This is a genomic window from Curtobacterium flaccumfaciens (genome assembly GCF_013359815.1).
Taxonomy (GTDB): domain Bacteria; phylum Actinomycetota; class Actinomycetes; order Actinomycetales; family Microbacteriaceae; genus Curtobacterium; species Curtobacterium flaccumfaciens.
In genome coordinates this window covers 1-55,432 of the sequence record NZ_JABMCF010000028.1, presented here as the reverse complement: position 1 = coordinate 55,432, position 55,432 = coordinate 1, and the positions used below count along the sequence as shown (strand labels likewise).

General features: G+C 71.2%; 53 protein-coding genes and 2 tRNA genes. 23 read left to right on the top strand and 32 right to left on the bottom strand.

The genetic code is table 11. The features are described 5' to 3' along the window. Positions 1–119 precede the first annotated feature (119 nt). Genes HP445_RS01280 through HP445_RS01255 form a run of 6 tightly spaced genes read right to left on the bottom strand, consistent with a single transcriptional unit; the run spans position 120 to position 8,755 of the window. A complete protein-coding gene (locus HP445_RS01280) occupies positions 120–1,097 on the bottom strand; it encodes an endo-beta-N-acetylglucosaminidase H (protein WP_128781292.1) in 978 nt (325 codons plus the stop codon). A gap of 56 nt (positions 1,098–1,153) precedes the next feature. After that, on the bottom strand, positions 1,154–4,174 hold the full coding sequence (locus HP445_RS01275) for an alpha-mannosidase (protein WP_128781291.1): 3,021 nt from the start codon (positions 4,172–4,174) through the stop codon (positions 1,154–1,156). A gap of 14 nt (positions 4,175–4,188) precedes the next feature. Next, complete coding sequence (locus HP445_RS01270; RefSeq protein WP_128781290.1) at positions 4,189–5,586, bottom strand: glycoside hydrolase 5 family protein; 1,398 nt, start codon at positions 5,584–5,586, stop codon at positions 4,189–4,191. Next, the gene (locus tag HP445_RS01265) at positions 5,586–6,572 is read right to left on the bottom strand and encodes a carbohydrate ABC transporter permease (protein ID WP_204166197.1); all 987 of its coding nucleotides are present in this window, start codon (positions 6,570–6,572) and stop codon (positions 5,586–5,588) included. The genes HP445_RS01270 and HP445_RS01265 overlap by 1 nt, the downstream gene beginning before the upstream one ends. Then, a complete protein-coding gene (locus tag HP445_RS01260) occupies positions 6,569–7,447 on the bottom strand; it encodes a carbohydrate ABC transporter permease (protein ID WP_027464687.1) in 879 nt (292 codons plus the stop codon). The genes HP445_RS01265 and HP445_RS01260 overlap by 4 nt, the downstream gene beginning before the upstream one ends. A 33-nt stretch (positions 7,448–7,480) precedes the next feature. After that, positions 7,481–8,755 carry an ABC transporter substrate-binding protein gene (locus HP445_RS01255; RefSeq protein WP_128781289.1) on the bottom strand — a complete coding sequence of 425 codons (1,275 nt, stop codon included), beginning with the start codon at positions 8,753–8,755 and terminating at the stop codon, positions 7,481–7,483. Positions 8,756–8,873: 118 nt separating this feature from the next. Here HP445_RS01255 and HP445_RS01250 point away from each other — a divergent pair, with 118 nt between their 5' ends. Next, positions 8,874–9,905: a LacI family DNA-binding transcriptional regulator gene (locus HP445_RS01250; RefSeq protein ID WP_128781288.1), complete on the top strand. Its 1,032-nt coding sequence runs from the start codon at positions 8,874–8,876 to the stop codon at positions 9,903–9,905. Between the two features lie 382 nt (positions 9,906–10,287). Here HP445_RS01250 and HP445_RS01245 read toward each other — a convergent pair whose 3' ends face one another. After that, positions 10,288–11,016: an AraC family transcriptional regulator gene (locus HP445_RS01245; RefSeq protein ID WP_128781287.1), complete on the bottom strand. Its 729-nt coding sequence runs from the start codon at positions 11,014–11,016 to the stop codon at positions 10,288–10,290. A gap of 132 nt (positions 11,017–11,148) precedes the next feature. Here HP445_RS01245 and HP445_RS01240 point away from each other — a divergent pair, with 132 nt between their 5' ends. From HP445_RS01240 to HP445_RS01230, 3 genes are read left to right on the top strand one after another with little or no spacing between them, the layout of a single operon-like run. Next, positions 11,149–12,717, top strand: coding sequence for a sensor histidine kinase (locus HP445_RS01240; protein WP_128781286.1), 1,569 nt, complete (start codon positions 11,149–11,151; stop codon positions 12,715–12,717). 39 nt (positions 12,718–12,756) lie between these two features. Continuing rightward, complete coding sequence (locus HP445_RS01235) at positions 12,757–13,419, top strand: response regulator transcription factor (protein WP_027464682.1); 663 nt, start codon at positions 12,757–12,759, stop codon at positions 13,417–13,419. A 13-nt stretch (positions 13,420–13,432) separates the two neighbouring features. After that, positions 13,433–14,290: an EamA family transporter gene (locus HP445_RS01230; protein ID WP_128781285.1), complete on the top strand. Its 858-nt coding sequence runs from the start codon at positions 13,433–13,435 to the stop codon at positions 14,288–14,290. Between the two features lie 67 nt (positions 14,291–14,357). On the opposite strand, the gene HP445_RS01225 is transcribed toward HP445_RS01230, so the two are convergent. The 9 genes from HP445_RS01225 to HP445_RS01185 all read right to left on the bottom strand — a co-directional run bounded on the left by HP445_RS01225 (position 14,358) and on the right by HP445_RS01185 (position 23,737). Then, positions 14,358–14,510, bottom strand: a complete 153-nt coding sequence (locus HP445_RS01225) for a hypothetical protein (protein ID WP_017886018.1) — start codon at positions 14,508–14,510, stop codon at positions 14,358–14,360. Between the two features lie 101 nt (positions 14,511–14,611). Further along, entirely contained in the window at positions 14,612–14,941 is a 330-nt protein-coding gene (locus HP445_RS01220; RefSeq protein ID WP_035807629.1) for a hypothetical protein, read from the bottom strand. 248 nt (positions 14,942–15,189) lie between these two features. Further along, the gene (locus tag HP445_RS01215) at positions 15,190–16,851 is read right to left on the bottom strand and encodes a dipeptide ABC transporter ATP-binding protein (protein WP_128781284.1); all 1,662 of its coding nucleotides are present in this window, start codon (positions 16,849–16,851) and stop codon (positions 15,190–15,192) included. Next, entirely contained in the window at positions 16,848–17,429 is a 582-nt protein-coding gene (locus tag HP445_RS01210; RefSeq protein WP_111033454.1) for a GbsR/MarR family transcriptional regulator, read from the bottom strand. The genes HP445_RS01215 and HP445_RS01210 overlap by 4 nt, the downstream gene beginning before the upstream one ends. Then, positions 17,426–18,835, bottom strand: a complete 1,410-nt coding sequence (locus tag HP445_RS01205) for a serine hydrolase (RefSeq protein WP_241660461.1) — start codon at positions 18,833–18,835, stop codon at positions 17,426–17,428. Before HP445_RS01205 ends, HP445_RS01210 begins: the two co-directional genes overlap by 4 nt. A gap of 84 nt (positions 18,836–18,919) precedes the next feature. Continuing rightward, on the bottom strand, positions 18,920–19,810 hold the full coding sequence (locus HP445_RS01200; protein ID WP_128781282.1) for an ABC transporter permease: 891 nt from the start codon (positions 19,808–19,810) through the stop codon (positions 18,920–18,922). Next, positions 19,807–20,748, bottom strand: a complete 942-nt coding sequence (locus tag HP445_RS01195; protein ID WP_128781281.1) for an ABC transporter permease — start codon at positions 20,746–20,748, stop codon at positions 19,807–19,809. Before HP445_RS01195 ends, HP445_RS01200 begins: the two co-directional genes overlap by 4 nt. Beyond that, the gene (locus HP445_RS01190; RefSeq protein ID WP_128781280.1) at positions 20,748–22,142 is read right to left on the bottom strand and encodes a M14 family zinc carboxypeptidase; all 1,395 of its coding nucleotides are present in this window, start codon (positions 22,140–22,142) and stop codon (positions 20,748–20,750) included. The genes HP445_RS01195 and HP445_RS01190 overlap by 1 nt, the downstream gene beginning before the upstream one ends. Positions 22,143–22,150: 8 nt before the next feature. Beyond that, positions 22,151–23,737 (bottom strand): peptide ABC transporter substrate-binding protein, encoded by a 1,587-nt coding sequence (locus HP445_RS01185; RefSeq protein WP_217499637.1) that lies wholly within the window; start codon positions 23,735–23,737, stop codon positions 22,151–22,153. Positions 23,738–23,916: 179 nt separating this feature from the next. On the opposite strand from HP445_RS01185, the gene HP445_RS01180 reads away from it, so the two are divergent. Together HP445_RS01180 and HP445_RS01175 are read left to right on the top strand one after the other, a co-directional pair. Then, positions 23,917–24,576 (top strand): FMN-binding negative transcriptional regulator, encoded by a 660-nt coding sequence (locus tag HP445_RS01180; RefSeq protein WP_128781279.1) that lies wholly within the window; start codon positions 23,917–23,919, stop codon positions 24,574–24,576. Continuing rightward, positions 24,573–26,042: an amidohydrolase gene (locus HP445_RS01175; protein WP_128781278.1), complete on the top strand. Its 1,470-nt coding sequence runs from the start codon at positions 24,573–24,575 to the stop codon at positions 26,040–26,042. The genes HP445_RS01180 and HP445_RS01175 overlap by 4 nt, the downstream gene beginning before the upstream one ends. A 28-nt stretch (positions 26,043–26,070) precedes the next feature. Here the strand turns inward: HP445_RS01175 and HP445_RS01170 are convergent, their stop codons facing one another. Genes HP445_RS01170 through HP445_RS01160 form a run of 3 tightly spaced genes read right to left on the bottom strand, consistent with a single transcriptional unit; the run spans position 26,071 to position 28,213 of the window. Next, entirely contained in the window at positions 26,071–27,000 is a 930-nt protein-coding gene (locus HP445_RS01170; RefSeq protein ID WP_071246661.1) for an Fpg/Nei family DNA glycosylase, read from the bottom strand. A gap of 36 nt (positions 27,001–27,036) precedes the next feature. Continuing rightward, positions 27,037–27,525 carry a ribose-5-phosphate isomerase gene (locus tag HP445_RS01165; RefSeq protein WP_027464669.1) on the bottom strand — a complete coding sequence of 163 codons (489 nt, stop codon included), beginning with the start codon at positions 27,523–27,525 and terminating at the stop codon, positions 27,037–27,039. A gap of 46 nt (positions 27,526–27,571) precedes the next feature. Next, on the bottom strand, positions 27,572–28,213 hold the full coding sequence (locus HP445_RS01160) for a helix-turn-helix domain-containing protein (protein WP_128781277.1): 642 nt from the start codon (positions 28,211–28,213) through the stop codon (positions 27,572–27,574). Here HP445_RS01160 and HP445_RS01155 point away from each other — a divergent pair. Beyond that, positions 28,212–28,730, top strand: a complete 519-nt coding sequence (locus HP445_RS01155; RefSeq protein ID WP_128781276.1) for a GNAT family N-acetyltransferase — start codon at positions 28,212–28,214, stop codon at positions 28,728–28,730. The genes HP445_RS01160 and HP445_RS01155 overlap by 2 nt on opposite strands. Before the next feature lie 121 nt (positions 28,731–28,851). Here HP445_RS01155 and HP445_RS01150 read toward each other — a convergent pair whose 3' ends face one another. Then, the gene (locus HP445_RS01150) at positions 28,852–29,505 is read right to left on the bottom strand and encodes a mycothiol-dependent nitroreductase Rv2466c family protein (protein WP_307810221.1); all 654 of its coding nucleotides are present in this window, start codon (positions 29,503–29,505) and stop codon (positions 28,852–28,854) included. Between the two features lie 120 nt (positions 29,506–29,625). On the opposite strand from HP445_RS01150, the gene pepN reads away from it, so the two are divergent. From pepN to HP445_RS01135, 3 genes are all read left to right on the top strand, one after another. Next, a complete protein-coding gene (pepN, locus tag HP445_RS01145) occupies positions 29,626–32,205 on the top strand; it encodes an aminopeptidase N (protein WP_128781275.1) in 2,580 nt (859 codons plus the stop codon). 75 nt (positions 32,206–32,280) lie between these two features. Beyond that, positions 32,281–33,348, top strand: coding sequence for a mechanosensitive ion channel family protein (locus HP445_RS01140; RefSeq protein WP_111224150.1), 1,068 nt, complete (start codon positions 32,281–32,283; stop codon positions 33,346–33,348). Between the two features lie 56 nt (positions 33,349–33,404). Beyond that, entirely contained in the window at positions 33,405–33,866 is a 462-nt protein-coding gene (locus HP445_RS01135; RefSeq protein WP_241660472.1) for a globin, read from the top strand. Between the two features lie 302 nt (positions 33,867–34,168). Here HP445_RS01135 and HP445_RS01130 read toward each other — a convergent pair whose 3' ends face one another. Next, positions 34,169–35,011 (bottom strand): NAD-dependent epimerase/dehydratase family protein, encoded by an 843-nt coding sequence (locus HP445_RS01130; RefSeq protein WP_128781274.1) that lies wholly within the window; start codon positions 35,009–35,011, stop codon positions 34,169–34,171. Positions 35,012–35,084: 73 nt separating this feature from the next. Next, positions 35,085–35,786 carry a DUF8185 domain-containing protein gene (locus HP445_RS01125; RefSeq protein WP_071405518.1) on the bottom strand — a complete coding sequence of 234 codons (702 nt, stop codon included), beginning with the start codon at positions 35,784–35,786 and terminating at the stop codon, positions 35,085–35,087. A 91-nt stretch (positions 35,787–35,877) separates the two neighbouring features. On the opposite strand from HP445_RS01125, the gene HP445_RS01120 reads away from it, so the two are divergent. Next, on the top strand, positions 35,878–36,741 hold the full coding sequence (locus HP445_RS01120) for an acyl-CoA thioesterase (RefSeq protein WP_111030580.1): 864 nt from the start codon (positions 35,878–35,880) through the stop codon (positions 36,739–36,741). Here HP445_RS01120 and HP445_RS01115 read toward each other — a convergent pair. Together HP445_RS01115 and ettA are read right to left on the bottom strand one after the other, a co-directional pair. Beyond that, positions 36,728–37,180, bottom strand: a complete 453-nt coding sequence (locus HP445_RS01115) for an acyl-CoA thioesterase (RefSeq protein ID WP_071405517.1) — start codon at positions 37,178–37,180, stop codon at positions 36,728–36,730. The genes HP445_RS01120 and HP445_RS01115 overlap by 14 nt on opposite strands. A 32-nt stretch (positions 37,181–37,212) precedes the next feature. After that, complete coding sequence (ettA, locus tag HP445_RS01110; protein ID WP_111030561.1) at positions 37,213–38,898, bottom strand: energy-dependent translational throttle protein EttA; 1,686 nt, start codon at positions 38,896–38,898, stop codon at positions 37,213–37,215. A 189-nt stretch (positions 38,899–39,087) separates the two neighbouring features. Between ettA and HP445_RS01105 the strand changes: the two genes are divergently transcribed. Then, positions 39,088–39,825 (top strand): hypothetical protein, encoded by a 738-nt coding sequence (locus tag HP445_RS01105; RefSeq protein ID WP_111033444.1) that lies wholly within the window; start codon positions 39,088–39,090, stop codon positions 39,823–39,825. Positions 39,826–39,897: 72 nt separating this feature from the next. Here HP445_RS01105 and HP445_RS01100 read toward each other — a convergent pair whose 3' ends face one another. From HP445_RS01100 to msrA, 3 genes are all read right to left on the bottom strand, one after another. Next, positions 39,898–40,581 (bottom strand): single-stranded DNA-binding protein, encoded by a 684-nt coding sequence (locus HP445_RS01100; RefSeq protein WP_128781273.1) that lies wholly within the window; start codon positions 40,579–40,581, stop codon positions 39,898–39,900. Between the two features lie 119 nt (positions 40,582–40,700). Further along, the gene (locus HP445_RS01095) at positions 40,701–40,904 is read right to left on the bottom strand and encodes a methyltransferase (protein ID WP_128781272.1); all 204 of its coding nucleotides are present in this window, start codon (positions 40,902–40,904) and stop codon (positions 40,701–40,703) included. 37 nt (positions 40,905–40,941) lie between these two features. Beyond that, positions 40,942–41,469, bottom strand: a complete 528-nt coding sequence (gene msrA / locus HP445_RS01090) for a peptide-methionine (S)-S-oxide reductase MsrA (protein ID WP_128781271.1) — start codon at positions 41,467–41,469, stop codon at positions 40,942–40,944. Between the two features lie 150 nt (positions 41,470–41,619). Between msrA and HP445_RS01085 the strand changes: the two genes are divergently transcribed. Then, positions 41,620–41,886 (top strand): hypothetical protein, encoded by a 267-nt coding sequence (locus HP445_RS01085; protein ID WP_128781270.1) that lies wholly within the window; start codon positions 41,620–41,622, stop codon positions 41,884–41,886. A gap of 89 nt (positions 41,887–41,975) precedes the next feature. Beyond that, a complete protein-coding gene (locus HP445_RS01080) occupies positions 41,976–43,304 on the top strand; it encodes a hypothetical protein (RefSeq protein ID WP_128781269.1) in 1,329 nt (442 codons plus the stop codon). Between the two features lie 66 nt (positions 43,305–43,370). On the opposite strand, the gene HP445_RS01075 is transcribed toward HP445_RS01080, so the two are convergent. After that, positions 43,371–43,443: transfer RNA gene (locus tag HP445_RS01075), tRNA-Arg, on the bottom strand. 152 nt (positions 43,444–43,595) lie between these two features. Between HP445_RS01075 and HP445_RS01070 the strand changes: the two genes are divergently transcribed. From HP445_RS01070 to HP445_RS01060, 3 genes are all read left to right on the top strand, one after another. After that, the gene (locus HP445_RS01070) at positions 43,596–44,339 is read left to right on the top strand and encodes an acylneuraminate cytidylyltransferase family protein (protein WP_128781268.1); all 744 of its coding nucleotides are present in this window, start codon (positions 43,596–43,598) and stop codon (positions 44,337–44,339) included. After that, the gene (locus HP445_RS01065; protein WP_071405510.1) at positions 44,336–45,208 is read left to right on the top strand and encodes an N-acetylneuraminate synthase family protein; all 873 of its coding nucleotides are present in this window, start codon (positions 44,336–44,338) and stop codon (positions 45,206–45,208) included. Before HP445_RS01070 ends, HP445_RS01065 begins: the two co-directional genes overlap by 4 nt. Before the next feature lie 67 nt (positions 45,209–45,275). After that, positions 45,276–46,817 (top strand): DUF6716 putative glycosyltransferase, encoded by a 1,542-nt coding sequence (locus tag HP445_RS01060; protein WP_128781267.1) that lies wholly within the window; start codon positions 45,276–45,278, stop codon positions 46,815–46,817. Here the strand turns inward: HP445_RS01060 and HP445_RS01055 are convergent. Next, a complete protein-coding gene (locus HP445_RS01055; RefSeq protein WP_027464648.1) occupies positions 46,761–47,021 on the bottom strand; it encodes a thioredoxin family protein in 261 nt (86 codons plus the stop codon). The genes HP445_RS01060 and HP445_RS01055 overlap by 57 nt on opposite strands. A gap of 29 nt (positions 47,022–47,050) precedes the next feature. Next, positions 47,051–47,341, bottom strand: coding sequence for a hypothetical protein (locus HP445_RS01050; protein ID WP_071405508.1), 291 nt, complete (start codon positions 47,339–47,341; stop codon positions 47,051–47,053). Positions 47,342–47,424: 83 nt separating this feature from the next. Here HP445_RS01050 and HP445_RS01045 point away from each other — a divergent pair, with 83 nt between their 5' ends. From HP445_RS01045 to HP445_RS01025, 5 genes are all read left to right on the top strand, one after another. Then, positions 47,425–47,874 carry a MarR family winged helix-turn-helix transcriptional regulator gene (locus HP445_RS01045; RefSeq protein WP_128781266.1) on the top strand — a complete coding sequence of 150 codons (450 nt, stop codon included), beginning with the start codon at positions 47,425–47,427 and terminating at the stop codon, positions 47,872–47,874. Further along, positions 47,871–49,112 (top strand): MFS transporter, encoded by a 1,242-nt coding sequence (locus tag HP445_RS01040; protein ID WP_128781265.1) that lies wholly within the window; start codon positions 47,871–47,873, stop codon positions 49,110–49,112. Before HP445_RS01045 ends, HP445_RS01040 begins: the two co-directional genes overlap by 4 nt. An 809-nt stretch (positions 49,113–49,921) precedes the next feature. Then, a complete protein-coding gene (orn, locus tag HP445_RS01035) occupies positions 49,922–50,560 on the top strand; it encodes an oligoribonuclease (protein ID WP_111224161.1) in 639 nt (212 codons plus the stop codon). Between the two features lie 75 nt (positions 50,561–50,635). Next, positions 50,636–50,711 (top strand) — tRNA-His (locus HP445_RS01030). A 152-nt stretch (positions 50,712–50,863) separates the two neighbouring features. Then, positions 50,864–51,208 carry a metallopeptidase family protein gene (locus HP445_RS01025; RefSeq protein ID WP_035807616.1) on the top strand — a complete coding sequence of 115 codons (345 nt, stop codon included), beginning with the start codon at positions 50,864–50,866 and terminating at the stop codon, positions 51,206–51,208. 58 nt (positions 51,209–51,266) lie between these two features. On the opposite strand, the gene HP445_RS01020 is transcribed toward HP445_RS01025, so the two are convergent. After that, on the bottom strand, positions 51,267–52,535 hold the full coding sequence (locus tag HP445_RS01020; RefSeq protein WP_128781264.1) for an acyl-CoA dehydrogenase family protein: 1,269 nt from the start codon (positions 52,533–52,535) through the stop codon (positions 51,267–51,269). Next, entirely contained in the window at positions 52,532–53,965 is a 1,434-nt protein-coding gene (locus tag HP445_RS01015; protein ID WP_128781263.1) for an LLM class flavin-dependent oxidoreductase, read from the bottom strand. Before HP445_RS01015 ends, HP445_RS01020 begins: the two co-directional genes overlap by 4 nt. A gap of 102 nt (positions 53,966–54,067) precedes the next feature. Between HP445_RS01015 and HP445_RS01010 the strand changes: the two genes are divergently transcribed. Beyond that, positions 54,068–55,432, top strand: a 1,365-nt coding sequence (locus HP445_RS01010) for an MFS transporter (RefSeq protein ID WP_175330761.1), incomplete at its 3' end; no start/stop codon positions are given.

Here is a 55,432-nt window from a genome sequence, read left to right as displayed (position 1 = left end):
AGAAAGAACTGGTGCCTCCCCCTCCCCCCGCCCAGCGGGACCCGGACGACGGACGCGCCCCGTGCCTCCAGGCCGGAGCCGGGGAGCACGGGGCGCGAGCCGCCGTCAGGACGCGAGCGTCACCGGTACGACGCGGCCTGTCCGTACAGCACCTTCGTGAAGGAGGAGACGTAGGAGGACTCGTCGCCTCCCGGCAGGTTGTACGTCATGAAGACGCCGTAGCCGTCGTCCTTCGTGCGCTGTGCGAGCGACACCGCCGTCGCCTGCGGGGTGTTCTGGATGTCGACCGCGGCGGCGGAGACCTTCGACTTCGGCAGGCCCGGGATCGTCGGCGCCGTGTAGGTGCCGTAGTACGGGTTCCAGGCGTAGTCGAGCTTCCCGCCGATCGACGGGCTCGCGGTCTTCAGGGCGTCGGAGGACGGGCCGATGTCGTAGAACGAGATGATCTTGCCCGGCATGTCCGCACGCAGGGCGCTGATGAGCCAGCCGATCGACTGCTGGTTCGGCTGCGGGGTGCCGTTCACGCCGTAGTCGGAGTACTCGTCGTCCAGGTCGACGCCGTCGAGTCCGTACTTCTTCACCGTCGCGGAGACCTGCGCCGCGAAGTCCCGCGCCGCGGCCTTCGTCGGGAAGTTCGCCAGGCCGGCGCCCTGGTGGTTGCCGAGCACCGAGAGTGTCACCTTGATGCCCTTGGCTTGCAGCGGGCGGATCTGCGTGGCGGCCTGGTCGAGGGTCCGCTGCACGTTCTCGTTGTTGTACAGGACCGCCTTGCCGTCCTCGTAGTTGATGTTCGCGGCGAAGATGATCGCCACGTCGAACGCGTTCGCGCCGTTCTCCAGCGTGTACCGCCCGACGTTGGCGAGCTCGTCGTTGTTCACCTCGACGTACGCGATGCTCGTCGGCCCCGACTTGGTGGGCGCAGCGTGGTGCCCGTGACCATGACCGTGGCCGTGCCCACCGCCGTGGGACGAACCGTGTCCGTGCCCGTGGCTGGATCCGGACGAGGAGGGCGCCGCGGATGCTGCGGCGGGCACCAGTGGTGCCGCGAGCATGGCGACCAGTGCGGTCGCGATGCTGAACTTCGTGGACTGCTTCATGTGGTTCCTCCTTGGATGGGACGGGCGGTTGGTCGGTCAGTCGGTCAGTTGGTCGGTCAGTTGCGCGGGAACCGGAAGGTGCGGACCTCGTAGGCGTCGACGGCGAACGAGGACGCATCGGCGTCGGACGACGCGTCCCCGAGCGGTTCTTCGAGGAGGGTCACCTCGACGGCAGCGCCGAAGGTCGCCTCGTCGGCCGAGACCGCGATGCCCCCGGTCCCCCGCTGCCCGGACGGCTCGTAGACGCGCACGACCAGGTCACCCGACCGGTCGTCGGCGAGCTTGACGCTCGACAGCACGACGTCGCCGGAGACCTGCACCAGCGGCTCGAAGCCGTGCGCGCCCGTGATGGTCCGCGCGCCCGCGTTCATCCGCACGCCGGCCGACGTGGCTCCGAGCTGGTCGGTGCCGATGACGATGCCGTACCGGTGCGTCTGCACGCCCTGGTCGGTCTCGGGGTCCGGGAACCGCGGTGCCCGCAGCAGCGACAGCCGCACGGTGGTGGTGACGTGCCCGTCAACGGCGTCGCGCGTGGTGTCGAAGCCGTGGATCGAGTCGTTCACGAGGGCGACGCCGAAGCCCGGTTCCGACACCAGCACGTAGCGGTGCATCGAGGTCTCGAACTTCGCGGCCTCCCACGAGGTGTTGGTGTGGGTCACCCGCTTCTGCGCGCCGAACTGCGTCTCGGCGACGGTGTGCTCGGCACGGACGTCGAGCGGGAAGGCCACCTTGAGGAACTTCTCGGTCTCGTGCCAGTCGGTCACCTGGTCGAACTCCAGGGTGCGGGACGCCGGTGCCAGGACGATCTCCTGCGTCACCGTCGAGTCGCCGAACGCCCGGGACACGACGACCCGTGCGACCCCGGACTGGTCGACCGACGCGGTCAGCCCGGTGGTCGACACGAGGTCCTCGACGCGGTTGCGGTAGTACCGGTCGACGTCCCACGCGTCCCACATGTTCGGGAAGTCCTGGTGCAGCTGCAGCAGGTTCGCCGCCTGGCCGGCCGCGATCGCCTCGCGCCCGCTCGCCAGGTCCACGGCGCTCGTCACGAGCCCCTGCGCGTCGACGACGACCCGCACCAGGTCGTTCGCCAGCACGTACCCGCAGTCCTGCTCGGTCAGGGACACGGCGGTCGCCGCCGCCACGTCGGTCGCCACGACGGCGCCCTGGGCGGGTGCACCGGCCTGGAGGAACGGGGCCGGGTTCACGACGACGGCCGTGTCCCCGGTACCGGCGAGCGCCGAGAGCGCCCGGTCGATGATCGTGGTCAGCGCCGCGGCCGTCTCGGCGTACCGCTCGACCGCTTCGCGGTGCACCCACGCGATCGAGGTGCCCGGCAGGATGTCGTGGAACTGCTGGAGCAGGACCTGCTGCCACAGGGCGTCGAGCTCGTCGTACGGGTAGGCGAAGTCGGTCCGGGCGGCGGCGGTCGCGGCCCAGAGCTCGGCCTCGATGAGCAGCTGCTCGCACCGGCGGTTGCCCTGCTTCGTGCCGTGCTGCGACGTGAGCGTGGCCCGGTGCAGCTCGAGGTACAGCTCCCCCACCCACACGGGCGGATCGGTCAGCTCGGACTTCGCCCGGTCGAAGAACGTGTCCGGGTGCTCCCAGCGGACCTTCGCGCTCCCCTCGAGGTCGGCCAACCGCGCGGCGGTGCCGGTCATCTCGCGGGTGGTGCCACCGCCGCCGTCGCCCCAGCCGACCGGGGCGATCGAGCCGCTGGCGAGCCGGTTCTCGCGGAACTGGCGGGAGGCCTTCGCGACCTCGCTGCCGGACAACCGCGAGTTGTAGGTGTCCATCGACGGGAAGTGCGAGAACACCCGCGACCCGTCGATGCCCTCCCACAGGAACGTGTGGTGCGGGAACTTGTTCACCTGGTTCCACGAGATCTTCTGCGTGAAGAACCACTCGAAGCCCGCGCGGCGCATGAGCTGCGGCAGCGCCGGCGAGTACCCGAAGCTGTCCGGCAGCCAGACGCCCTTGGGTCGGATGCCGAACTCGCGCTCGAAGAACCGCTGGCCCTGCGAGAACTGCCGGACGATGCTCTCGCCGGTCGGCATCACGGTGTCGGACTCGACCCACATGCCGCCGATCGGCAGGAACCGGCCGGCCTCCACCGCGGCCTTGACGCGGGCGTAGACCTCGGGGCGGTGCTCCTTGATCCACGCGTACTGCTGCGCGCTCGACATGCCGTACAGGAAGTCGTCGGTCTGGTCGATGAGCTCGGTCATGGTCGACGTGGTGCGGGCGACCTTGCGGATGGTCTCGCGCACGGGCCAGAGCCAGGCGGAGTCGATGTGGGCGTGCCCGACGGCCGAGATCGTGTGCGCGGAGGCCTCGGCGGGAGCGGCCAGCACCTCGGCGAGCGCCGCACGGGCGTCCCCGGAGGTCTCCGGGATGTGCTGCAGGTCGAGCGCGTCGAGGGCGTCGTCGAGGGCCTGCAGGATCCGCATGCGTCGGGGTCCGGCGGGCAGCTCGGCCTGCAGTTCGAGCAGGACGTCGATGTCGAGGGCGAGTTCGTGCACCTCGGACTCGAAGACGGCGAGCTCCATCCGGCGGGTGGCGTACAGGCGCTTCGAGGACGAGGTCTGCACGTCGCCCTCCTGCGTCGGCAGGAAGGGGTGGTAGTCGAGCAGGACGGGGTTCGACGCGGCCTCGACGAACAGTTCGACGGTCTCGCCGCCCTCGGCCCGTTCGGTGACCAGGACCCACTGGTTGCGCGGGTTGATCGACTTCACGGGGGTACGGTCGGCCAGGTAGACGAGTCCCTCGCACTGGAACCCGGGCATGTTCTTGTCGAAGCCGAGGTCGATCACGGCCTCCACCCGGCGTCCGGCCCACTCGGTCGGCACGGTCCCGGTCAGCCGGAACCACGTCGTGCCCCAGGCCGCGCCCCACGGGGTGCCGACCTCGTAGGGCTCGAACGTGAGCGCGAGCCCCTCGGTCGGCGGGACCGGCTCCCCCGGCAGCTCGTGCCAGGCGGCCTCCAGAGCCGTCGTGGTCGCGTGCACCGCGGGGGTGATCCGCTCGTCGAGCACCCGTCGGGCGCGTCCGGTGGTGAGGGGGATGTCGTCGTGCATGGGGCCTTCCGGGGTCAGGGCGTCGTCGCCGGGTGGGCGACGCGGACGGTGGTGGTGTCGAGGTCGGAGGGCACGTCGACGCAGCGGTCGATGCCTCGGGCGGCCAGCAGCGCGGTGTCCGACAGGCGGGAGCGCAGGACGACCTGGGGGCCGCGGCCGTCCGGTGCGGCCTCGGCCAGGGCGAGCCAGGCGGCGGCGAACCGACCGCCGGGGGCGCAGTCGGCGCGGGTGCCGTGCCGGTCGGTGCCGTCGGACAGCACGTCGTCGAGGACGAGCGCGGTGGTCGGCGGTGCGGCACGGGCGTCGCGGGTGTGCTCGGCGCGGGCGAGGGCGGCGAACGCCTCGCCGGCGGGCTTCAGGCGTCCGTCGTTCGTGAACAGCCCGAGGTCGTACTCGAGCTCGGGGAAGTCGGCGAGCGACCGGGCGACGTCGTGGGAGCACCACCACGTCACCCCGAGCACCTGCTGCGCGTCGAGGACGTGCCGGATGGTCTGCTCGGTGAACGCGGCGGCGTCGGCGGGGTCGACGACGTTGGTGGGGGCGCCGACCTCCTGCAGCCAGTTCGGCCGGGCGGCGTCGCGGTTCCAGGCCGCGGCGAGCTGGAGCAGGTACTCCCCGTGCCGCACCGACCCGGCTCCGAGGGCGCCGTGCAGGGCCGCCGAGCCGTTGAACACCCACGAGTGCGTGACCGTGGCGTCACCGTGGTCCGCCGCGTGCTCGGGGCCGAAGGGCTGGGCGTCGTCGTACCAGGCCGCGTCGTACTGCGCGACCGTGACCAAGGGCCCGGGACGCGACCCGGTGGCGGACGGGACCGACGAGGCGGGGTCGAGCCGCGCCTCCAGGCCGACCGACACGGACGACGCGGCCGACGCCGACGACCCGTCCGACAGCCCCGCGCGCGCCGCCGCGACCATCGCCGCCACCCACGCGTGCCCCTGCTCCGCCGTGATCGCGTGCGGGGCGGGGTGCGGCGCGTGCGCGAACTGGTTGACCTCGTTGCCGATGGTGATGCCGAGCAGGTTGGGCTTGTCGGCGACGGCTCCGGCGAGCGCCCGGACGTACGCGGCGGTCGACGCGACCACGTCCGGGTCGGTGAACATGTTGCGGCGGTGCCAGCTGTCCAGCCAGGGCGGCACGAAGTCGAAGCTCGACAGGTGCCCCTGCAGGGCGTCCACGTTGACGTCGAGTCCGAACGAGCCGGCGAGGTCGACGACCGTCGCGACGTCGTCGAGGGCCTGCTGCCGGATGAGCGTCCGGTTCGGCTGGACGACCGGCCAGAGCGGGAAGATCCGCACGTGGTCGGCGCCGATCGACGCGATGGCCTCGAGGTCCCTGGCGGTGTCCGACCGCGAGAAGTCGAGCCACGAGTGGAACCAGCCGACCGAGGGCGTGTAGTTGACCCCGAACCGCATCAGCCCTTCACACCGCCCTCTTCGACGCCCTTGAAGAAGAAGCGCTGCAGGACGGCGAAGATCACGGCGATCGGGATGAAGGCGATCATGGTGCCGGCCGCGATCATCCGCTGGTCGGTGGCGAACGTGCCCTGCAGGTACTGCAACCCGACGGTCAGGGTGAGGTTCTCGGGCGACTGCAGCACGATGAGCGGCCAGAGGAAGTCGTCCCACGCGCCGATGAACGAGAAGATCGCGATGACCGCGATGGTCCCCTGCACGGCGGGCAGCGAGATGTAGCGGAGGCGCTGCATCGCGTTCGCGCCGTCCATCACCGCGGCCTGGTCGATCTCCTCGGGGATCTGCCGGAACGCGTTGAACATGAGCAGGACGTTGAGCGCCGCGATCATGCCGGGCAGGGCGACACCGACCAGGTTGTCGGCGAGGCCGAGGTCCTTCACGGTGACGAACTGCGAGATGATCGTCGCCTCGCCGGGCAGCACGAGGGTGCCGAGGAACAGGCCGAGCACGAGCTTCCGGTGCCGCCACTGCAGACGGGCGAGGGCGAAGCCGGCCAGGGTCGCGAACACGATGTTGCCGAGCACGTCGATCGCGGCGACGAGCAGCGAGTTGCCGATGTAGCGCCAGACCGGGATCGCGGCGGCGACCTTCAGGTAGTTCTCGATGGTCGGCTCGGACGGGATGAACGACGGGTTCGCCGTGTAGATGTCCTCACCGGCGCCCTTGAGCGACGTGGAGAGCTGCCAGAGGAACGGGCCGATCGTGATGAAGAGCACCACGATGAGCAGGACGTAGCGGACGACCTTCTCGCGGGTGGACATGACGCCCCAGACCGCGCGGCGCCGCTTGCGTCCGTCGCGTCCGCCCCGTCCGTTCTGCCTGGAGGCCCGTCCAGCGCCCGTCGCGCCGGTCACGTCCGGCGTCGGGCTGGCTGCGCCCTGCGCGCCGCCGATGACGGGTTCGGTCGTGCTGGTCGTGTTCGTCACTTGTCCGCCTTGCTGTTCATCCGGGCGAGGGCGAGCATCGGCACGAGCGTCACGACGAAGAGCAGGAGGCTCAGGGCGGACGCGTAGCCGAGGTTGCCGGTGAAGCCGCGGGCGTACTGCTGGATGAGCATGACGAGCGAGTTGTCCTGCCCGCCGGGCCCGCCGGTGCCGTTGGTGAGGATGTAGAGCTCGCTGAACACCCGGAGCGCGGACACGCACACCAGGATCCCGACGAGCGTCATGGTGCCGCGGACCCCGGGCATCGTGACCGACCAGAAGCGCCGGACCGCGCCGGCGCCGTCGAGCGCGGCGGCCTCGTGCAGGTCCTTGCCGACGTTCCCGAGGGCGGCCAGGAAGATGATCATGTAGTAGCCGAGCCCCTTCCACACCGTCAGGCTGATGGCGCTGAGGAGCAGCAGCCACCGGTCGGTCAGGAACGGGACGCTGCCCTGCACGACGCCGAGCGCCTGCGCCATCTCGTTGATGACACCGCGGTCGTCGAGGATCCACGTCCAGATGAGCCCGACGACCACCGCGGACGCGATGACCGGCGTGTAGAACGCGGTGCGGAAGAACGCGATCCCGGGCAGCTTCTGCTGCACGAGCACCGCGATGAGGAGCGGGAGGACCGTCAGCAGCGGCAGGCACACCGCCATGTAGATGACGCTGTTGAGCAGCGCCTCCCACACCTGCGGATCGGCGAGCAGGGTCTCGAAGTTCTGCACCCCGACCCACTGGCTGACGCCGCCGAGCGGGCTGGCGTTCGTGAACGACAACCGGACCGTGTTGATCGAGGGCCACAGGCTGAACGCGACGAGCCAGATCAGTGCCGGCAGGACGAGCAACCAGGGCGTGTACCAGCGGTTCGCACGCATGACGATCCTCCCTCTTCCTTCTCCGGGGCCGGATCAGCCGTTGGCCAGCAGGCTGTTCATCTTGGTCTGGGCGGTCTGCAACGCCTTCTCGGGCGCCACCTGGCCCTTCATCGCGAGGGCGATCTGCTGGTCGAGGAAGTCCGTCATCGCGGAGTTCGCCTCGACCGGGTTGATGACCTTCGCCGTCTTCAGGGCTTCGTTCGCCAGGACCCGGGCCTCGCCGTTCACGGTGCCGTCGTCCTTCGAGAAGTACGGGTCGGACTGCGACGACGTGGTGGACGGGAAGATGTTGACCTTGTGGGCGAACGCCTCCTGGTTCTCCGCGTTCGTCATGAACTTCGCGAAGGCCTCGGCGGTGGCGAGGTGCTTCGACTTGCTCGAGACCGACAGGCCCTGCACGTAGAGCGGCGGGGTGTCGAGTGCCGGGCTGACGGTGACCTTGCCCTTGAGCGACGGGTTGTTCTTCTCGAAGTCGGCGAGCGAGGTGGCGCCACCGGTGGTCCAGGCGACCTTGGCCTGCGTGAACAGGGTGGAGTTGCCGAGGTAGTCGCTGTTCAGCACGTTGGAGGGCATGTAGCCGTCCTGGTACGCGTCCTTGTAGCGGTCGATCAGGTCGGCGGCCTTCGACGAGTCGGCGAAGGTGAACTTCGTGCCGTCGGCGTTGAGCACCTTGACGCCGGCGAGCGTGAAGTCGCCGAGGCCGGGCTTCCGGCTCATCAGGTAGTCGGTCGGGCAGTTGTCGTGCATGGTCTTCGCCTGCGTGAACAGCTCGTCGGTGGTCTTCGGCGGGTTCTTCGCGTCGAGGCCGCACTTGGCGAACATCGTCGAGTTCCAGTAGTTCACGTCGGTGTTGAGGTACCAGGGATACCCGAACGTGCCGTTGACGCCCTTGTACTCGTAGGAGTCCAACGCGCCGGCGACGTACGTGCTGGCGAGCTTCGAGTCGTCCTTCGCGACGTCCTGCAGGAACCCGCGCTTCGCGAGCGGCAGGGCGATGTCCGGCGGCAGGTTGATCACGTCGGGCAGGCTGTTCGACGAGGCCTGGCTGAGCACCTTGTCGGCGTACCCGTCGCCGGGCTGGTCCTGCAGCTTGACCTTCGCGTCCGGGTGGGCCTGCTCGAAGTCCTTGATGACCCCGTTGAGGTACCCCGTGTAGGTCGGCGTGAGCGCCCAGGTCTGCAGGGTGATGGTGCCGCTGATCTCGCCGCCGCCGTTGTCGGCCGCGTTCCCGCCGCTCGAGCAGCCGGTCAGGACGAGCGCCGTGGCGGCGGCCGTCGCGAGCAGCGCGGTGGCGCGGCCCCTCGTCATGCGTGTGGTGGTCCTCATGGCGTCTGACTCCCTCGTCATAGCTGAACCGGTTCAGCAGCAGTCACCGAACCCGTGTGTGGCAGCCACTGTGAATGACTAAAGCGCTATAGTCAACCCCGTGGCCACCAAGCGTCGAACGACGATCGCCGACATCGCCGCGCGGGCCGGTGTGTCCATCAGCGCGGTGTCGTTCGCGTTGAACGACCGCCCCGGCGTCTCCGACGAGACCCGTCGCCGCGTGCGCGAGATCGCCCGCGAGCTCGACTGGCAGCCGCACACCGCTGCCCGGGCACTCGGCGGCGCGAAGGCCGGTTCCATCGGGTTCGTGCTCAACCGCCCGGCCCGGACCCTGGGCACGGAGTCGTTCTTCGGTGACCTGATCTCCGGCATCCAGCTCGGGCTCGCCGGCACCCACGTCGGCATGAACCTGCTCGTCGCGCGCGATGCCGAGGAAGAACTCGAGACCTACCGGGACTGGTGGCGCGGACACCGTGTCGACGGCGTCATCGTGATCGACCCCCGTCGCGACGACGCCCGGCTCGCCCTGCTCGCCGACCTCGGCATGCCGACCGTCGTCGTCGGCTCGCACCCCTCCCCCGACGGTGCCGCCCCCACGGTCTGGATCGACGACTCGGACGCCACCGACACCGTTCTGCGGTACCTGCACGCCCTCGGGCACCGACGCATCGCGCACGTCGCCGGCAGGCCCGAGTTCGAGCACACCGCCATGCGCATGGACCGGCTCCGCACGTTCGCTGCCGACGAGGGGCTCGACGACACGGTCTCGGTGCCGACGGACTACTCGGCCGAGGCCGGCGCGAGCACCACCCGGACCCTGCTGTCCCGGAGCGTCCGACCGACCGCGATCGTCTACGACAACGACGTGCTCGCCGTCGCCGGGCTGGGCGTGGCGAGCGAGATGGGCGTCGCGGTGCCCGGGGACGTCTCGATCGTGTCCTTCGACGACTCGGCGATGATCCGGCTCGTCCGCCCGGCGATCACCTCGCTCACCCGCGACACCGTCGAGCTCGGGCAGCGTGCGGCGACCCTGCTGCGCGCGCAGATCGACGCCAGCGCCCAGCTCCCCTCACGCCCGGGCCCCTCGCTCACCCTGAGCGTCCGCGAGTCCACCGGCCGCGCCCCCGCCTGACCCGCTCCGGACGTCGGCGCCGACGACCCGCTCCCGCTCCCGCCGCCGCCGCTCCCGCTGCCGCCGCTCCCGCTCCCGCTCCCGCTCCCGCTGCCGCCGCTCCCCCTCCCGAAGCGCGGCGCGGCTGCCTGCATCTGGCGCACGCACCGCACTGCACTGCGCCGACGCGGGACGACGTGGTCTTCTCCGCGCCGTGACGGTTCTGGTTCACGAAACCCGAGGATCGTGAACCAGAACCGTCACGGCGCGGAGCGGAACCTCCTTCCCCCGCGGTCGACGGTCACCGGCGGTTCGTCGGGGGTCGGACCCGCTCGAGGGCCCGCCGCATGGACGACGTCGTGCTGAAGCCGAAGCGGGTCGCGACGTCGGACGGACGGTCGCCTCAGGTGAGTGCGCTCCGGACGGCGAGACTGCGGTACCAGCGGCCGAGCTGCGCGGGCGAGCAACCGGTCGCTGCGGCGCACCGGCGCTCGAGGGTGCGCTCCGACATCCGGACACCGACGAGGAGGGCCTGCAGGGACGACGGACCGGCCGGATCGAACAGGCGGTCGAGGATCCGCGCGAGACCGTTGTCGCCGAGCATCGGGGGCGGGTTGTCGCGGAGCACCGTCGTGACGACGAGTCGGGCGAGGGCCTGCTGCTGCGCGCCGTGCCACCTCCCGCCGTCGAGGTGCCCGACGTGGCGGAGCGCGAGGCCGACGTCGGGCGAGGGAGCCCCGGGCGGACCGGTGCTCGCGACGGGTGGGAGTGCGAGGACCTCGTCGGCGAGCGGGCCGAGCGTTGCGGCGCCGACGAGGACACCGGTCAGCGCGAAGAGTGCCTCGTGCGGGAACGCGTACGTCTCCGCGACGCGGGGCGGGCCGGAGCGCTCCGGGCCCGTGCCGATCGTGATCGTCGCATGCCCTTCGACGAGGGCAGCGGTGCCGGCGTCGACGATCGCGATGTCGTCTCCGCGCCGGACCCACACGGAGCGGGACCGCGTCGCCACCCAGACGTGGGTGCGCGTCGGTTCGACGTCGAGCGTCCACGCCTCGTCGTCGGACCGGACCTCGGTGCCCGGCCCCACCTGGAGCCCGACGGCGTCGATCAGTGCTCGGAGCGCATCAGCCATCCGACGAGCGTGATCCACGGGCCTGACGCGTGGGCGTGGATCGGGCGACCTGTGGAAGAGGGGGGATAACCCCACCCGGGGTGGGGAGAGGGCAGGATGGGGGAACGGCTCCGCGATCGCGAGGCTGGATGCATGACCGACACCGACCGCCTCGACCAGGCGCGAACCGTCCCGCTGGACGACGTCACGCCTTCGCCCGACCAGGCCCAGACCGTCCCGCTGGGCGACTCCGTGCCCCCTGGAGCCACCAAGCCGATGCCCCAGTACCCGCGCCAGCACCAGCAGGACCCCCAGGACGCCCGGCAGTCGCCGCCGGCGTCGTGGAGCGCCACCCCGCGGGTCGGGTCCGGTCCGGTCGGTGGTTCCGGTCGCGGTTCCGGCATGACCGCCGGGCAGTTCTACCGCGACGCGTGGAAGCGTCTACCGCGTGACTTCGGCTACATGGCGCTCACCGCCGTGCTGCTCTGCACGCTGTACTTCGCGTTCCCGACGGCGATCTTCGGTGGCGGGTTCCGGGACCTGTTCAACCCCTTCGTCCTGCTCATGTTCTTCATCGCGCTGTTCGTGGCGCGGTGGCTCGGACAGTTCGAGAAGCTCCGCATGAGCTGGGCCGACCCGAGGCCGATCCGCCCGGTGGACTGGACGCCCCGCTGGCAGCAGAACTGGTGGACCCGCACGGGGTCGGCCGTCGCCAACCCGCACTACTGGCTCTACCTGCTGCACGCCGCGGTCGTGTACCCGCTCGTCGCGGTCGTGACCGTCGGGACCGGTGCACTGCTGCTCGTCGGCTTCGCCTGGCCGATCGTCGTGGGCGGACTGTACTTCGCGAACAACGTCCGGGTCGGCTACTTCACGGACAGCGTCGGGTTCGTGACCGGCGTCGGCGCCCTCGGCCTGCTGTCGATGGCGGCCTCGGTCGTGCTCTTCCCGCTCTGGGCCCGCGGGTCCGTCCTCGCGCACTACTGGGTCGACTTCGGCCTGCTGGGTGGCTTCCGGGCCGAGCAACTCGAGCAGCGCGTCGCCGGCCTGCAGGCCTCCCGCGCCGGTGCCGTCACCGCCGAGGGCCAGGCACTGCGCCAGATCGAGCGCGACCTGCACGACGGCCCGCAGCAGCGGCTGGTGCGACTCCGCATGGACCTGTCCGCCGCCGAGCGCGCCTTCGAGAAGGACCCCGAGAAGGCCAAGCAGCTCATCGGTGAGGCGTCCGAGCACGCCCAGGACGCCCTCGACGAACTGCGCGCACTGTCCCGCGGCTTCGCTCCGCCGATCCTGCTCGACCGCGGACTCGTCGCGGCGCTCGAGGCGCTGGTCGCCCGCACCCCGATCCCGGTGGGCCTGGACGTCCGGCTGCCCGAGGGCCTGGAACTCGCCACGGAGATCCAGCGCAACGTGTACTTCACGGTGAGCGAGCTCCTGACGAACACCATGAAGCACGCCGGCGCCACCACCGCCGGGGTGTACCTCGGCCTGGTCGTCGACGCCTCGGGCCTCTGGTACCTGACGGTTAGCGTCACCGACGACGGCCGGGGCGGTGCCCGACCGCAGCAGGGCCACGGGATCGAGGGCCTGATCGGCCGCATGCGGGCCCTCGACGGCGACCTGGTCGTCTCGAGCCCGGAGGGCGGCCCGACCGAGGCCACCGCCCGGATCCCCCTCGGTGCCCTGAACGGCGTGCCGACGGCGGCGAACCAGCGGTCGTGACCCCACGGGGGCGCCCGCGCTCCCACTAGGCTGGTCGGCATGACAGACGGCCCGGATGCAGCACGCATCCGGGCCGTCGTCGTCGACGACGCCGTCCTGCTGCGCGAGGGCCTGGCCCGCGTGCTCGACGAGGCCGGCATCGACGTCATCGGGCAGTACTCCGACGCCCGGGCCTTCCTGGCGACGCTGCCCGAGGGTGCACCCGACGTCGTGGTGATGGACGTGCGGATGCCGCCGACCTTCACCGACGAGGGTGTCCGCGCCGCCGTCGAGACCCGCCGGATCGCTCCACGGACGGGCGTACTCCTGCTCTCCCAGTACGTCGAGGCCACCTACGCCGAGGACGTCCTCGCGGCCGGTGCGACCGGTATCGGGTACCTGCTCAAGGACCGCGTCACCCGGCTCGAGGAGATCGACGACGCCGTCCGCCGCATCGCCGCCGGGGGCACCGTGCTCGACCCCGAGGTCGTCACGCAGCTGATGAGCCGCCGCCGCGACCCGCTCGCAGCCTTGACCCCGCGCGAGCGTGACGTGCTCGGGCTGATGGCCGAGGGCCGCACGAACGCCGCGATCGCCCGCGCCCTGGTGATCGGTACCGGTGCCGTCGAGAAGCACGTGTCGAGCATCTTCGGCAAGCTCGCGCTCGAGGACACCGGAGAGGACCACCGCCGCGTCCTCGCCGTCCTCGCCTACCTCGGATGAGCCGAGCCCGAGGATGAACCGGGTCCCCGCACCCCTGCTGGCCCTCACCGCGATGGTGTCCGTCCAGCTCGGCGCCGCGATCGCGAAGACCCACTTCGACGACGTCGGCGCGGTCGGTGCCGCCACGCTGCGGCTCGTCATCGGCGCCGTCGTGCTCGCCCTGGTGGTCCGTCCCCGCGTCCGGCACTGGACGCGGGCGCAGTGGCTCGGTGCGGTCGGCCTCGGCCTGGCGCTCGGCGGCATGAACGTCTTCATCTACCTGTCGTTCGCGAGCATCCCGATCGGTGTCGCCGTGACGATCGAGTTCCTCGGGCCGCTCGCCCTGTCGCTCGTGCACACCCGGCGCTGGCGCGATGCCCTGTGGGCCGTGCTGGCGCTCGCGGGGGTCGTGCTGCTCGGCGTCGGCCCGACCGCGGTGACCGAGGTGGGCGGGGTCGTCTGGGCGGTCCTCGCCGCCGCGTGCTGGGCGGGCTACATCGTGATGAACCGGCACGTCGGCGCCGCGATCCCCGGCGTCGACGGGCTCGTCGTGTCGATGGTGGTCGCGATGCTCGTGTCGTTGCCGTTCGGGCTCCGGTCCGCAGTGGACGGCGTCGTGCGCGAGCCGACGCTCCTGCTCGTCTTCGGCGCCGTCGCCGTGCTGTCCAGCGTGCTGCCGTACGCCCTCGAGATGCTCGCGCTCCGCCGGATGCCGACACGGGTGTTCGGCGTGCTGCAGAGCCTCGGTCCGGCGATCGCCGCCCTGGCCGGCCTGCTGGTACTGGCCGAGGGGCTGTCGGTGCTCGAGACGGTCGCCCTGGCGTGCGTCACCGCCGCGAGCGTCGGCGTGACGTTGTCGGCCCGTCGCCGACGCGGCGGACCGGTGGGGTGAACGAAGAGGAGGCCCGGATCACGTCCGCCGACGGCGGTGCGTGATCCGGGCCTCCTGAGAAGACCGTCTACTCGTCGCGCAGGAAATCTGCGTACGTGGGTTCCGACTGCTCACCCGACAGGAGGGCCGGATCGTTGATCCGACGCTCGACGTAGGCGCTGATGACCTCGGGCGGGGTGAGCACGTGGGCGACCCAGGACGGCACCGCTGCGTTCTTCATGGTGCCTCCTTCGTGAGCACGGGTCCGGATCGAATGCCTCGATCAGTGAGTTACTTGCTGAACCCGCGTTCGCTAAACCATCCTCGGAGTGCGGGTGGAAGTCAACGCAGTGCGTTCTGCGGACTCCGGTTCGCGCTGTCCCGGTCGGCACGGAGCGTGCGGTGCTTCACCGCGGAGCGCCACACCCATGCCTCGGCCTGCTGCCCGAACTGCGCCCACTCCACCAGCACGGCGTCCCGGGTCCAGCTCTTCGCGAAGGCCTTCACCCGGACGTGGAAGGTCGGGAACTGGATCCACGCCCAGACCGGCTTCGGGGTGACGGCGTGGCAGACGTCGCCGCCGCGGGCGTCCTCCGACAGGGAGTACGCGCGCGGACGCTCGACCTCCGGGTGTTCCGGGGGCTGCCACCGGTTCTCGCGACGCCGTCCCACGACGGTATTCGAACGTGTGTTCGAACGGCAGTCAAGTCGACCGCGTCGTGTGGACGACGACCTGGCGTCGGACGGGCGTGTCGTCGGCGGGCGGCGAGCCGGGGCGGATGGGTACGCGTTCCCACCTCGTTGACGGTTCTGGTTCACGATCCCCGGGCGGCGCGAACCGGAACCGTCATCGCGCGGACACGAACGTCCGTCCCTCGCCGGGCGGAGCAGCGGGAGTCGACGCGCACTCCGGCTCCGGCTCAGCCCGCGCGAGCGGCCAGGCGCTCGGAGCGTCGGCGTGCCTGCTCCGCGGGGTCCGGCACCGGGGCGGCCTGGATGAGCCGTCGTGTGTACGGGTCCTGGGGCGAGCGCAGGATGGCGTCGCGGGTGCCGTGTTCGGCGACCCGGCCGCCGTGCAGCACGACGACCCGGTCGCACAGGGTGTCGACGACTGCGAGGTCGTGCGTGACGAACAGGCACGCGAACCCGAGGCGCTCCTGCAGCTCGCGGAACACGTCGAGCACGCGGGCCTGCACCGACACGTCCAGTGCGCTCGTCGGCTCGTCGGCGATCAGGAGGGCGGGGTCGAGGGCCACCGCGCGGGCGATCGCGACGCGTTGCCGTTGGCCACCGGAGAGTTCGTGCGGGTAGCGCTCGGCGTACCCGCCGTCGAGACCGACGTCGGCGAGGAGCCGTTCGACACGCTCCTCGACCTGCGCCGTCGGCAGCCGGAGGATCTGGCGGAGCGGCTCGGCGACGGTCTGCCCGACGGTGTACCGGGGGTTGAGCGACCGGAGCGGGTTCTGGAACACCACGCCGACGTGCTGGCGCATCTGCCGTCGGGCGGCTCGTCGTGCGCCGGCGACGTCGGTGCCCTCGACGACCACCGAGCCCGAGGTGATCGGCGCGAGGCCGACCGCGGCCCGGCCGATGGTGGTCTTGCCGCTGCCGGACTCCCCCACCAGGCCGACGATCTCGCCACGGCCGACGGTGAACGACACGTCGTCGACGGCACGGAAGCGCCCGCGCAGGGCGCCGCCGTACTCGACCACGAGGTGCCGGACGTCCAGGACGGCGGCCGGGGGCGCCGTGGCGGAGCCGAGCCGGGCCTCCAGACCGGACCCGGTGCCCATGCGCGGGACCGCAGCGAGGAGTTCGCACGTGTAGTCGGCGGACGGTGCGGCGAAGACCGCCTCGGCGGTGCCGGTCTCGACGACGCGGCCGCGGCGCATCACGACCACGCGGTCGGCGAGGTCCGCGACGACGCCCATGTCGTGGGTGATGAGCAGGATCGCGGTGCCGGTGCGCTCGCGCAGCGCGCGGAGGACGTCGAGCACCTCGGCCTGCACGGTGACGTCGAGGGCGGTCGTCGGCTCGTCCGCGATGAGCAGGTCCGGGTCGGCGGCGAGCGCCATCGCGATCATCACGCGCTGGGCCTGCCCGCCGGAGAGCTCGTGCGGGTACTGGCCCAGGCGGCGTTCGGGTTCGGGGACCTCCACGGCGCGGAGCAGCTCGAGCGAGCGTTCCCGGACGGCGGAGCGGTCGTGCTGGCCGTCGGTGCGTCGGACGGCCTCGGCGAGCTGGAACCCGATCGTGAACACCGGGTTCAGGGCCGCGGACGGGTCCTGGAAGATCATCGACACGCTGCGACCCCGGACCGACCGGAGGGTGCGCTCGTCGGTGCCGATGACCTCGAGGTCGCCGAGCCGGATGCTCCCCGAGGCGTGCGCACCGTCGGGGGCGATGCCCATCGCGGTCATCGCGGTCATGCTCTTGCCGGAGCCGGACTCCCCCACGACCGCGACGACCTCGCCCCGGGCGACGGTGAACGAGGCGTCGTCGACGGCGCGGACGACCTCGCCGTCGACGTCGAACGTGACGGTGAGGTGCTCGACGGTCAGGACGTCGGTGGTGCCGCTCATGGGGTCTCCGGAGGGTCAGTGTCGTCGCGGGCGGCCTTGAAGGCCTCCCACTCCTCGAGCATCTTGCGGTGGTAGCCCTGCAGCCACTGCATGTAGTCGCGGCCGTTGAGCAGACGCTCGCGGACCTCGGCGTCCACGTCGCCCGTGCCGGTGCGGCCCGCACCCTCGACGACGGCGAGCCCGCGGCCGATGATGTCGCGCTGCCGGTCGAGGTACTTCCGTTCGCTGGCGAGCCAGGAGCCCCAGACGTCGGCCTCGGCGCGGAAGTAGTGACTGCGCTCGCCGGGGACGATGTGGCGCTTCACGAACCCGGAGTCGACGAGCCGTCGGGTGGCCATCGACACCGACCCCGAGCTGGCGCCGAGCGCTGCCTGCAGGTCGGACGACGACGAGTGCGGTGCGCGGGTCATCATCAGGTAGCCGAGCACCCGGGCGTCGGTGAGGGGCATGCCCGCGCCGTCGTTGAGCATCAGGGCGAACTCCTCGACGAACGCCTGGCGCTCCGGTCCGAGCAGCCGGTCGTCGTCGGCGTCGGTGCCGGCGCCGTCGGTGCCGTCGGTGCCCCGGTCGTCGGTCACGAGGCCAGCCCGGCGGCCACCTCGGGTCGCTCGTCCGGGATCGACCACGGCTCCTGCGACATGCCGCCACCGCCACGGATCGCCCGCACGGTGCCGTCCTCGTCGCGGGTGTAGGTGATGTCCTCGTCGACCGAGCCGAAGCGGCTGCCGTGGGTCATCCGCAGGGTGTCGGCGTCGACGACCTCGAGCCGGGTGGGGGTGTCCATCGGCTCGGGGCCGGACGGGTCGACCTCGACGAGCCGGTCACCGATCCGGGCGACGTCGGTGACGCCCCACGGGTTGGCGAAGCGTCCGGTGAAGGCGGCGGTGTCGACGTCGTCGGGTACCGGGGTCCCCGGGGCGTCGGCGTCGGCTGCGGCGTCGAGCATGGCGATGACCGCGGTGGCGATGACCGTGGCGGGTCCGGCGGCGGCACTCGTGAGCACGGACACGACGAGCCCGGACGCCGGGTCGAACATCGACTGGGTGATGTGGCCCGGGAACCCGCCCGAGTGGCCGCGGATCTCGCGTCCGCCGATCCGGTCGACGATGAACCCGGCACCGTAGCCGCGGGCCGCGGGGTCGTCGGTGGCGCTCCATGCCTTCCGCTGCGCGAGGCGCTTGGAGTGGTCGTCGAGCAGGGTGCCCTGCCCGATCACGTGCTGCGAGAAGTAGCGGACCAGGTCGGACGCGGTGCCGTGGAAGCCGGTGGCGGCGGCCATCGCGCGGGTGTCGACGTGGTCGATGCGCTGCCGGTGCCGGGCGGTGTGGAAGCCGGTGTACCCGACCACGAAGTCGTCCGCGCGTGCGGGGTCCCAGTCGGGGCCGGTGTTCCGCAGGCCCAGGGGTTCGGTGATCGACTCGCGCACGAAGTCGTTGTACGACTGGCCGGACACCGCGGCGATGACCAGGCCGAGCAGGGAGTAGCCGAGGTTCGAGTAGTTGAACGACGAGCCGGTCGGCACCTTCTGGCCGCGGTCGAGCACGAGCGCCAGGAGTTCCTGCTCGTCGGGGAACGGACGGAGCAGGGACCAGTAGTCGCCGTCGTGTCCGTCGCGGATGACGCCGGCGCCCATCTCCATGAGCTCGCGCAGGGTGGCGTCGGCGAGCGGGGAACCGCCGTCGACCAGTGCCGGGACGTACGTGCCGACGGTGTCGTCGAGCCGGAGCGACCCGCGCTCGGCGAGCTGCAGCAGGGCCGTCGCGGTGAAGGTCTTCGAGTGCGAGGCGATGCGGAACAGGTCGGTGGTGGTCAGGCGGCGCCCGGCCTCGACGTCCGCGTAGCCCCAGGCCTCGTCGAACAGGACCTCGCCGCCGTACCCGACGGCGACCTGCACGCCGGGCACCCGCAGCTGCCACACCTTGTACGACACCCACTCACGGATGTAGGGCAGGGTCTTCCGGTACGCGGAGAGGGTGTCGGTCACGGTGGTCCTTTCGAAGGGCGGTGGTTCGAGTCTGGCGCGTCGGTCGCGACGGTGCCCGCCGCGACGCGGCGTGTGCCGTGCCATTCAGCGCCGACGTGGGTCGAGCGCGGCGCGCAGCGTGTCGCCGAGCGCGATGACGGCGAGCACGGTCACGGCGAGGAACGCCGCCGGCGCGATGAGCATGTGCGGGGCCCGGAGGAACTGCGACGTCGCCGCGGACAGCTGCAGCCCCCACGAGATCGCCGGACGCTCCAGCCCGATGCCGAGGTAGGTCAGCGACGACTCGGACACGATGACCCCGCCGACGGTGATGGTGGCCAGCACGAGCAGCGGCGAGATCGACGACGGCAGCACGTACCGGGTGGTGATCCGCCACGTCGACAACCCCATCGTCCGGGCGGCGAGCACGAACTCGGCACCCCGGACGCTGCGGACGCTCGACCGCACGAGCCGGGCCATCGTCGGCCACCCGAACAGGGCGAGCACGAGCGACACGGTGAGCACCGACCGCTCCCCCACGCTGTTCAGCACCACGACGGCGCCGAGCAGGAACGGGAACCCGAGGAACACGTCGGTGAGCCGGGCGAGGACGGCGTCGACCCACCCGCCGACCATGCCCGCGACGGTCCCGACGACGACCGCGACCATGCCGGCGAGCAGGGTCGTGAGCACCGCGACGGCGATCGACGACCGGGTGCCCCAGATGACGTTCGCGTACACGTCGCAGCCCTGCAGGTCGAAGCCGAACGGGTGCCCGGCGGTCGCTGACGCCCCGCTCCGGCCGAGGTCGCACACCCGGGGGTCGCCGTGGCCGAACAGCCCGGCGAACAGCTGCGGGAACGCCGCGACGAGCAGGACCACCACGAGCACCGACGCGGGCACCCAGAACCCCGGCGTCCGTGCGGCGGCGAGCAACGGGCGGCGCCGGACCCCGACGACGGGGTCGACGGTGGCACCGAGGGCTTCGGTGGTCATCGGGAGGCTCCTGTCCGGACGCGCGGGTCGAGGGCGGCGTGCAGCAGGTCGACGAGCACGCTCGTGACGAGGAACACCAGGATGAGGGCGGTCGAGATGCCGACGACGACGGCGCCCTCGTGCGAGCGGATGCCCTGGAACAGCAGGTTCCCGACGCCCGGCAGGTTGAAGATGCCCTCGATGATGACGGTGCCGCCCATCAGGTACCCGAGGTCGGTCGCCAGGTAGGTGGCGGTGGGGATGAGCGAGTTCCGCAGGACGTGCACACCGACGATCCGGCCCGGCGCGAGCCCCTTGGCGCGGGCCGTCCGCACGTAGTCGGCGTCGAGCGTCTCGATCATCGACGTCCGGGTGAGCCGGGACACCGCGGCCAGGCCGAACAGGGCGATCACGAACGCCGGCAGGACGTACGCGGTCGGCCAACCCGCGGTGACGCCCGCGACCGGGAACCAGTGCAGCCGCACCGAGAACACCAGCTGCAGGGCCACGCCGAGCACGAACACGGGGACCGCGCCGACGACGATGGTGCCGACGAGCACCGTCTTGTCGAGCACGGTGCCGCGCTTGAGCGCCGAGACCACGCCGAGCCCGATGCCGAGGACGATCTCGAGCACCCACGCGCTGAGCGCCAGCGTGATCGTCACCGGCCACCGCGAGGCCATCTGCTCGCCGACGGACTGCCCGTTGAAGTCGGTGCCGAAGTCACCCCGGAACAGGCCGCCCAGGTACTGCACGTACTGCAGCCACAGCGGCTGGTCCAGGTGGTACTCGGCCCGCAGCGCCCGCACGACCGAGTCGGTGAGGGGGCGCTCGCCGCCGAGCGCCTTGATGGGGTCGCCGGGCAGCGCGAACGTCATCGCGTAGATGAGGAAGGTCACCCCGAGGAACACGATGACCAGGCCGCCGAGTCGGCGACCGACGGCGAGCGTCGGACGCATCACGCGCCTCCCGACACGGCCGCCGACACCGGACGGGAGGCGCGGGTCGGGTCCGCCACGTGCGCCGCGCAGGCGAGGATCGCCCCGTACTGCACGCCCACGAGCTTCCCCACCGGGATCGGCTGCGCACCCGTCGACGCGTCCGCCTGCCAGCGCGCGTAGCGCTCGGCCAGGCGGTCGCGGAGCCGCCGGAGCGGCGCGGACGCCGTACCGGCGGTCGTCTCCGCCTCGACGGCGCGCAGGAGCATGCCGCCGTAGCGCAGGCGGAAGCAGCGGACGAGGTCCTCGCAGCCGAAGCGCTCCGCGACGGTGGCCGTCCGGTCGGCCGGTTCCCGTTCGGCGCGGCGGCGGTCGGTGTCCGCCATCCCGACGAGCATCGGGACGAACGCCCGGGAGGCCTCGACGAACGGGGACGGGATCGAGAGCATCGGCGACGCCTCGTCGAGGAACGCCTGCAGCTCCGCACCCGAGGCACCGAGCTCGACCGCGCACCGGCGCAGCAGGTCGGCGTACGACTCGCCGGTCGGGGTCTGGTCGTCGGCGTCGGGGTGGCTCCAGTACGGCAGCTCGGCCACCATGCAGAGGGCCCCGTGCCGCATCGCCCACGCCGCACTCGACCCGCCGTGGATGTGTTCGCCGGGGTCGACGCCGAGCTCCTCGAGGTAGGCGTACGCCGTCTCGATGCCGTCCATCGCGAACACCGCCGGGGCGAGCTCCCGCAGGTACGGGGACTCCGGCTCGCCGGTGTCGAGCGGCAGCCCGAGTGCGGCCGGCACCGCGTGCAGGGTGTCGACGACGTCGGGCAGGTCCTCGGACAGGTAGTAGTAGACGCCGCCCATCTCGCCGTTGTGCAGGCTCACGAGCAGGTCCGGCTCGGTGTCGTCGATGAGCCGCATGAACGCGAGCGTCTCGGGCAGCACCTGGTCGAAGTACACCGACTTGTAGCTGTTCGGGAACGTCCACTCGACCTGGCTGTCCGGAGCGGGTCGGTAGAAGTGCCGCGAGTAGAACACGCGGTCGTGCGGGTCGTGGAACCACGCCTCGTTGAGCCGCATGCCGTCCGGGTCGATCGTCGGGACGATGTGCCAGGTGACGTCGAGGGCCTGCACCCGCTCGTCACCGAGGGCCGTCTCGGCGAGGTGCAGCGCCGTCCACGAACCGATCGGCTCGTTCGGGTGCACCCCGCCGACCACGACGGCCGCGTGCGACCCGGTACCGATGCGGTAGCTGTGCAGGGGTTCGCCGAGGCGGCTCGTGCCGATCCGGGTGACCGTGACCCGGTCGGGGTGCGCCGCGGCGAGCGCGGCGAACCGGGCGTGCAGGTCGTCGACGACCGGGAAGCCGTCGCGGTCGGGGACGTCGCGGACCAGGTCGAGGACGGTGTGCTGTTCCATGCCCCGCCCTACTTCACGGCGATCTGCGCGATCACGGGGCTGCCCGCCACCGCCGGCAGCTTCGCGATCTTGTCGCTCGTGACGTACGAGTACTTGTCGAAGAAGGTCGGGACGATCGGGAAGTCCTCGAGCACGGCCTGCTGCGTCTTCGTGTAGTACCCGTTCGCCTCGTCCTGGGACCCGGCGGAGTCGGCCTTCGCGAGCAGCGAGTCGACGTCGTCGGACTGGTAGTAGCCGGTGCACGGAGAGCAGCCACCGGCCGTGGTGAACAGCGCACGGAGCGTGTTCTGCTGGCTGATGTACAGCGCGCCCCAGTGGCCGAAGTGCGGGCCGGCGACGGTCTTGTCGGTGAGCTCCGAGTAGTAGGACGCCCAGTCGGTGGTGGCCTTCGCCTCGGCGTCGACGCCCAGGTTCTGCCGGATCTGGTTGGCGTACGCCTCGTACAGGGAGTCGAGGCCGGTGCCGCCCGGGTAGACGAGCGTCATCGTGCCGTCGAACCCGCCGGCACTGGCGAGGAGCTTCTTCGCCGCTGCCGGGTCGAACTCGCAGGCGTCGCCGCAGATGCCCTCCTCGGTGCCGGACATCGACGGCGGGGTGAGCGCGGTGGCCGGTTCGTACAGGCCGCCGTAGATCGCGTCGTTGACCTCGTCACGGTCGATCGACATCGAGATCGCGCGGCGCACGTCGGGGTCGGAGTACCGGTCGTCCCACAGCGGGAACCCGAGGTAGTCGATGCCGGGGGCGTCGAAGGAGTGCAGGCGGTCGCCGAAGTCGGCCTTCGCGCTCGTCATCTTGTCGGTCGGCAGGAACAGCACGTCGGCGTTGCCGGCCAGGACGTCGGTGTACGCGGTGTTCATGTCGGAGTAGCTGCGGAAGGTCACCTCGTCGGTGACGGGCTTCGTGCCCTCGTAGTCCTTCCAGGCCGTGACGGTGAACTCCTGGTCCGCCTTCCACGCCTTCGTCATCTCGTACGGGCCGTTGCCGATCGGCTTCTTGTCGTACGCCTTCAGGTCGTCGTACGCGGCCTCGGGCATCGGGTAGAACGCCGTCTGGGCCTGGCTGAGCTGCAGGGGGAACTGGCTGTCCGCGTGGGTGAGCGTGACCGTGAAGGTGTCCTTGCCGGTGACCTTGAGTCCCGACATCTCCTTGGTCTTCGGGGTGCCCTTCGCCGGGTTGAGGTCGGTGTACCCGACGATCCCGGCGAGCTGACCGCTGTTCTCCCACGCGTTCGGGCCGTAGGCGACGTGGTTCCAGGCCTTCACGTAGCTCTCCGGTGTGACGGCCTCGCCGTTCTGGAACGTCCAGCCGTCCCGCAGCGTGATCGTCCACGTGGTGGCGTCGTCGCTCTCGACGCTCTTCGCCGCCACGTACCGCAGGTCACCGTCGGCGTCGGTCTGGGTGAGCGGCGCGAAGACGCTCATCACCTGGTCGAAGGCCACGGTCTGCCGGCCCGGGGTCAGGTGGTCGGGTTCGCCGGTCGCGTAGACCAGGCTCGAGGGAGCGTCGTCGTCGGCCGCGCCGCCCGCCGAACAGCCGGTCGCCACCAGTGCCAAGGTTGCCGCCGCGGCCAGCGCGGCGATCGTCCTGCGTCGCATGATCTCTCCTCGATCGGGTGCGGCCGGATCCCTGCCCGGTCGTCGTGGTGGGAAAGCTAGGACGGTTCGAATCCCGACCACAAGACTTCTTTCAATGCGCTCTGAGAGTTTTACCGCGCAGAAACACTGACGAAACGACACCCGTCGCGCGACCGGGCCCGTTGTGCCACGCTCGGAACATGCGCCACACACCGCACTTCCTGATGACCGAGGTCGACGAGGTCCGACGCCTCATCACCGGGAACCCGTGGGCGACGATCGTGTCGCACACCGAGGCCGGGCTGGTCGCCTCGCACTACCCGGTCCTGCTCGAGACCCCCGGCCCCGACGACGACCCGGACGCCCTCGTCCTGGTGTCCCACGTCGGCCGCCCCGACGAGGTTGCCCACGAACTCGGACGGCACGAAGTCCTCGTCGTGTTCCAGGGTCCCCACGGCTACGTCTCCCCCGCCTGGTACCCGCCGGAGCAGTTCGTGCCCACCTGGAACCACGTCACCGCCCACGTCTGGGGCACCCCCGAGATCCTCTCCGACGACGAGAACTTCCGGGTGCTCGGCGAACTCGTCGACCACTTCGAGCGGGTCATGCCGTCGCCCGTGTCGTTGCAGATCGACGAGGAGACCGCCCGCCGGATGGCCAAGGGCACCGTGGGCATCCGGATCCGCGTCACCCGGTTCGACGCCCGCGCCAAGCTCTCGCAGAACAAGGCTCCCGAGGTGATCGACCGCATCGTCGCCGGGCTGCGGGGCGACGGCCCCTACGCGTCGCCGGCGCTCGCCGACGAGGTCGAGCGGGTCCGGCCCGTCCCGTCCCCGGCGAACGGCCTGGAGGCGCCGTGACGGAGATCCTGCTCCGCACCGTCCGGCGTGTGGGCACCTCCGGAGCCCCTGCCGACGTCCGCATCGTCGACGGTCGCGTCACCGAGATCGCACCGACCGGCACGCTCGACCCCACGAGTGTCGACACCGACGTGGTCGAGGCCGCCGGCGCCTGGCTCGGCCCGGGGCTCCGCGACCACCACACGCACTTCGACCAGTGGGCACTCGTCCGCCGTCGTGTCGACGTCACCGGCTGCGACTCCGCCGAGGCGACGGCCGACCTGCTCGCCGCCGTCGCGCGGGCGGGCGTGACGGACCGCGTCCTGGTCGGACACGGCTACCGCGACGGGATGTGGCCGCGCCCTGCGCGACGCGAGCTGCTCGACCACGCCGCCCCGGGCCTCCCGGTCGTCGTCATCAGCGCGGACCTGCACGCGGTGTGGTGCAACGCGCTCGCGCTCGCGCACTTCTCAGCTGCTGTCGGTCGCCCGCTCGAGGCGGGCGAGGACGGGGTCCTGCGCGAGCAGGACGCGTTCGACGTGACCGGTGCGCTGTCGCAGGTGCCGGACGACCTGCTCGACGCCTACGTGGCGGACGCTGCCGAGGCTGCGGCCGCCCGCGGGGTGACGGGTGTCGTCGACCTCGAGATGCGCTTCGGGCTCGACCGCTGGCGCCGCCGGATCCACGCCGGCACCGACGCGATCCGGGTCGCGTCCGGGGTGTACCCGGCCGAGCTCGACGAGGCCATCGCCCGGGGGCTGCGCACCGGCGACGTGGTCGACGGCACGCGGGGCCTGCTCACGATGGGACCGTTCAAGGTGGTCACGGACGGGTCCCTCGGCACCCGGACCGCCGCCATGACCGACGGCTCCGGTGTGCTCGCCTGGCCGTTCGAGGACCTCGTCGCGATCACCCGCCGTGCCGTCGACGCCGGACTCGTCCCCGCGATCCACGCGATCGGCGACCGGGCGAACACGCTGGCGCTCGACGTCTTCGAGACCGTCGGGGCCCGCGGCACGATCGAGCACGCGCAGTTGCTCGTCGACACCGACGTCGACCGGTTCGCCCGGCTCGGGGTCGCCGCGTCCGTGCAGCCCGAGCACGCCATGGACGACCGGGACATCGCCGACCGGCACTGGGCCGGGCACACCGACCGGGCCTTCGCGTTCGCGTCGCTCGCACGGGCCGGAGCGCGCCTGCTGCTCGGCTCGGACGCTCCGGTGGCGCCGCTCGACCCGTGGGTGTCGATGGCGGCGGCCGTCGGTCGGGACCGCGACGGGCGGGACCCGTGGCACCCGGCCGAACGGCTCTCGGCACTCGTCGCCTGGCAGGGGTCGACCGACGGGCGCGTCGGGGTGTCCGTCGGCGAGGTCGCGGACCTGGTGCTCGTCGAGTCCGACCCGCTGGCGTCCTCGTCCGCCGCACTGCGTGGCATGCGGGTGCTCGGGACGGCCGTCGCCGGACGGTTCACCTACCGGGAGCTGTGAGCGGGCGGGCGTGCCCGTGCCCCGTGGGCTACTTCTGGTCCTTCGGGCACCAGTAGAGCTTCCGGCCGGCCATGTCCGCCATCCGGATCTCCGTGCCGCAGACGCGGCACGGCTCGCCCTGCCGGTGGTACACCCAGTGGCGGTCCTTGCGGGAGCGCAGGGCCTTCTTGTGGTCGGCCTCGGACAGGTCGTCCATCGTCATCATCAGGCCGTCGCGGACGCCGTCGTGCAGCAGCTTCGACCAGTCGGCCCAGAGCGCCTTGGCCTGCTTGACGGTGATCTTCTTGCCCGGCTTGTACGGGTCGATGCGCTGCCGGAACAGCAGTTCGGCGCGGTAGATGTTGCCGATGCCGGCCACGACGGACTGGTCCATGAGCAGCTGCCCGATGGCGACGTTCCGACGGCGGACGTTGTCGACGAAGGTCTTCTCGGCCTCGGGCCCGTCGTCGTTCATCGGGTCGGGGCCGAGCTTGTCGAGGGCACGCTGCACCTCGGCCGGGGTCTCCACGACGCACGCGGTCGGGCCGCGCAGGTCGGCGACGGTGTCCTCGGTGAGGATCCTCACCCGGACCTGGCCCACCGGGTCCGGCGGGAAGGACTCGATCGGGTCCTCCGCCTTCTCCTGCTCGGCCATCCGGTAGCGGGCGAGCCGCGGTGCGCCGATCGAGCTGAGCGACTCTTCGCGGTCGTCGTCGTCGGACAGCGCCTCAGCGGTGGAGATCACGCCCGCGAAGTCCCACGCCCCGTACAGCCCGAGGTGGACGCGGAGGAACAGGTCGCCCTCGAACTCCAGGAACATCTGCTTCGCCACCGCACGCGCGGCGATCATGCGCTTGCCGTCGAGCTGCGCGGCCCCGGCGGCGAAGCGACCTTGGGGGCTCGACACCTCGCAGCGCTTGCCGACGAAGTGCCGGGTGAACTGGTTGGCGATGCGGTGGACGGAGTGACCCTCGGGCATGACTACCGTTCTACCCGGTACCCCTGACGGGCCGGACTACGCGTCGATCTGGCGGCCGGCGATCAGCCCGGTGGTCTCGTACTCGGCGAGCTGGGCGATGCGGCGGGCGTGGCGCTCCTCGCCGGAGAACGGCTCGGCGATGAACAGGTCGACGAACCGGATCGCCTCGTCCTCGGTGTGCTGGCGGGCGCCGATGGAGATGACGTTGGCGTCGTTGTGCTGCCGGGCGAGCAGGGCGGTCGACTCGTTCCAGACGAGCGCGGCGCGGATGCCCTCGACCTTGTTGGCGGCGATCTGCTCACCGTTGCCGGAACCGCCGAAGACGACGCCGAGGGCCTGGACACCGGCGCGCTGGTCCTGCACCACGGCGTGCGCGGCGTTGATGCAGAACGAGGGGTAGTCGTCGAGCGCGTCGTACTCGGTCGGACCGTGGTCCACCACCTCGTGCCCGGCTTCGGTCAGGTGGGTTGCGAGGGTCTTGTTGAACTCGAGGCCGGCGTGGTCCGTTCCGAGGTGGATGCGCATGGAACCGATCATATTCCTGCGGCTCCGAAGCTCGGACCGCCAAGGACTACGGTGCGCGGACCACGACCACGAGGTACCGGGTGGGGTCCTCACCCGGGTTGCTGTAGACGACGTCGGCGGGGTCGCCGAGCTCGATCCGGTCCCCCGCCGCCAGGCGCGTCGGCTCGCCGCCGACGACGACCTCGAGCACGCCGTCGACGACCCAGATGCAGTGCCGCAGGAACGCGTAGGCGGACGCCGGGTAGGCCACCTCGCGGCCGGCCGGGAGGCGCACCTCGGTGACGTCAGCGGGGAACGCCGCGCTCGAGACCGGACGGCGGCGGTACCCGGTGTCGGGATCGGTCCAGGAATCGGCGGTCGCGCCGCGCTGGACCCCGCGCGCCTCGTCGGGGTCCGTCACCCTGGGCACCTCGTGCTCCAGGGCATCGTCGAGGAGCTGCGAGATCGTCAGGCCGAAAGCACCGGACAGGCGACCGAGGATCGTCGCGGTGGGGCTGGAGACCCCGCGCTCGACGCGGTTGATCATCGCGCGGGAGACGCCGGACTCCTCGGCCAGCTCGGTGAGACTCCACTTCCGCTCGGTGCGGAGGCGCTGGAGGCGTTCACCGAGCGCCCGCTGCTCCGCGACCGAGGTGTCGTCGGCGCCGGTTGCGGGATCGGAATACGCGTCGTCTACGATGTGAGACATGACGACAGCATATGCGACGAACGGGGTCGTGATCCGCGACTGCACCCCGACCGACCTCGACGTCGTGCACGCCCTGCACGTCGATGCCGTCCTGCACTCCACGGCCATCTGGCAGGACACCCCGCACCCGCGTGCGTACTTCGACGGGTGGCTCGCCGAGCGGCAGGGAGGCGGGTACCCGGTGGTCGTGGCCGAGGTCGACGGCGTCGTGGCCGGCTACGCCACGTACTCGCAGTGGCGGCAACCGGACGGGTACCGGCAGACCGTCGAGCACAGCGTCTACGTGGTCGAGACGTTCCGCGGCCGGGGCATCGCGACGACCCTGATGGCCGAGTTGGTCGCGCGGGCCACCGCCGAGGGGCGGCACGTCATGATGGCCGGGATCTGCAGCACCAACACGGGGTCGATCGCCCTGCACGAACGTCTGGGGTTCACCACGGTCGCGGTCGTGCCCGAGGTCGGACGCAAGTTCGACCGCTGGCTCGACCTGACGCTCATGCGCCTGCCGCTCGTCTGACGCGACTGGCGGGGCGGGCGCACCACGGGCCTCCCGGCCGCCCGTCGACGAACGGAACCTGGTTCCGGACACGGAACCACGCGATCCCGCGGTGCTGTGTCCGGAACCTGGTTCCGGAGCGTCAGTCGGTGGTGTCGAAGATCGGGCCGACCGTGCGCGAGCGCTTGAGCTCGAAGAACCCGGGGTACTTCGCGACGGCGACGACGCCGTCCCACAGGTCGAGCGCCTCCTGGCCCTTGGGCGCCGGGGAGATGACCGGTCCGAAGAACGCGGTGCCCTCGACGGCGATGACCGGCGTGCCGACGTCCTGTCCGACGCGGTCGATGCCGTCCTGGTGGCTGACGCGCACGGCGGCGTCGACCTCGTCCGTCCAGGCGTACTCGAGCAGGTCGGCGTCGAGGCCGAGCTCCGCGAGCACGGCGGGGACGACCTGTTCCGGGTCGGACTCCTGGCGGTGGTGGATGTGCTCGCCGAGGGCGTCGTACAGCGGCTTGACGACGTCCTGCCCGAGCCGGAGCCTCGCCGCCGTGACGATGCGCGGGTAGACCTGGCCGGCGTGCAGGCGCTCCTTGTAGCTCTCCGGCACGTCCTGGTCCTCGTTGAGGACGAACAGGCTCATCACGTTCCAGGTCACGTCGAGGTCGCGGTGCTCGGCGACCTCACCCACCCAGCGGCTCGTCATCCAGGCCCAGGGGCAGTTCGGGTCGAACCAGAACTCCACGGCGGTGCGCTCGGTGGTGGGGTCGGTCGGGTTGTCCACAGTCGTCTCGGTCACGATCCGAGCGTACGCGGCGTCGCTAGGCTGGAACCCATCGTCCCGCCGGCGCACGACGCCGTCCGGGGCCCCGTACGCGGACACCGATCGTCCGCGTCCCCAGCGAAGATGGAGCGTTGCGTGCCCGGAGAGAACCTCACCCGAATCGAAGCCCAGGAGCGCGCGGCCGTCGTCGCCGTGCAGACGTACGACGTCGAGCTCGACCTGACCCGCGGCGCCGACAGCTTCGGCAGCACCACGCGGGTGCGCTTCACCGCCACCGCCGGCGCATCGACCTTCATCGACGCCATCACGAAGACCGTGCACTCGATCACCCTGAACGGCACGGCGCTCGACGTCGCCGCGGTGAACGACGGCGTGCGCATCCAGCTCGACGACCTGCAGGAGCAGAACGAGCTCGTGGTCGTCAGCGACGCGCTGTACACGAACACCGGTGAAGGCCTGCACCGCTTCGTCGACCCGGTGGACGACGAGGTGTACCTGTACTCCCAGTTCGAGGTCCCGGACTCCCGCCGCATGTTCGCGGTGTTCGAGCAGCCCGACCTGAAGGCCGAGTTCTCCTTCACCGTGACGGCGCCGTCGCGGTGGCAGGTCGTCTCGAACTCCCCCACGCCGGAGCCGCACGTCGACGGCGACGTCGCGACCTGGGCCTTCCCGCCCACCGCGCGCATCTCGAGCTACATCACCGCGCTCGTCGCCGGCCCGTACGAGGTCGTGCGCGACGAGCTGACCAGCCGCGACGGCCGCACGATCCCGCTCGGAGTGTTCGCGCGCAAGTCGCTCGCCTCGTACCTCGACCCCGAGTACGTGTTCGACATCACGAAGAAGGGCTTCGCGTACTTCGAGGAGAAGTTCGACGTCGCCTACCCCTTCGACAAGTACGACCAGCTGTTCGTGCCGGAGTTCAACGCCGGTGCGATGGAGAACGCCGGCGCGGTCACCTTCACCGAGACCTACGTGTTCCGGTCGAAGGTCACCGACGCCATCAAGGAGCGCCGGGTCGTCACGATCCTGCACGAGCTCGCCCACATGTGGTTCGGCGACCTGGTCACCATGAAGTGGTGGAACGACCTGTGGCTCAACGAGTCCTTCGCCGAGTGGGCCTCCACGATCGCCACGGCCGAGGCCACCGAGTGGACCGAGGCCTGGACCACGTTCCAGGCGATGGAGAAGTCCTGGGCCTACCGCCAGGACCAGCTCCCCTCGACGCACCCGATCGTCGCGACGATCAACGACCTCGAGGACGTCCAGGTCAACTTCGACGGCATCACCTACGCGAAGGGCGGCTCGGTCCTCAAGCAGCTCGTCGCCTGGGTCGGCATCGACGCGTTCTTCGCCGGTGTCTCCGCCTACTTCAAGAAGCACCACCACTCGAACACCGAGCTCCGCGACCTGCTCGTCGAGCTCGAGGCGACGAGCGGCCGTGAGCTGACCGAGTGGTCGAAGCTCTGGCTCGAGACCGCGGGCGTCAACACCCTGCGCCCCGAGATCGAGACCGACGACTCCGGTGTCATCACGTCGTTCACCGTCCTGCAGGAAGCCCCCGCCGACTACCCGACGCTGCGCCCGCACCGTCTGGCGATCGGCGTGTACGCCTTCCGGAACGACGAGTCCGCGCCGTTCGGCGCCGACACGGCCTCCGCCGGCGGCAAGCTCGAGCGGGTCCACCGCGTCGAGATCGACGTCGACGGTGCCCGCACCGAGGTGCCCGAGCTCGTCGGCGTCCAGCGCGGCGACCTCGTGCTCCTGAACGACGACGACCTGGCCTACGCCAAGATCCGTCTCGACGAGCACTCCCGGCGCACCGCGATCGAGCACCTCGCGTCGATCGCGAACCCGCTCGCCCGCTCGATCGTCTGGGGTTCCGTGTGGGACGCCACACGCGACGCCGAGTCCCCGGCCAGCGACTACGTCCGCCTGGTGCTGGGCAACATCGCGACCGAGACCGAGTCGACGACCATCCGCACGACGCTCTCGCAGCTGCTGCTCACCGCACGCAACTACGTGGCACCGGGCTCGGTCGAGGCCACGGTCCGCACCGTCGGCGACACGCTCTGGCAGCTCGCGTCCTCGGCCGAGGCCGGCTCGGACGCGCAGTTCCAGTTCGTGAAGTTCTTCGCGCAGGTCCCGTCCACGCCCGAGCACGTCGCGACCCTGCAGGGCCTCCGCGACGGATCGGTCACGCTGCAGGGCCTCGAGATCGACACCGACCTGCGCTGGGAGCTGCTCGAGGGCCTCGTGCTCGCGGGTGCTGCGGACAACGCCGAGATCGACGCCGAGCTCGCCGCGGACAAGACCGCGTCGGGTGAGCAGGCCGCGGCCCGCGCCCGGGCGACGATCCCCACGGCCGAGGGCAAGCTGGCGGCGTTCTCGTCGCTGGTCGACTCGTCCGAGCTGCCGAACGCCATCGTGCGCCAGACCACGGTCGGGTTCCAGCACGTGAACAGCCCGGTGCTGCTCGAGGGCCTCGTGCCGAAGTACTTCGAGGTGCTCACGCGCATCTGGGCCGAGCGCAGCTACCACATGGCGGACACCATCGTCTCGGGCCTCTACCCGGCGCCGCTCGCGTCGGCCGAGCTCCGTGACGCCGCCGCCGCGTGGCTCGAGGAGCACCCGGAGACGCCGGCGCTGCGCCGCATCGTGTCCGAGAGCCTCGCGGGCACCGAGCGCGCACTCCGGGTCCAGGCCGCCGACGCCTGACCCCTGCTCTGATCCGGCGGGGTCTTGGTGTTCCTCCAGGGATGCCGAGGCCCCGCCGCTTAGCATCGACCGGATATGAACCTGGCTGCAGCAGACACCACCGACGTCCCGAAGTGGGCGTCCAACGCGTTCCTCCAGTTCGTCGATGCCTGGCAAGCACCGATCACGATCGTCATCACGATCCTCGCGGCGATCATCCTCCGGCTGATCCTCCGTCGCATGATCAAGCAGGTCGTCGACCGCATCGTGAACGGCGTCAAGAAGCGTCAGGGAGCGGCCGACACCCAGGCCCTCATCGCCTCACCCGTGCAGACCGCGCGGGTCGTGCAACGGACCCGGACGCTCGGAAGCGTGCTCGAGAACCTCGCCACCGTGGTCGTCGTCGTGATCGCGCTCGTGATCATCGCGACGGCGCTGTGGAAGGGCGCCGCGGTCGGCATCGTCGGTGGTGCGTCCCTCGTCGCAGCCGGCCTCGCCGTCGGCGCCCAGTCCATCGTGAAGGACCTGCTGTCCGGCATCTTCATGATCCTCGAGGACCAGGCCGGCGTCGGTGACGTCGTCGACACCGGTCAGGCCACCGGCGTCGTCGAGAACGTCGGGCTGCGCGTCATGCAGATCCGCGACGTGAACGGCATCCTGTGGTTCGTACCGAACGGCCAGATCCTGCGCGTCGGCAACCTGTCGCAGGGCTGGTCGCGCGTGCTCGTCGACATCACCGTGCCCTACGACACCGACATCGACGCCGTGCAGGACGCCCTGCTCAAGGCCGCCGTCACGATGTCGCAGGAGTCCCGCTGGCGGCAGCGGATCGTCGAGAAGCCGGAGATCTGGGGCCTGCAGTCGATCACCGACGCCGGCATGGTCTTCCGCCTCGTCGTGAAGACCCGCGCGTCCGAGCTGGACGTCGTCGGCCGGGAGCTCCGCACCCGCCTGAAGCACGCCGTGGACGAACTCGGCATCACCCTGCCGGCGATGGCGATGATCATGCCCGAGGGTTGGGAGAACGCCACCTCGATCAATGGCCTGCGCACCGTCCGGACCCAGCCGACGCCGGCCCCCACGAAGCCCCGGCGGCCCAAGCGCAACATCCTCGGGCAGCCGATCCGCACCGACGACCCCGACAGCGGGAAGGACCCCCGATGACCGACCCCACACCCCCGAGCGGCACAGGCGGCCCCGGAGCACGCGGCTCGCTCGGCATGCCCGGCGCCCCCGGGATGCCAGGCTCGGTCGGCGTCCCGGCGCAGCCGATCACCCTGCGCGTCGGGGAGCACGGCGCCTCGGCCACCGGGTCGCTGTACGAGCGGATCGGCGGTGCTCCGACCTTCGACCGGCTCGTCCGGCGCTTCTACGAGGGCGTGCAGCAGGACGAGGTCATCTGGCCGATGTACCCGGCCGACGACCTCGAGGGTGCGATCTGGCGCCTCTCCGCGTTCCTGCAGCAGTACTGGGGCGGCCCGGGCACCTACAGCGAGCAGCGCGGCCACCCCCGTCTGCGGATGCGGCACAACCCGTTCCGCATCACGTCCGAGGCGCGGGAGCGCTGGCTCCACCACATGCACGAGGCGGTCGAGTCGCTCGAGCTCGCGCCCCTCGACGAAGCCGAGCTCTGGGGCTACCTCGACCGCGCTGCCCACGCGATGACGAACACCTTCGACTGACACACGCCCGGCGCGACGCCGGCGTGTCGTCGAGACGCCGCCGAATCCGGGGGCGTCTCGACGCTCCCGCGGCGTCTCCCGCTGACGCCGGCGTGCAGTGATCGTCACGAGCGGCGGACGGGAGGCCCGTGGCGGCGCCGCCACGGGCCTCCCGTCCGCCGGTTCCCACGTTCTCGTACCCTCTGAACGCCGGCGTGTCCGTCCGACGCCGCCATGTGCGTTCCACGTCTCCGAATTCGGCGGCGTCTCGCGGAACCGGCGGCGTGTTTGCGAAACGACGTCGCCTTCGGGAGGCAGCTCCGTCAGCGCACGTACGAGCCGGAGGCGAGGTCCTCGACCAGGGACGGCCGCGACGGCCGCCAGCCGAAGGCCGACCGGGCGTGCGCGCCGGACGCCTCCTGGTGCAGCAGCAGGGCGTCGGCGAAGTCCCGCCCGAGCCGTTCGCGGCTCGCGTCCACGCTCTCGGCGACGACCGGTGCACCGTGAGCCCCGGCCTCGGCGATCTGCCGGACGGTCGGGTTGTCGCCGGTCGCGGCGACGATGTACCCGTCGGGCTCGCCGCGGTGCAGCGCGAGGACGTAGAGCTCGCCGAGGTCGTCGATGTGCACCGTCGTCCACCGCTGCGAGCCGTCGCCCACCAGCCGCACCGGCTGCTCGCCGTCGCTGACGAACATCGCCGGGATGCCGGCGCCGCGCCCGTAGACGATGCCAGGGGCGACGATGGCGCTCCGCACGTCGCTCGCCCGCAGCAGGGCCTCGTTCGGTCCGCGCCAGGCGGTCAACGCCGGCGGGTCGATCGGCGACTGCTCGGAGATGTCCGTCGAGCCACCGAAGGTGAAGATGCCGCCGGTGTGCACGAACGGCTTCGGTGTGCCGGCCAGGGCACCGATCGCGGTGCGGATGAAGTCCGGGTCGACGCCGGGCGCCGATGCCGTGTGGACGACGCCCTCGCTCTCGTGCAGCAGGCGTTCGACGACGTCGGTGTCGGTGACGTCGCCGACCAGGGCCCGGCCACCGGCGTCACGGACGTGCTGGGCCTTCTCGTCGGACCGGACGAGCGCGGTGACCTCGTCGCCGTGGGCCACGAGGGAGCGGAGGACAGAGGAGCCGATGTAGCCGGACGCACCGGTGAGGAAGACGTGCATGCGGCCAGCCAACCACGGCGCCCGGGCGGCGTGGTCGGCGTCCTCGTCGACCGCGGCGTCGCGGTCGTCGTCGTTAGGAGCTCAGGGTCCAGGCGCGGCGCTTGACGAGCACGTGGCCGCGCGAGGTCGTGAGTCGGCTCCACGGACCCGTCTCGAACAGGCGGACCGGGTCGTGCCCGAGGAACCCGAGGCTCTCCCCCGCGAAGCCCGCACCGGCGGGCAGGTGCTCGACGCCGGGGACCGGTCGGCCCCAGACCTCGGCGCGGATTCGCCGGACGATTGCCTCGCCCGCGTTGGACGGCACGGCGTCGGCGACCTCGGCGATGCCGTCGCGTGTGGCGCGGCGGAGGAGTTCCGGTGAGACGTCCGGCAGCGGGACCCAGCCACCGCGGGGCGGCGAGATGGCTGCCCACGTCACGGTGTGCACCTCGTGCGGCAGCTCGACCTCGATCGGGGTGGCCCGCGTGGGGTCGGCCCCCTCGGCGTGTTCGGCGTCCTGCGCCTCGGCCAGCAGGCGGAGACGCTCGAGGAGCGACTGCAGCGGGACCACGGTGTCGATCGACGCCGGCTCGGTGAGCGAGAACGTGCGGAGGCCGAGCACCGTCGGCAGTTCGTCGAGCAGCCCGAGCGGGTAGAGGATCGCCGTGTAGACGGCCAGGACGCCGGAGTCGGCGATGAGCCGGACCGAGCCGTCCTCGATCCGAGCGGCACGTCCGAGGTACGTGCGGAGGTCACCGAGTGAGGCGGCGTCGGGAAGCGTGAACGAGTTGCCCATGTCGCCACCGATCCTACCGGCCGTCGATGCCGCAGCACCTGAGCGCGACGACCTGCGACGGCGGCGGGCAGCCGTTCGTAGACTGCACAGCGTGAACGGCGAACCCGACTTCCTGCGGACCCTGCGACTCGAGGACACCGGCGCGAGCACGGGCGAGACGATCCTGACCGGTGCCAGCCACTGGTCCCCCGGTGGACGGGTGTTCGGCGGGCAGGTGCTGGCGCAGTGCATCGTCGCCGCGCAGCGCACGATCGAGGGACGCGACGTCCACTCGATGCACGGCTACTTCCTGCGGCCCGGCGACATCGACGTGCCGATCACCTTCGGGGTCGAGCGCATCCACGACGGCCGGTCGTTCGCGGCCCGACGTGTGCAGGCGTACCAGCGGGGTGTCCCGATCTTCTCGATGATCGCGTCGTTCCAGGTGCCGGACACCGGCATCGAGCACCAGGACCCGTACCCGGTGGACACCCCGGACCCGGAGTCCCTGCCGTCGGCCGCGTCGATCCTGTCCGCGATCGACCACCCGGTCGCACGTGCCTGGGCCGCGCGGTCCATCGACCTGCGCCACGTCGAGGGACCGGTGTTCGTCGACGTGCAGGGCGAGCACGTGCCGCACCAGGCGGTCTGGTTCCGCGTGCAGGGCGACCTGCCGGACGACCCGGCGCTCCACCGTGCGGTGCTCGGGTACGCGAGCGACCTGTCGATCCTCGAGCCGATCATGCGGCGGCACGGCGTCGCCTGGGGCACCCCGGGGGTCAAGAGCGCGAGCCTCGACCACGCCATGTGGTGGCACCGCGACGGTCGCGCCGACGAGTGGATCCTGTACACGCAGGAGTCCCCGAGCGCACAGGGCGGACGGGGACTCGCGTTCGGCCGGATGTTCTCCCGCGACGGGCAGCTGCTGGCCACCGTCGCCCAGGAGGGCATGATGCGGGTGCCTACGGCCGGCTGAACTGCACCGGCTCCTCGAGGTAGCGCTCGCACGCGGCACGCTCGGTGTCGGTCAGTCGACGCGGACGGTTCGTCGCCGCGTCGACCATCACGAGTGCCGTCGTCGCCCGGGTGTACAGGACGGCGGGGTGCTGCCCCACCGGCGACCAGACCTCGTACGAGACGTCGATGCTCGCGCCCCCGAGCCGCCCGATCCACATCTGGATGTCGAGCGGTTGGCGGAGGTACGGGATCGACGCCAGGTACTCCAGGCGCTGGCCGGCGATCACCGTCATGGTGCCGGAACCCGGCCGACCGTCGATGATCGGCTCGGGTAGGTCACCGTCGGGGTCCTCACCGGGGTCGGCACCCCAGAACCCCACGATGCGCGCCTCTTCGAGGAGGCGCAGCATCGCGGAGTTGTTGACGTGACCGTAGGCGTCGATGTCGCTCCACCGCATGCGGATGGGAGCGTGCAGTCTCGCCACGAGGGTCAGTCGCGGGTGAGCTTGCGGTACGTCGCGCGACCGGGCTTCGCGGCATCGGCACCGAGGCGCTCGATCTTGTTCTCCTCGTAGGCCTCGAAGTTGCCCTCGAACCAGTACCAGTTCGGCGTGCCGTCCTCGTTGAGGCCCTCCCACGCCAGGATGTGCGTGGCGATGCGGTCGAGGAACCACCGGTCGTGGGTGATGACCACGGCGCAACCGGGGTACTCGAGCAGGGCGTTCTCGAGACTGCCGAGCGTCTCGACGTCCAGGTCGTTGGTCGGCTCGTCGAGGAGCAGCAGGTTGCCGCCCTGCTTGAGCGTCAGCGCCAGGTTCAGACGGTTGCGCTCACCACCGGACAGGATGCCGGCGCGCTTCTGCTGGTCCGGGCCCTTGAAGCCGAACTGCGACACGTACGCGCGGGACGGGATCTCGGTCTTGCCGACCTGGATGTAGTCGAGTCCGTCGGACACGACCTCCCACAGGTTCTTGTTCGGGTCGATGCCACCACGGCTCTGGTCGACGTACGAGATGTCGACCGTGTCGCCGATCTTCAGCGTGCCGCCGTCGAGGGGCTCGAGGCCGACGATCGTCTTGAAGAGCGTGGTCTTGCCGACACCGTTCGGGCCGATGACACCGACGATGCCGTTGCGGGGCAGCGTGAACGACAGGTCGCCGATGATGACGCGCTCACCGAACTGCTTGCGCAGGTGCTCGGCGTCGATGACCTGCGAACCCAGACGCGGGCCGACCGGGATCACGATCTCTTCGAAGTCGAGCTTGCGGGTGCGCTCGGCCTCGGTGACCATCTCCTCGTACCGGGCGAGACGGGCCTTCGACTTCGCCTGACGGCCCTTGGTGTTGCTCCGGACCCAGTCGAGCTCCGAGGACAGGCGCTTCGCGAGCTTGGCGTCCTTCTTGCCCTGGACCTCGAGACGAGCACGCTTCTTCTCGAGGTAGGTCGAGTAGTTGCCCTCGTACGGGTACAGGCGGCCACGGTCGACCTCGGCGATCCACTGGGCGACGTGGTCCAGGAAGTACCGGTCGTGGGTCACGGCGAGGACGGCACCGTGGTACTGCTGCAGGTGCTGCTCGAGCCAGAGCACGCTCTCGGCGTCGAGGTGGTTGGTGGGCTCGTCGAGGAGGAGCAGATCGGGCTTCTGGAGCAGCAGCTTGCAGAGCGCGACGCGGCGCTTCTCACCACCGGACAGGTGGGTGACGAGTTCGTCCCCCGGGGGGCACTGCAGCGCGGCCATGGCCTGCTCGAGCTGGGAGTCGAGGTCCCACGCGTCGGCGGCGTCGATGTCCTCCTGCAGGGTGCCCATCTCGGCCAGGAGCGCGTCGAAGTCGGCGTCCGGCTCGGCCATGAGCGCCGAGATCTCGTTGAAGCGCGCGAGCTTGCCGTGGATCTCGCCCACGCCTTCCTGCACGTTCTCGAGCACGGTCTTGCTCTCGTCGAGCTCCGGCTCCTGCATGAGGATGCCGACGCTGAAGCCCGGCGTGAGCTTCGCCTCGCCGTTGGACGGCTGGTCGAGACCCGCCATGATCTTCAGGATCGTCGACTTGCCCGCACCGTTCGGTCCGACGACGCCGATCTTGGCACCGGGGAGGAACGACATCGTGACGTCGTCGAGGATCAGCTTGTCGCCGACCGCCTTGCGGGCGCGGACCATCTGGTAGATGTACTCAGCCATATCGGCCCCAAGTGTAGTGACACCGCCGGAGCACCGCTCGCCCGACGCCGGATCGCCGCTTCCCGCACCTGTACGAACAAGCCTGTTGTTCGTGACACGGACGACGTAGCTTGGCCTCACCCCGCTACCTCGGGCCCGTCGCCCACCACGACGAGGACCAGGATCAGGACCACGGACAGGACGAGGACCATGACCACGCACACGACCACGACCCCGTCGCGGCTCCGCCGCCTCGCGCTCCCCTTCGTCGGAGCGATCGCACTCACCGTCGCGCTCATCGCCCCGGTGTCGCCGGCATCGGCCGCCGGTGCCGTGCCTAAGGGCAGCCCCTACCTGCTGTACACGGCGAGCATCAGCGCCAACGGCACGGGCACCGGCTACTCGTCGTACATCAACGTGCACGACGCCCACAACAACGCCTACTCGTTCGGGATCCAGTCGGACAAGGGCTCCCCGCAGAGCAAGGGCAAGCCGCGCTACATCTGGGAGCGCGTGCAGAACGGCAAGTTCACCTACGGCTACCTGGGCCTGGCCACCAACAAGCTCACGCCCATCGGCATGCGCTGGTACAAGAACGACGTCGCGACGATGATCGTGAACCACAAGACGATCGGCACCCTCAAGCTCAACCTCGACGGTCGCCTGTTCTTCAACGCCGAGGCCAACGCCCGCCTGAACGGTGACGTCGTGCACTCGACGGTGCAGAACACCCGCATCACGGTCGGTGACCGCAAGTCGAACACCGGCCTGAACGGCAAGTGGGACACGAGCTTCTCGTTCCACGGGCTGAAGGCGAAGCAGACCAACAGCCCGCGGGTGCAGGGCGCCAGCTTCAAGATCGACGGCCGCGTGACCGGGCTGCCCCGAGGCGGCAACTGGGACACCGCCCAGGTCTCCGGCATCGGGATGATCGCCCAGAAGTGGTGACCGACGCGACGCGGTGAACCGCACGCGCACCCGGCGGCCTGATCCGCACCCTGACTCCGGTCGGCGTGCGGGTCAGGCCGCTTCGGCGTCGTGGGCGTGGTCGTCGAGGGGCGGCGCGGGGTCCCAGGGGGCGGCGTCCTGTTCGAGGACGTGCTCGGACGGCCCCGCGGGCTCCTCGCCGTCGCCGGGCGGCGGTGCCCCGTGCACCCCGTCGACGTCGCCGTCACCGTCACCGTCCGGACCGTGCTCGGTCGCCGGTGCGTGGTCGTGCGAACCGTCCGACTCCGCGCCGTGGTCCGCCCCCTGACCAGCGCCGTGCCCCGCGGGGTCACGGACCTCGCCGGTGCGGGGGTCCACCCCGCGCAGGCCACCCTGCCCCGAGGTGCCGTCGCCGACCTGCCGCGGCACCCGCAGCCAGTTGCTGATCCCCCACGCCAGGTCGTGGCCGATGCCGTCGGCGTCGATCTCGACCGAGGTTCCGCCGCGACCGTCGCGTTCCCACGTACGGATGCGGACCCGGCCGGCGACGACGATCCGGTCGCCCTTCTTCAGGGACTTGTACACGTTCGACGCGAGCGACCGGAACGCGGTGACGGTGTACCAGTTGGTGGCGCCGTTGACCCAGGCGGCGGTGGCCCGGTCCCAGCGGCGCGAGGGTGAGGCGAGTCGGAGACTCGTGATGGCGATGCCGGTCTCGGTGACGAGGTGCCGGGGCTCGGTGGCGACGATTCCGCAGACGGTGATGATGTCGTTCATGCGTCGATCGTCACGGAGCCCGGGGCCGCGTCAGCGACCCCGGGCTCGATCTGTGGCGTGTGGACCCGATCAGGTGACCTGGGGAGGACGAGTCCCCCGGGCCTCCTGTCCGGACCCGGTCAGTGCGCTCGGAACTCGGGCCGGGCGGCCAACGGTCCGAGCGCGGCGTGGACCGCGCCCTTCGCGGACTCGAGGGACGGGTACGGCCCGCCCACCCGTCGTCGTCCGTAGAGCTCGACCTGGAACCCGTCCGCCGCGCGGTGGATGCTGCCCACCGCTCCGGCCGGACCGATTGCGACCCAGGTTCCCGTGTTGTCCGTCATGTTCGAACCACCTCCTTGTGGCCCTGCCGCCCCGGGGTCAGGACGCCAGGATGTACTGACTGTAGGCCTTCCGCACCTTGTTCACCTTGGGCAGCGCGACTGCGAGGCAGTAGCCCTGTCCGGGGTTCTTCGCGAAGAAGTCCTGGTGGTACTCCTCTGCCGTCCAGAACGTCGAGAGCGGCTCGATGGTGGTGACGATGCCGCCGTCCCAGATGTCCGACGCCCGCTCGATCGCGCGCTCGGACAGCTCGCGCTGCGCGTCGTCGGCCGGGAACATCGCCGAGCGGTACTGCGTGCCGACGTCGGCCCCCTGGCGGTTCAGCTGCCGGGGGTCGTGCAGCGTGAAGAAGACGTCGAGGATCACGTCGGCCGGGATCATCGACTCGTCGAACGTCACCGCGACCGCCTCGGCATGCCCCGTCCTCCCGGTGCACACCAGTTCGTACGAGGGCTCCTCGACCCGTCCGCCGACGTAGCCGGACACCACGTCCTGCACACCCTGGAGCGTGCGGTACACGGCGTCGAGACACCAGAAACATCCACCTGCGAGCACGAACGTGGTCATGGCCACAACCTCTCTCCGGGCTGCCCGTGCAGCCCCGTCGTTCCTCCACAACAGTGTGTGCGGAGACCCTGTTCCCCAGATCGGACGTTGCCCCTCGGCGTGTCGGTGGTCCCCCGTAGCGTCGGCACCACACCGACCAGGAGGCCAGCGATGCAGACCATCACCGATCCCGCACTGCGGATCCGCACCGTCCCGCTGGCCCGCGCCCGGGGCGACTACCGCATCCTCGACGTCCGCGACGACCTGAGCCGGGTCACCCGGGCCAACGGTGAGATCGTCGGGTACGTCGACCGCATCGACGTCGCCGGTGACACCGCCTACCGTGCCCGCCGGTACGTCGCGACCGAGCGCCGGTTCGTCGAGCTGCCGAGCGTGTGGTCCGCCGACGACGCCGTGGACACCCTGCGCTGGTCATGATGTTCCACATTGGAATCATCTGCACCGGGATGCACGGAACGCCGTCCGGCCTCCCCGACGCCTGACCGTTCCGTGGGTATGGTGCGCGCATGGACTGGTGGAACGACCTGACCGACTGGACTTCGTCCGACACGGGTTGGCGGGTGCTCTCGGGCGCTGTGATCCCCTTCGTCGCCATCGTCGTGGCGGGCGTCATCGCGGCGCTCATCGGGCGCAGCGCGACCAAGCGGGTCGTGGCGCTCCAGGAGCGGGAATCGAAGAACGCGGCCGTCGCCGCGATCCTGACGGCTGCGCGCAAGGCAGCGGCATGGGGATCGCTCGGACACGACGAGCGTGCGTACGCTGACCACCTCGCCGAGGACGCCGACATCCGGCTGCGCCTGCTCCCCGTGCAGGGTGCGCCGCTGGCCGCGAACTGGGCCCAGCACGAGATCGCCGACATCAAGAAGAACTCGTCGACGTTCAGCTTCCAGGCGGACCAGTCCCTCGCCGAGTTCCGTGACCGCCTGCTCGACTGGCAGGCGCGACCGAGCCGTGCGCGCAAGCTCTTCAAGGCCGACCTCGAGCGCTGGAAGTTCGAGTCCCCGGACCCCGACGCCGACCTGATCAAGCGCCAGCAGGACTGGAACGCCGACCAGGCCGAGGCCCCTCGCACGCAGGCACAGTCCCCGGCGCCGGCTGCGGCCGCTCCCGCCGAGCGTCCCACCCCGACGACGACCTCGCTGCGTCCGGCCCAGCGCCCCGCGTCCGCACCCTCGACTCCTCCGGCGCCGACCGCTGCAGCTGCCACAGCCGGTGCTGCCGCGCCCGCTGCGTCTGCCGGTGCCGCCGGCGGGACGACCCCGTCGTTCTCCGTGAACCGTGGCGCGGGCACGAACCCGAACCGCGGCAGCGCCGACCAGAACGCCACGCGCTCCTTCGGTGACAACACCACTCGCGTCTACGGCAACGACGAGGCTGCACCCCCGGTCCGTCCGGCGCTCGGTACCCCGACCTCGCCCGCCCGCTCCGTCCAGGGCCGCGGCACGGACGACACCGAGGTCGTGGACGACGACAGCGCCACGCGGGCCTTCGGCGACGCGAGCGCCACCCGCGCACCCGGCGACGCGAGCGCCACCCGCGCCTTCGGCGACACCGACCGCGCACCGCGGAACGACCGTCCGTCCTCGTCCGACCGCCCCGTCGCGACGCCCACCGCGGCCGACGCCCACGTCAACCGGGCGCCCGCGAACGACGTCCCGCCCGCATCGGCACCCCGGGTCGACTCCCCCGGCGCGACGAACACCACGTCCGTCCCGACGCGTCTGAACCAGGTCCCCGCCGAGCCGGCCGACGCGAACGAGACCTCGGAGGCGCCGTACACGCAGCCGATCAGCGCCGCCGAACTCCGACGCCGCGCCGCGGACGACGACGAGTAACCACCCCCCCCCACGACGAGAACAGGGCCGCCATCCGGAGAGGATGGCGGCCCTGTTCGTCTTCGGCGCCCCCGGCAGGAATCGAACCCGCGGCACGGTGGGTAGAAACCACCTGCTCTATCCACTGAGCTACGGAGGCGAGCAGCGTCGATTGTAGCGGCGAGCAGCCCCCGGACGCTCGATGCGCGCCCCACCGCGTCGCCGTGACAGGACCCGGCGGTCGCCCAACGGTCGGCCGCCGTCTGCTCCCCGTTCCCCTCCGCGACACCCGCGCTTCGTAGCGTCCGGAGCATGCGCACCACCGGTTCCGTCCTCGCCGTCGTGCCCGCACGTGCCGGGTCGAAGGGGATCCCCGGCAAGAACCTGCGCACGGTCGCGGGTCGTTCGCTGGTCCGGCGAGCGGTCGACTCGGCACGACGTGCCACCCGCATCGACGAGGTCGTCGTCACGACCGACGGTGACGCCATCGCTGCCGAGGCGGTCGCCGCCGGTGCCGCCGTGGTCCGCCGTCCGGCCGAGCTCGCCGGTGACGAGGCGTCCTCGGAGTCCGCCCTGCTGCACGTCCTCGACGCGATCAGCACGCCGCTGCCCGAGGTCCTCGTCTTCCTGCAGGCGACCTCGCCGTTCATCGACCCGGCCGACCTCGACGCCGCCGTCGCGCGCGTGGTCGACGGGCACGCCGACGCGGTGTTCGCCGCCACGCCGTCGCACGCGTTCCTGTGGCGGACCGCCCCGGACGGCACCGCGGTGGCGGTGAACCACGACGCTGCGACCAGGCCCCGCCGGCAGGACCGGGAGCCCGAGTACCGCGAGACCGGTGCCTTCTACGTCATGCGGACGGCGGGGTTCCTCGAGAACCGGCACCGGTTCCACGGCCGCGTCGAGCTGGCCGTCGTCGACGGTGCCGGCGCGATCGACATCGACGACGAGGCCGACCTGGCCCTCGCCGAAGCCCTCGCCGAAGCGCCCGCCCCCACCACGACCCGAGACCCATCCCCGACGCGGGCCACCCCCGCACCGAACGGAGCACCATGACCGTCACCATCGGTACGTCCACGATCGGCGCGGGCCACCCCGCGTACCTCATCGGCGAGATCGGCCTCAACCACAACGGCGACGTCGACATCGCGAAGCAGCTCATCGACGTCGCGGCCGACGCGGGCCTGCAGGCCGTGAAGTTCCAGAAGCGCACCCCCGCGATCTCCACGCCGGAGCACATGAAGAACACCCCGCGCAGCACCCCGTGGGGCGACATGACCTACCTGGAGTACCGCTACCGCGTCGAGTTCGACCGCGACCAGTACATCGAGATCGGCGACCACGCGACCCTCCGCGGGCTCGACTGGTTCGCGTCGCCGTGGGACGAGCCGTCGGTCGACTTCCTCGAGGACCTCAACGTCGTCGCGTACAAGATCGCCTCGGCGTCCGTCACCGACCTCGGCATGCTCGCCGCCGTCGCCGCGACCGGCAAGCCCGTCATCCTGTCGACCGGCATGTCCACGCTCGAGCAGATCGACGCCGCCGTCGAGGCCCTCGGCACCGACCGCCTCGTCCTCATGCACGCGACGTCGACCTACCCGCTGCCGGCCGAGGAGGCGAACCTCCGCATGATCGACACCCTCGCCCACCGCTACGCGGGCGTCCCCGTCGGCTACTCCGGCCACGAGCCCGGCCTGCAGATCTCCATCGCCGCGGTCGCCCTCGGTGCCACGGCCGTCGAGCGCCACATCACGCTCGACCGCACGATGTGGGGCTCCGACCACGCCGCGTCGCTCGAGCCGCACGGCCTGAAGACGCTCGCCCGCGACATCCGCATCATCGAGACCGCCCTCGGCGACGGCGTGAAGCGCATCTTCCCCGGCGAGCAGGCACCGCTCGCGAAGCTGCGTCGCGTCGGCGCGTGAGCGAATGCAGTCCCCATCCGACCACCGGCGAGCAGGCACCGCTCGCGAAGCTGCGTCGCGTCGGCGCGTGACCGGCCCGGTCGACGGGACCAGCGCCTTGGACGCGCCGGCTGACGGCGGTGGGTCGACGGTCGGACTGGAGGCGCGCCTCCCGTCCGACGCGTCACCACGCGTCCGACGGGTGGTCGGCCTGGTCGACACCGACTCGTTCGCGAAGTGGGGCGCCCACCTGCTGGCGAGCGCACCGGCGGACTGGGACCTGGAGCTGCGCACCGTGGCGACCCCGCGGTCGGCGAGCCCAAAGCAGCTGCGGTCGGCGTTCCGCGGGCTCGACCACAGACTCGCCCACCTGCACCGCGAACCGCCCGCTCCGAAGGACGTCGACGCCGTCGTCGAGGAGCTCCGACAGGACCCGCCGGACGCCGTCCTCGTGTCGTTGATCGGACCGGTGGCCGAGCTCGTGATCGACGAGGTGCACCGGCGGATCCCGAATCGGCCGGTGCTGGTGTCGGGGCTGCCGGGGATCTCGTTCCCGTCGAAGTGGAAGGGCATCTTCTTCCGTGCCCGGGCCGACCTGTTCGTGCTGCACAGCCACCGCGAGGTCCGCGCGTACGAGGAGATGGCGCGCGAGGGCGGCGTCGAGCCGCACTTCGCGCTCGCCACGCTGCCGTTCGCGCGGGGTGCCGGCGCGACCGGCGGTGTCGGCGGTGTCGGCGGTGTCGGCGCGACCGTCCGCGACTCCGTCGTCTTCGCGGCGCAGCCGAGTGTGCCGTTCGAGCGGGCCGACCGGGCACTCGTCGTGCGGTGGCTCGTGGACACGGCGCGGGCGCACCCGGAGTGGCGCGTCGTCATCAAGACGCGCGCCGCGGCCGGCGAGCACCAGACGCACCGCGAGGAGCACCCGTACCCGGACCTGGTGCCCCCGGACGCGCCGACCAACCTCGTGGTCGAGAGCGGACCGATGGCCGAGCACCTCGACCGTGCGGTGGCGCTCGTGACGATCAGCTCGACCGCGGTGCTCGAGGCGGCGGCACGGGGCGTCCCCGCGCTCACGCTGACCGACTTCGGGATCGGGCGGCACCTGATCAACGAGGTGTTCGCGGGGAGCGGCCTCGAGGGTGACGCCGTCGACCTGGTTGACGGACGGTTCGGTGTCGTCCGGCCGGAGTGGATGCGGGACAACTACTTCCACCCGGCCGCGGAGGACGACTGGCAGCACCGGCTCGTGGAGCTCATGGCCCGACGGGACGCCGGCACACTGGTGGACCGGGCACCCGCTCGGCGGAGTCGCGGTGGGGTGCTGCGCCGCGCGTGGGAGCGGAAGAACGCCCTCGGTGGGGCCGATCGCAGTCCGCTCGGGCTGGTGGCACTGGGCATCGGGGCGCCGATCCGGGGCGCGAAGCGTCTGGCACGACGCGTGCGGGCGCTGATCGATCCGCCGGAGCCCGTCGTGGTGGCGGCGCCGACGTCGCAGCGTGCGGGGGCGCGGGCCGCTGTGCCCGTGCCGGGGACCGCCGCGGCGGCGGCTGCCCCGGCCGCGGCGGCGGCTCGTTCAGAGCGCCTTGGCCACCGCGAGCAGGAGTTGGTCACGGGTCGGGACGCCGGGTGAACGGAAGACCTCGGTGCCGTCGTCCTGCCGCACGATGATCGTGGGCGTGGACCGGATACCGAGGTCTTCCGCGTCGTCGGGGTGTGCCGCCACGTCGCGTTCGGTCACGGTGAGCCCGGGGACGAGCGCCGACGCCTCGGCCGACACCCGGCGGGCGGCGGCACACGGCGCACAGAAGGCGGACGTCCAGAGGTCGAGCTGCATGTGGTCCTGCAACGCGGCGGGTGGGGGTTCTACTCCCGGTCGAACTCGCCGCTGCGGTCGCCGCGGTCCTGCAGGTCGTCGACCGGGTCGGACTCGCCGGGCTCGTAGGTGAACTCGACCGAGATCTGGTCGAGGACCTGGCGGGACTTGGTGGCGCGGTAGGTGAAGGCCGTCTGCAGGCCCTCGACGTCGGCGAACACCGTGACCTCGTCGTCCAGCGCGTCGCTCGTGGCGGTGCGGGTGTCGGTCGTGCCGTCGAAGGGGCCGCCGTGGAAGATCGCGGTGTACTCGTCGCCTTCGTGGATGGTGATGTCGCTCATGCCTCCCTTCTACCAGGCGGCGGCTGGTGCAGTCTGTCCAGCACGTCGTTGCGTTATCCATAGCACGGCTATATAGTTCAGCTATGGAAACACCACGTGAGCAGGCGATCGAGACCCTCCTCGTCTCCGTCAACCGCCTGATCCGCAGCGCCGTCCAGTCGACGGGCAACACCACGTCCACCGCGGTCTGGCGCACGCTGGGCATCCTCGAGACCGACGAACCCCTGCGACTCGGCGAGCTGGCCACCGCCTCCCGTGTGGCGCAGCCCACGATGACCCGACTCGTCGCCGGCATGCTCGCCGACGGCCTGGTCAGCCGCAGCGTCGACCCGGACGACTCCCGCGGGCAGCTCATCGAACTCACCGAGGCCGGACGCGAACGGCTCGCTTCCTGGCGCTCCACCCTCACCAGCACGGTCGGTCCGTTGTTCGCCGACCTGACCGACGACGACTGGGACGTCCTGCACCACGCGGCGAACCTGATCGCCCAGCGCACCCGGACAACCCCCAACGGAACGGAGATCCCCGCGTGAACGCCCACGCACCCGCCGGCCAGTCCGGCTCCATCTTCAAGCAGTCGTCCGCGGTCTGGGCGATCGCCTTCGCCTGCGTCGTCGCGTTCATGGGCATCGGGCTCGTCGATCCGATCCTCCCGGCGATCGCGGCGTCCCTCAAGGCGACCCCCGCGCAGACCGAACTGCTCTTCACGAGCTACCTCGCCGTCACCGGCGTCGCGATGTTCTTCACCAGCTGGGTCTCCAGCCGCATCGGCGCGAAGCGCACCCTGCTCATCGGACTCGCCCTGATCGTGCTCTTCTCGGTGCTCGCCGCGACGTCGAACAGCGTGTGGAGCATCATCGACTTCCGTGCCGGCTGGGGCCTCGGCAACGCGCTCTTCATCTCCACCGCGCTCGCGACCATCGTCGGAGCGGCGTCTGGCGGCACCGCCTCGGCGATCATCCTGTACGAGGCAGCGCTCGGCCTCGGCATCGCCGTCGGTCCCCTCGTCGGAGGTCTGCTCGGCTCGGTGAGCTGGCGCGGCCCGTTCTTCGGCGTCACGACCCTGATGGCCGTCGCGTTCATCGCCATCGTCGCCCTGCTGAAGACCGGCAGCCTCGAGAAGCCCACGCCGACGAAGCTCTCCGCTCCCTTCCGCGCCCTGACCCGTCCGGCACTCGCAGCCCTCGCCGCGACCGCGCTGTTCTACAACATCGGCTTCTTCGTCCTGCTGGCGTACACGCCGTTCCCGCTCGGCTTCGGCGCGCTCGGCATCGGGTTCACGTTCTTCGGCTGGGGTGTCGGTCTCGCCATCACGTCGGTGTGGGTCGCCCCGATGCTCACCGCCCGTCTCCGGAGGACGACGGTGCTGAAGATCGCGCTGCCACTGCTCGCGCTCGACCTGTTCGCCGCGGCCCTCGTCGTGCGGTCCCAGGTCGGCCTGATCATCTGCGTCGTCATCGGCGGCCTCGTGCTCGGTGTCCTGAACACCGTGCTCACCGAGTGCGTCATGGAGGCCACCGACCTCCCCCGCTCCGTCGCCTCGAGCGCCTACTCCGCCGTCCGCTTCATCGGCGGCGCCATCGCCCCGCCTGTCGCGACCCTGCTCGCCGACGCGTACTCCCCCTCGGCCGCCTACGTCTTCGCGGGTGCTTCCGTCGCGGTCGCCTTCGTCGTGATCCTCTGCACCACCAGGGTCCTGCGCCGCGTCGACGACGGTCCCGAGCCGGAGCGCGTCGAGGCCGAGGCCATCACCGCCGGCGAAATGGCCTAGCCGCCGGGGTGCGGGGGCGCGGGGGCGCCTTCCCCCTTCTCCCACTTCTCCCACTTCTCCACGAACGGGCGAAATGCCGGAGTGTCCCCCGTGGGCACCCCGGCATTTCGCCCGTTCGTGCGTCCGCGCGTGCGCTCGCTTACCCCTCGTTCCACGCTCCACCCGCGAGCGGGCGAAATGCCCGGCCTCGACCGCAGAGCGACTCCGGCATTTCGCCCGCTCGCGCGGGGCTGGCCAGAACCGAGCGGCAGGCGGGGTGGAGGGCGACTGCCGGGAGGCGCGGGTCGGCCTGCCGGGGTCGCCACGGGCCTCCAGGCGGTCGCTTTGCGGCGCTCGCGGTTCGCGTCCCGGACGAGCGGGCGAAACATCCGGGTCCGTCCACGGGGTGGCCGTGGCATTTCGCCCGCTCGGCTGGACGCGGGCGGGCGGAGCCGCGACCGCAGCGCGGCCGCAGTCGGCGAGCGGGCGGAATACCGCGGTCCCTACGTGGGGCAACCGCGGCATTTCGCCCGCTCGTGGTGAGGAGGCGGGAGCGGGCGAGATCGGCGCGGCAGGCGGGGTGAAGGGCGACCGCCTGGAGGCGCGGGGCGGCCTGCCGGGGCTGCTACGAGCCTCCAGACGGTCGTCTGCAGTGCTCGCGGCTTCGTCGCGGACGAGCGGGCGGAACACCCGGGTGCGGCCGCAGGGCGACCGCGGCATTTCGCCCGCTCGCGCATCCGACGCACGGAACGCACAGAACGGGCGGGCACGGACAGGCGGGCGCAGCTGCACGTACGGGACGAACGCAGGGCGGGAATAGGATCGGGGACATGGCAACCGCGAATGACCGCCTCGTCTGGATCGACTGCGAGATGACCGGCCTCGACCTCGAGGTCGACGAACTCGTCGAGGTGGCCGTGGTCATCACCGACTTCGACCTCGAGCCCGTGCACCCCGGGTTCGACATCGTCATCAAGCCGGACCAGTCGGCGCTCGACAACATGAACGAGTTCGTGACGAACATGCACGTCACCTCGGGCCTCATCGAGGAGATCCCGAACGGCGTGAGCCTGGCGGACGCCGAGTACCAGGTGCTCGAGTACATCCTCGAGCACGTCCCCGCCGAGGGCTCCGCCCCTCTGGCCGGCAACACCATCGGCACCGACCGTGCGTTCCTGTCGAAGTACATGCCGCGGGTCGACGGACACCTGCACTACCGCAGCGTCGACGTGTCGAGCATCAAGGAGCTCTGCCGCCGCTGGTTCCCCCGCGTGTACTTCAACGCGCCGGAGAAGCACGGTGGGCACCGGGCCCTCGCGGACATCCTCGAGTCGATCCGAGAGCTCGAGTACTACCGCCGCGCCGGCTTCGTCGCCGAGCCCGGCCCGAGCACCGACGACGTGCGTGCCGTGCAGGCCGACGTCGTGGCGAAGTGGGAGTCACGGCTGGCGCAGCCCGCGGCCGAGTAGCGACACGGGTGGTCCGCACCCCGTCCCGCATGTACTACTATTGAGTGGTCGCGCCGGTCCGCCGGTACGAACATGGTGGATATAGCTCAGTTGGTAGAGCGCCTGGTTGTGGTCTAGGAGGTCGCGGGTTCGAGACCCGTTATTCACCCCAGTCGAGGGAGAGTCCTGTTGCGTGTGACGCAACCGGGGCTCTCCCTCAGTGTTTTTCCGGGCGGCTCCGGCGCCGTGCGGCTTCGCCCCGAGTGGTGAGCCACGAGTAGTGAGCCGCGAGTGATCAGCGCGGTGTGGGACGATCCACCCGTGATGGAGATGTCCGCCGACGCGTTCGAGCAACTCGTGACCGACGAACTCGACCTGCTCCCCGACGAGATGGTCGACGGGCTCGACAACGTGGTGTTCGTCGTCGAGGACGAACCGGAGAACGGCGAAGAGCTCTTCGGCGTGTACGACGGCATCGCAGCCACCGAGCGCGGGCAGTACGGCTTCGGCGAGCTGCCCGACCGCATCGTGGTGTTCCGGAAGCAGCACCTGGCCGAGTGCGACACCGTCGAGGAGCTCAAGGACGAGGTGCACACCACCCTCGTGCACGAGATCGGCCACTTCTACGGGATCGACGACGAGCGGCTGCACGAGCTCGGCTGGGCGTAGCGGCCAGCGACGCGCCCGCGCACCCGCACCCGCAGCAGCCCCGGCAGCCAGCGCCACCTCAGAACCGCGTCGGCCCCACCTCGTGGTACTTCTCCCACGCCCCCACCGGCCCCCGCCCGTGCAGCGCGTACTCCCCCACGAGCCGCTCCTTGTAGACCGCCGGGTTGTGCGACGCCACCACCCGGGCGTTCCGCCAGTGCCGGTCCAGCCCACGCGTCCGGTCGGCCGCTGACGCCCCGCCGACCTCGAACAACTCGGACGCCGACCGCAGCACCCGCGGCCCGATCTCGACCTGCGCCTGGTACACGGCGTTCTCGGCCGCGTCGAGCAGCACGCGGTCGACGCCGACCCCGGGCTCGTTCGTCGCGACGACCCCGTCGAGCAGCCCCGCGGCGGCGACGACGAGTGACCGGGCGGTGAACGCCCCGGCCGACACCCGCCCGAGCACCGAGAGCACCTGCGGGTCCTCCCCCGGCACGGCCGCGTTGGCGTGGATGTACGTGCGGGTCCGTGGTCGCACGAAGGCCACGGCATCGTCCGACACGGCCTGCCCGATCCCGGCGAGGACCGCCAACAGGTACAGCTGGTAGAAGGCCTGGATGTGCGACAGCGGGGCGTCCCGGTACGCCGACACCACCGACGGGTCGACCGACACCCCGTCGAACACCGTGGTGCCGGACGCCGTCAGCCGCTGCCCGAACCCGTCCCAGTCGTCGATGCTCGTCACGCCCGGCGCGGAGGCGTCGACGGCGAACGTCACGCGCTCCCCGTCACGGTCGGCCGCCAGGTAGATCCAGTCCGCGTAGAGCGTGCCGGTCGAGTAGTACTTCGTGCCGTCGAGTCGCGCCGCCCCGGGCCCGGACGGCGTCACCGTCGTCGAGATGTCGGCCAGGGTCGTCCCGGTCCGCTCCGAGGTCGCGTTCCCGATGATCGCTCCGTCGACGATGCGCTGGAGCCACTCGTCCCGGCCGGCGGAGGACGGCCGCAGCAGCACCAGTTCGGTGTACCCGAAGTGGCCTCGCCACAGGTGCGCGATGTTCGAGTCCGCCGCCGCCAGGTCCGCCACCAGGTGCGCGAGTTCGACCAGCGTCACGCCGAAGCCGCCGCGGTCCTCCGGCACGCGCAACCGCCCGAACCCCGCGTCGGCGAGCGCCCGGACCTCGGCGTGCGGCAGCGGCCGGTCGCCGGGCGTCCCGGACGCGAGCTCACGCTCGACCGCGCCGTCGCGGATGGTCGCGAACACGGGCGCGAAGCGTTCGCGCAGGGTCGCCAGACGGTCGGCCGGGAGGCCCGCCACACGTCCGTCGGTCGTCGTCGCGGCCGTCACGCGGGCACCTCCACCGCGCGGCTCGCGTCGTCCGCGTGGGCTGCGGTCACGCCGGCGCCGCCCGAGAACGCTCCGCGCCACTGCCGGGCGGGGTGCGAGTCCGGCAGCTGTGCGTGGCCGAAGAGCTTCTCGCGCAGGGTGCCCTCGCGGTACTCGGACTGCATCAGTCCGCGCTCCTGCAGGGTCGGCGCGATGTGGTCGACGAACTCCTCGTACGATCCGGGCAGCGTCCAGTTGATGACGTTCACGCCGTCGACGCCCACCCGCTGCCAGTCGGCGAGCTCGTCGGCGATCTGCTCCGGCGTCCCGACGACCCGGGCGCGGAGCTTCGCGGACAACCGGGCGAGGTCGGCGATGGTCGGTTCGCGGTCCCCGGCGGCCTCGCGGAGCCACTGCAGGTGCGACTGTCCGGCGTGGGTGCGGACCTCGGACAGCGGGGTGTCCGGGTCGAGGGGCTCGCCGGTGTCCGGGTCGAAGCCGAGGTTCGAGTGCACCAGGAACCCGTCGGCCGCCAGGTACTCGTCGATCTCCGCTTCCTTCGCCTTCGCCTCGGCCTCGGTGGAGCCGGTGACGAAGGTCAGGCCGAGGAAGAACGCGATGTCGTCCCGCTGCCGACCGGCGGCCTCGGCCAGGTCGCGGGTCTCGCGGATGAGCTGTTCGGTGGCGTCCCGGTTCGAGGTCAGGATGAACTGGGCCTCGGCGTTCCGGGCGGCGAAGGCACGGCCGGCCGGCGACGACCCGGCCTGGAACAGCACCGGGGTCCGCTGCGGCGACGGTGCCGACAGGTGCGGGCCCTGCACGTCGTAGCGCTTGCCGTGGTGGTCGATGCGGTGCACCCTGTCGGGGTCGGCGTAGCCGCGGACTGGGTCCTTCAGCACAGCGCCGTCCTCCCACGAGCCCTCCCAGAGCTTCGCGCAGACCTCGAGGTACTCCTCGGCCCAGACGTAGCGCTCGTCGTGCTCCTCGAGCCGGTCGGCCCCGAAGTTCCGGGCGGCGCTGTCGAGGGCGCTCGTGACGACGTTCCAGCCGATGCGGCCCCGAGTGATGTGGTCGAGCGTGGAGACCTTGCGGGCGAAGTCGAACGGGTGCGCCTGGATGACGCTCGAGGTGAACGCGAGCCCGAGGTGCTCGGTCGACACGGCGAGCGCGGAGAGCAGCACGGAGGGGTCGTTCGAGGGGATCTGCAGCCCCTCGCGCAGGTTGGTCGAGTAGTCGCCGCGCCCGGGGCCGTAGGTCCCGACGACGTCGGCGAAGAACATCGCGTCGAATTTGCCGCGCTCGAGGGTCTTCGCCAGGTCGGTCCACAGCGTCACGTCGTCGAAGTCCGCCTGCCGGGCGTCGGGGTGCCGCCACAGCCCGTGCTGGATGTGCGAGGTCGTGTTCATGACGAAGGCCGCGAAGCGCAGCGGGCGGTTCGGTGCATCGCTCATGCGTCCCATCGTGGTCGGCGGGCACCGCCCGACGACAGCGACGTGACCTCCCGTTACGCGCGGTGTTCCCCGCGGCCCTGGACGCGACCATGCTCCTGAGGCATGCCGAGCCAGACCACCCTCACCGCGCCTCCAGGCCGTCCCGCTGCACCGTCGACCAGCGCGACCCGTCGTCGGGTCGCCCTCGCGTCGTTCGTCGGCACGACCGTCGAGTACTACGACTTCTACCTCTACGCGACGGCCTCGGCGCTGGTGTTCGCACCGACGTTCTTCCCGTCCGTGACACCGGCCGTCGGGGTCATCGCGTCGTTCGCGACCTACGGCGTCGGGTTCGTGGCGCGGCCGCTCGGCGGGGTGATCGCCGGCCACCTGGGTGACCGGATCGGGCGGAAGAAGCTGCTCGTCGCGTCGCTGGTGCTGATGGGCATCGCGTCCACCTTGATCGGGGTCATCCCGTCGGCCGCGACCATCGGTGTCGGCGCCGTCGTGGCGCTCGTGTTCCTGCGGCTGCTGCAGGGCGTCGCGGCCGGTGCGGAGTGGGGCGGCTCCGCGCTGCTGTCCGTCGAGCACGCACCGGAACGGCACCGGGGGCTGTTCGGGGCGTTCACGCAGATGGGGTCGGCCGGTGGGATGCTCCTGGCGACCGGGGTCTTCACGCTCGTGCGGTCGCCGCTCGGCACCGAGGTGTTCCTGGCTTGGGGCTGGCGGCTGCCGTTCCTGTTCTCGGCGGTGATCGTGGCGGTCGGGCTCGTCATCCGGCTCGGTGTGCAGGACGCCCCGGTGTTCCAGGAGCTGCGCGCCTCTGGCGGGGTCGAGCGGTTCCCGGTGTGGCAGGCGATCCGGCAGCACCCGCGGTCGATCCTGGTGACGGCGGGCCTGCGCCTCGTGCAGCCGGCGCTGTACTCGATCCTGACGACGTACTCGCTGACCTACCTCGGCAACGTGCGGGGGCCATCGGGCTCGGACGCGGGGCTGCAGGCCGTGCTCGTGATCTCGGCCGTGTCGCTCGTGTCCACGCCGTTCTGGGGGTGGCTGTCCGACCGGGTCGGGCGGCGGGTGCTCACGATCTGGTCGGCGGTGGGCATCGCGGTGCTCATCTGGCCGTTCTTCGCGTTCCTCGACGCCGGGCCGCTCGTGCTGCTGCCGCTCGTGGCGCTGATCGGGATGTGCGTGTTCCACGACAGCATCTACGGGCCGCAGGCGGCGTGGTTCGCGGAACAGTTCCCGACCGGGCGGCGGTACTCGGGGATGTCGCTCGGGTACCAGATCGGGTCGATCTTCTCGGTCGGGCTGACGCCGCTGCTGGCCGCGGTGTTCGTGCAGCTCGGGGGTGGGTCGCCGTGGATCCTGTGCGGGTACCTCGGGGTGTACGCGGTGCTGACGATCGTGGCGGCGGTGTTCGCGGTGGATCCGCGGGCGGTGGCGCGGCGGGAGGCGCGGGCGGGCGCGGCGGGCGCGGGCGCGGGC

Coding starts and splice junctions, on each gene's coding strand:
- HP445_RS01065 (WP_071405510.1), top strand. CDS start 44,336: ATGACCGTCACCATCGGTACGTCCACGATCGGCGCGGGCCACCCCGCG.
- HP445_RS01045 (WP_128781266.1), top strand. CDS start 47,425: ATGGAAACACCACGTGAGCAGGCGATCGAGACCCTCCTCGTCTCCGTC.
- HP445_RS01100 (WP_128781273.1), bottom strand. CDS start 40,581: ATGAACGACATCATCACCGTCTGCGGAATCGTCGCCACCGAGCCCCGG.
- HP445_RS01015 (WP_128781263.1), bottom strand. CDS start 53,965: ATGAGCGATGCACCGAACCGCCCGCTGCGCTTCGCGGCCTTCGTCATG.
- HP445_RS01240 (WP_128781286.1), top strand. CDS start 11,149: ATGACCGACACCGACCGCCTCGACCAGGCGCGAACCGTCCCGCTGGAC.
- HP445_RS01225 (WP_017886018.1), bottom strand. CDS start 14,510: ATGAAGAACGCAGCGGTGCCGTCCTGGGTCGCCCACGTGCTCACCCCG.
- HP445_RS01140 (WP_111224150.1), top strand. CDS start 32,281: ATGAACCTGGCTGCAGCAGACACCACCGACGTCCCGAAGTGGGCGTCC.
- HP445_RS01125 (WP_071405518.1), bottom strand. CDS start 35,786: ATGGGCAACTCGTTCACGCTTCCCGACGCCGCCTCACTCGGTGACCTC.
- HP445_RS01185 (WP_217499637.1), bottom strand. CDS start 23,737: ATGCGACGCAGGACGATCGCCGCGCTGGCCGCGGCGGCAACCTTGGCA.
- HP445_RS01105 (WP_111033444.1), top strand. CDS start 39,088: ATGACCACGCACACGACCACGACCCCGTCGCGGCTCCGCCGCCTCGCG.
- HP445_RS01070 (WP_128781268.1), top strand. CDS start 43,596: ATGCGCACCACCGGTTCCGTCCTCGCCGTCGTGCCCGCACGTGCCGGG.
- HP445_RS01160 (WP_128781277.1), bottom strand. CDS start 28,213: ATGTCTCACATCGTAGACGACGCGTATTCCGATCCCGCAACCGGCGCC.
- HP445_RS01115 (WP_071405517.1), bottom strand. CDS start 37,180: ATGCGGTGGAGCGACATCGACGCCTACGGTCACGTCAACAACTCCGCG.
- HP445_RS01275 (WP_128781291.1), bottom strand. CDS start 4,174: ATGCACGACGACATCCCCCTCACCACCGGACGCGCCCGACGGGTGCTC.
- HP445_RS01155 (WP_128781276.1), top strand. CDS start 28,212: ATGACGACAGCATATGCGACGAACGGGGTCGTGATCCGCGACTGCACC.
- HP445_RS01135 (WP_241660472.1), top strand. CDS start 33,405: ATGCCCGGCGCCCCCGGGATGCCAGGCTCGGTCGGCGTCCCGGCGCAG.
- HP445_RS01215 (WP_128781284.1), bottom strand. CDS start 16,851: ATGAGCGGCACCACCGACGTCCTGACCGTCGAGCACCTCACCGTCACG.
- HP445_RS01170 (WP_071246661.1), bottom strand. CDS start 27,000: ATGCCCGAGGGTCACTCCGTCCACCGCATCGCCAACCAGTTCACCCGG.
- HP445_RS01260 (WP_027464687.1), bottom strand. CDS start 7,447: ATGCGTGCGAACCGCTGGTACACGCCCTGGTTGCTCGTCCTGCCGGCA.
- HP445_RS01050 (WP_071405508.1), bottom strand. CDS start 47,341: ATGAGCGACATCACCATCCACGAAGGCGACGAGTACACCGCGATCTTC.
- HP445_RS01270 (WP_128781290.1), bottom strand. CDS start 5,586: ATGCGGTTCGGGGTCAACTACACGCCCTCGGTCGGCTGGTTCCACTCG.
- HP445_RS01055 (WP_027464648.1), bottom strand. CDS start 47,021: ATGCAGCTCGACCTCTGGACGTCCGCCTTCTGTGCGCCGTGTGCCGCC.
- HP445_RS01025 (WP_035807616.1), top strand. CDS start 50,864: ATGGAGATGTCCGCCGACGCGTTCGAGCAACTCGTGACCGACGAACTC.
- HP445_RS01130 (WP_128781274.1), bottom strand. CDS start 35,011: ATGCACGTCTTCCTCACCGGTGCGTCCGGCTACATCGGCTCCTCTGTC.
- msrA (WP_128781271.1), bottom strand. CDS start 41,469: ATGACCACGTTCGTGCTCGCAGGTGGATGTTTCTGGTGTCTCGACGCC.
- HP445_RS01095 (WP_128781272.1), bottom strand. CDS start 40,904: ATGACGGACAACACGGGAACCTGGGTCGCAATCGGTCCGGCCGGAGCG.
- HP445_RS01085 (WP_128781270.1), top strand. CDS start 41,620: ATGCAGACCATCACCGATCCCGCACTGCGGATCCGCACCGTCCCGCTG.
- HP445_RS01245 (WP_128781287.1), bottom strand. CDS start 11,016: ATGGCTGATGCGCTCCGAGCACTGATCGACGCCGTCGGGCTCCAGGTG.
- HP445_RS01200 (WP_128781282.1), bottom strand. CDS start 19,810: ATGACCACCGAAGCCCTCGGTGCCACCGTCGACCCCGTCGTCGGGGTC.
- HP445_RS01255 (WP_128781289.1), bottom strand. CDS start 8,755: ATGACGAGGGGCCGCGCCACCGCGCTGCTCGCGACGGCCGCCGCCACG.
- HP445_RS01080 (WP_128781269.1), top strand. CDS start 41,976: ATGGACTGGTGGAACGACCTGACCGACTGGACTTCGTCCGACACGGGT.
- HP445_RS01165 (WP_027464669.1), bottom strand. CDS start 27,525: ATGCGCATCCACCTCGGAACGGACCACGCCGGCCTCGAGTTCAACAAG.
- HP445_RS01180 (WP_128781279.1), top strand. CDS start 23,917: ATGCGCCACACACCGCACTTCCTGATGACCGAGGTCGACGAGGTCCGA.
- ettA (WP_111030561.1), bottom strand. CDS start 38,898: ATGGCTGAGTACATCTACCAGATGGTCCGCGCCCGCAAGGCGGTCGGC.
- HP445_RS01280 (WP_128781292.1), bottom strand. CDS start 1,097: ATGAAGCAGTCCACGAAGTTCAGCATCGCGACCGCACTGGTCGCCATG.
- HP445_RS01230 (WP_128781285.1), top strand. CDS start 13,433: ATGAACCGGGTCCCCGCACCCCTGCTGGCCCTCACCGCGATGGTGTCC.
- orn (WP_111224161.1), top strand. CDS start 49,922: ATGGCAACCGCGAATGACCGCCTCGTCTGGATCGACTGCGAGATGACC.
- HP445_RS01235 (WP_027464682.1), top strand. CDS start 12,757: ATGACAGACGGCCCGGATGCAGCACGCATCCGGGCCGTCGTCGTCGAC.
- HP445_RS01190 (WP_128781280.1), bottom strand. CDS start 22,142: ATGGAACAGCACACCGTCCTCGACCTGGTCCGCGACGTCCCCGACCGC.
- HP445_RS01195 (WP_128781281.1), bottom strand. CDS start 20,748: ATGCGTCCGACGCTCGCCGTCGGTCGCCGACTCGGCGGCCTGGTCATC.